This is a genomic window from Corynebacterium sp. MSK035 (assembly GCF_030232615.1).
Lineage (GTDB): Bacteria > Actinomycetota > Actinomycetes > Mycobacteriales > Mycobacteriaceae > Corynebacterium > Corynebacterium jeikeium_D.
Genome location: NZ_JASPJP010000001.1, coordinates 230,686 through 288,356 on the forward strand (window position 1 = coordinate 230,686; position 57,671 = coordinate 288,356).

Below are 57,671 nucleotides of genomic sequence, written 5' to 3' on the forward strand. Positions count from 1 at the left end.
GGGGCTGGAACCACGTTCTGCCGTACTTCAAGCGCATGGAAAATGCGCTCGGCTCCGACAAGGACGACCCGCGCCGTGGCCACGACGGTCCACTGCGCATGAAGCGCGGTCCGGCCGATTCTCCGCTGTTCAAGGCCTTCTTCAAGTCTGTCCAGCAGGCCGGCTACAACTACACCCCGGACGTCAACGGCTACCGCCAGGAGGGCTTCGGTCCCTTCGACGCGAACATCGACAAGGGCCGTCGCCTCTCCGCTGCCCGCGCATACCTGCACCCAGCCCTGCAGCGTCCAAATCTGGAGCTCCGCACCCGCGCAGAAGCCACCCGCATCCTCTTCGAGGGCACCAAGGCCGTCGGCATCGAGTACACCTGGAAGGGTCGCACACGTCAGGTGCGAGCAGACAAGGTCATCCTCTGCGGTGGCGCTTTCAACTCTCCGCAGCTGCTCGAGGTCTCCGGCATTGGCGATGAGAAGGTCTTGAATGCTGCTGGAGTGAACGTCGTCAAGCACCTGCCTGGTGTCGGCGAAAACCTGCAGGACCACCTGGAGGTCTACATTCAGTACAACGCCACCCAGCCGGTGTCTTCACAGCCGTACCTGGAAAAGTGGCGTTGGCCGTTCATTGGCCTGTGGTGGCTGCTCACCCACAAGGGCCCGGTGGCAACGTCGCACTTCGAGGGTGGCGGTTTCGCGCGCTCCAACGACAACGAGCCCTACCCGAACCTGATGTTCCACTTCCTGCCGCTGGCCATGCGTTACGACGGCACGAAGATCGATAGCCCGCACGGTTTCCAGTTCCACGTTGGTCCGATGTACTCGGATGCCCGTGGCCATGTCCACATCACCTCCTCGGACATCAAGGTCAAGCCGTCGATCCTGTTCAACTACCTGTCCACTGATCAGGACCGCCGTGAATGGGTCGAGGCTGTGAAGGTCTCCCGTAAGCTGCTGGACACTCCGGCAATGAAGGAGTACACCGACGGCGAGATTTCCCCGGGTGCAGATGTGCAGACCGACGAGGAAATCCTCGAGTGGGTCCGCAAGGATGCCGAGACCGCACTGCACCCATCCTGCACCTGCAAGATGGGCCCGGCCTCCGACGAGATGGCCGTGGTCGATCCGGAGACCATGCAGGTCCACGGCACCGAGGGCCTCTACGTGGTTGACGCTTCGGTCATGCCGGGCATCACCAACGGCAATATCTACGCACCGACCATGATGATTGCCGAAAAGGCCGCTGACCTCATCGCCGGCAAGACCCCGCTGGCACCGCAGGACATTCCGTTCTACCGCGCTGGCCAGGGTATGCCGCTGGATCCGCCGGAGAGCAACAAGTAGTTCTTGAGCTCTTGAGGCGGTAGCGCGGCGCCTATTGCGCAACGCCGTACGTCGGCACCGGCCGGGTTCTCCCACGCGGGGGAATCCGGCCTTAGTGTTACTCTCGCCCCTATGAGCAGTACAACCTCGCAGACACTCGAAAACCTCCGACGCTCATCAATCATTTTGGCGCCGATGGCCGGTGGCCCATCCACGCCCGAACTCGTCGCTGCCGTTTCCAATGCTGGCGGGGTTGGCACCCTTGCCGCCGGCTATCTCACTGTCGAAAAGCTCACTGAACAGGCACAGCAGACGTGCACACTGCTTGACGACGGCAAAGGTTTCGGCATCAACCTCTTCTGCCCCAACACGGCTGACGCCGGTGTCGGAACCTCAGAGGAGGAACTTGCTCAGTGGACCGCTTTTCGTAATCGTCTGGCGCCGGCTGCTGCCCACTTCGACATCGATTTGCCTGACACTCCGACCTGGTCAGATGACTACTTCTCGGCGAAAGTCGAGGCAATTCTCGCTGATGACTTTCTGCCCAATCCCGATGCCCTGAAGTTCGTCTCCTTTACCTTTGGCTACCCAGATAACGAGGTCATTGCTCAGGTAAAGGAATCTGGCCGCAGCGTGGTGCTCAATGCGACCTCAATTGAGGGCGTACGAGCGGCGGCTGCAGCTGGCGCTGATCGCATTGTCCTGCAAGGACTAGCTGCGGGTGGGCACCGCGCATTTGTGGAGGGGAAGGATTCGTCCGACAGCATTGGGGCCTCTGTAGAAGAGCTTGCCCAAGCAGTCACCGAAGCATGCGCAGTGACCGATGTACCTATCATCGCCGCTGGTGGGGTGGGTAACCGAGAGGACGTCGTCAAGCTTATGGAAGCCGGCGCGGTGGCTGTGCAAGTTGGCACACGGTTCCTCACCACCGCGGAGGCGGGTACGAAGGAGACGCACCGACGGGCACTGCGTGATTTGGTGGGGCGTGACACCGTTTTGACTCATGCTTTTTCCGGCAAGCCAGCGCGTGCCATCGAGAACACGTTTACCCGGGAGTTTTCTAGGGTCGCGCCGGAGCTTTACCCGCAACTGCACTACTTGACCACGCCAATCCGTGGTGCCGCGAATCAGGCCGGTGACCCTGAATATCTCAACTTATGGGCGGGTATTGCTTTTTCTCAGTGCGAGAACCAAACTGCGGGCGAGGTTGTTGCGGAGCTTTCCTGCTCAGCCGAGTAATACGAAGCCACCGAAGCTACAAACAGCACAATGACCAGCCACGGGCATATATCGCGGCTGGTCATTTGGCTTTATTTGTGACGATGGATTTTATGCCGACGGCGCAGTTGTGGCGTTAGGCGTCGAGCAGCCAATCGTTCGGGCTGAACAGCTCGAAGTGAATGTTATTGCGATTGACGCCACGCTTGGCAAGCTGATCACGCACGGCCTGCAAGAAGCCATTGCCACCGCAGAGGTAGAACTGCGCCCCCTCCGGCAGGTCAACATCGGTCAAATCCATCAGATCCGGCTCGTACCACACCTGCTGGCGGGCATTGACCAGTGCAGAGACTGCGTTATTGCGTTCTGCGCGCAGTGCGTCGGTGTTCTCGGCGCGGTCCGCGTGGAGGACGACAACATCACGCTTAGAGTCGGCGGCCACCAGGGCATCCAGCATGCCGATCATGGGGGTGGCGCCAATACCTGCGGAAATGAGCACTACCGGGTCATCGGACTTTGTATCCAACACCAGGTCACCTGCAGGCAGAGAAATTTCGATGGCATCGCCCGGCTGCACCTTTTCCCACAGCTGTGTGGAAACTTCGCCAGCCGGCAGGTCCTCGGAGGCATCGACACGACGAACCGCGAAGGTCAGAACACCTTCCTCGCCGCCGACCAGAGAGTATTGCCGTAGCTGGCCGGCGCCGTCCGGCATGGTCTGGCGCACAGAGATGTACTGTCCTGGGAGGTAGGAAACGGGGGTTTCGTCGTCAAGCTTGACGGAGAACACTGCGACGTCATCACCGCGCTCTTCACGGGAGACGACGTGAGCGGCGCGGAAGACATCGCCTGCTTCGACACCGAGGTCGTCATAGAGCCCCTTCTCGAAGTTGATGAGAACACGCTCCATCTCCAGGTAGACGGCATCCCACGCATCGCGGACAGCTCCCTGAAAGACCTCTGGGGTGAGGATTTCCTCGATGGCATCGAAGAGGTGCTTGTGTACGATTGGGTACTGCTCCGGCTTGATACCAACGGAGATGTGCTTGTGGCCGATGCGGGAAAGCAGTTCTTCCGGGGCGGGAGCATCTGGGTCGACCAGGGTAGCTGCGAAGGTAGCGACGGATGCCGCCAGCGCCTTCTGCTGAGCACCCTGCTTCTGGTTGCCGCGGTTGAAGGTATCGGCAATGAGCTCCGGGTGAGCAGCGAACATCCGGTTATAGAAGTTCGGCGTGATTTTCTCGATGTTGGCACCGACAACGGGCAGGGTTTGGGTGATGACTTCAGCCTGCTCTGGGGTCAGGCCGTTCTTGTTGACATTCAGGTTTGGCATGACTTCACAATAACACCATATTGCGCATTCCGTTTGCGTATTATCACCCAATGGTGTCCCTAACTACTCTATGCGGTTGAGTTTTACCCGTCTTGAACTGCACAAATGGCAATGTCGAAAACTTCACCAGAAAACTTCGACAGCACCATTTTTAGCTTTTTCAACCCGCGGTCAGGCCTTCAGCTCTGCACCTAAACCGGACGAATATTGAGCTGGGTACTCCCCTGCGGACCGCCTCCCTCGGGGCGATTGGCATCCACACCATTAGCCGATTTGGGCGGAATGAGATCAGCAATCAACACTGGATCCAGTGCGGCAAAGAACGCCTCCTGCGCAGCCGCTAACTTGCCACGCAACAGGCACGTCGGCAGTAATGGGCAGTCAGTGCCGACACAATCGACGACCTCGTTGTTTTCCAAAGTGCGCAGCAGCTTGCCGACGGATTTTTCCGTAGCCGACTCGCGCAGATAGATGCCACCATTGCGCCCCTTGACCGCCTCCAAGAAGCCGAGCTCCACAAGTCGTGAGACAACCTTGGAAACATGCGCGCGAGACGCATTGAGAGACTCCGCCACCTCGGCAGCGGTGTACTTGCGCCCCGGCTCCCCCATCGCCATCAAAGTGATGACACGCAGGCTCAAATCAGAGAAAAGCGTTAATTGCATTGCGTGTCACCCTTCATCGTTGTACTGCACAAACCACCCCCTTGCCAGCCACTTCGGGCAACAAGGGGGTGGTTCTATGTTCTAGCTTTTAGCAAGGCTAGCTAGCAAGATCTTAGTCCTGCAGGCTCTTCTCGATACGAGCCTTCAGAGCCTCGAACTCGTCCCAGACTTCCTGCGGAACGCGGTCGCCGAGGAACTTCAGCCACTCCTCGTTGTCCGGCAGGTCACCCTGCCACTTAGCAGCCGGTGCCTTCAGGGCTTCCTTGACATCTTCAAAGTCGATGTCCAGGCCAGTCAGGTCCAGGTCCTCTGCCTTAGCGGTGTGACCAACAACGGTCTCCTTGGCGCCAACACGGCCCTCAATGCGGTCGATGATCCACTTGAGAACGCGAGAGTTGTCACCGAAGCCCGGCCACAGGAAGCGGCCGTCTTCGCCACGGCGGAACCAGTTGACCAGGAAGACCTCTGGCATCTTGTCGCCGCCCTTGGCGCCCATGTCGATCCAGTGCTGCAGGTAGTCACCGACGTTGTAGCCAATGAACGGCAGCATTGCCATCGGGTCGTGACGCAGGGAGCCGACCTTGGCCTCAGCGGAAGCAGCGGTCTGGCCGGAAGCCAGGGTTGCACCGATGAAGGTTGCGTGGTTCCAGGACAGTGCCTGGGTTACCAGCGGCACAGTGTCCGGGCGGCGGCCACCGAACAGGATGGCGTCGATCGGGACACCCTGCGGGTCGTCGTACTCCGGTGCGGCGACCGGGCACTGCGAAATCGGGGTGCAGTAACGGGAGTTCGGGTGCGAGGACAGCTCGTCGGAATCCGGAGTCCAGTCATTGCCCTTCCAGTCAATGAGGTGATCCGGCTTGCCTTCCATGCCTTCCCACCAGACGTCACCATCGTCGGTCAGTGCGACGTTGGTGAACAGGGTGTTACCGGCCTCCATGGTCTTCATGGCGTTCGGGTTGGAGGAGTAGTTGGTGCCCGGCGCAACACCGAAGAAGCCGTTCTCCGGGTTAACAGCGTACAGGCGACCGTCCTCACCGAACTTCAGCCATGCAATGTCGTCGCCGACGACCTCGGCCTTCCAGCCCTCGATGGTCGGAGTCAGCATAGCCAGGTTGGTCTTACCACATGCAGACGGGAATGCAGCGGCGATGTGGTAGGCCTTGCCCTCCGGATTAGTGAGCTTCAGGATGAGCATGTGCTCAGCCATCCAGCCCTCTTCCTTGGCCATGACCGAAGCGATACGCAGTGCGTAGCACTTCTTGGCCAGGATGGCGTTTCCGCCGTAGCCGGAACCGTAGGACCAAATCTCCTTGGTCTCCGGGAACTGGGTGATGTACTTCTCATCGTTGCACGGCCATGCAACGTCCTCCTGGCCCTCCTCCAGCGGAGCGCCAACGGAGTGCAGAGCGTGGACGAAGTCTCCGTCCGGGCCAATCTTGTCCAGGGCATCCTGACCCATGCGGGTCATGATTCGCATAGAGAGAACCACGTATTCCGAGTCGGTCAGCTGAACACCCAGCTTCGGCTCCGGGTCGGTGATCGGACCCATGCAGAACGGAACGACGAACATGGTGCGGCCCTTCATGGAACCGCGGTAGTGCTCGGTCATTTCCTTCTTCAGCTCGACCGGATCCGCCCAGTTGTTGGTCGGGCCAGCGTCCTCTTCCTTTTCAGAAGCGATGAACGTGCGGGACTCCACACGAGCAACGTCCTTCGGGTTAGAGCGGGCAAGGAAAGAGTTCGGGCGCTTTTCCTCATTCAGCTTGATAAGAGTTCCCTTATCAACCAGGTCCTGGGTAAGGCGGTTCCACTCTTCTTCCGAGCCATCAGCAAAGACAACCTTGTCTGGCTGGGTCAGTTCTACGACCTCAGCAATCCAGCGCAGCAGTTCGGCGTTCTCGGTCGGGGCCTGGCCCTCGAGACCAGGAATAGAAGGTGCGGACATCAGTTCTCCTGACTCATTGATTCGCGTCTTAATTTAAGGCTACCGGGGGATACCGAAAGTTTCCGGTCCCCACATCGACAATCTGCTCGTTCCCGCATTTGCAAGCCGTTACATCACAGCTTTACAACAAATAATTTTCCTCGCCCCATTCTTGCGACCTGTTCATTTACGGCCATAACCAGTGAATAAGGCCAGCCTCACCACATAAACTTACAACCATTAACCCTTTGGGTGCAGTTACCCCCATTTGTAAGCAACCGAGACACGGGTACCCCCGTGCGCAGCGTTCCCAAAGTCGTTAGTCCCAGCTGCCCCGAGCGGATTGCTCCCATGAGTACGCATCCCACTTCCCCGCGGCTGATGCCGGTTCCACTGCTGCTTCGCCCATCGCGTCAGCAGCCCTCACATCATCACTGCTCCAAGACTCCCAAGTGCCGTCAAAACGGACCGTCGTAACGTGATCCACCGTGCCGTCACCGTCCAGATCTGAATAGATTGACAACCCGGAATCGTCGGCAAGCGTAATTGACCCCTCGTCGTCGCCGAGGTCGTAGAGCTGCCCATCGACCTCCACAACCAGCCCGGCGCCACCAACGTCCGCCGACTGCCCATCAATCGGTGTCGCTGCCTCCAAACCACACGGCGTAGCGGGCGAACGCGCCTCCACCCCGCCATCGGACGCGGGTTGATCGGAAAAGTACTGCAGTAAAGAAAACTCATCCATCGTGATATCCCCCTATTTCTCTTCGCTGTCACAGCTATCGTGCAGGCGTTCCGGTGTACTCCGCCAGCTGCTCTATTCGCCATCCCGGACCCCGCGCACCAATGGCTTCGCGCACCGTCATCTCCACGGACTGTGTCCATTTTCGCCGCAGATGGGCAAGATAATTTGCCCGCCACTGCGCGGTGCGTTGGCGTGCGTTACGACGAATAGTTGCGCCCACCGCCACCACCGCAACACCGAGGCCTATTGCAAGTGCGACCAGCTGCGCCGCAGGCGTCGGCACCCCAATCCACATCAGCAATCCGTGGACGATCCGCACTGCACCGACCGCCACGCCAAGCGATGCCACCGCCACCAGAGCGTCCATGGCATAACTGGGGCGAGCCGGGCTTGCTGGAGCGGGCACTGAGACTTCCACACGAAGGCCCAATTCGTCGCCACACCGCTGTTGCAGCCGCGTCGCTGCGACCTCGGCACGACCCTGAAGTTCCGCCTGATCACCTGCGGGGCCGTCAGCCACTTCCTGGAGTGCATCCCGCACTGCACTCTCAGCTGCCAACTGCATCTTCCGCTGCATTCGCGCCGCCGCCCCGGCTCCGCGCGATCGCTCCTGTGCCAGCTGAGCTCGCACATTTCGAGCCCGGCGCTCACTCAGTGTTTCCCCCGGGTTTCTGGGCGGACCTTCTGCCAGCAGAACCAGGGTTCTGGCCATCCTCTCGTCCAGTGCTCCCATCGGGATTGTGCTGTCGATTTCCTGACGCCAGGCCTCGGCATACTCACCATTGCCAATCAGGCCAACTGCAACACGGCCGGTGGCTTGGCTAATTGCTGCAACCGTGCTGACGCACTCCCGCGTGGGCTGCACCTCGCTGTCTGCAACATAGAGCACGACGGCGCTGCGTTTATCCACGAACTCCAGGCGACGTGGCGGAGTCGCAGTATCGACAATCTGCGAGAAGTCCGCGCGGTCCGCTGCGTCCCCGGCTTTGGTGACAAGAAGCGGTGGCTGCTCCGGAGCCTCGGCCGAGACCGGGCGTGGCTCAACTACGTCCGGTGCTGCCATAACAGCTCCTCCAGGCTGTCTCTAGCCGCGGGAAAGGCCGCCGCAATCTCAGTCAACTGCACTGCGAGTAGCCCGTCATCATTGCGTGATCCGCCTTTCGCACCGTGGCGTTCAGCAATCTTCCGCAACGCGGAGCTGAACAAAAAGGTGTGTTCAGCTGTCTCGTTTGTGGTGATGTCGCAATACTCGTCGGCAAGCGAATGGCGAATCGGTTGTTGCTCGATGACCAGCGCGACAGAGACGGACAGCTTGTCGGTCAGCTCCGCGTGACATTGCGAAAACGCCTCGCGCACAGCGATTTCGCGCACGCCCCTGCGCAATCGCGCGCAGATTATCGATGGCCGTTTCTCACGCTCAAGCGCCTTGGCGACGCACACCTCCGCACCGCTCGTGTGTGTGGTGTCCGAGTGCGCGACCTGCCGTGCTGACAGCCAGTCCACCACAGCGGCGCGCAACGACGACGATGTAGATCCTGTTGACGGCTGTGTTGTTTCCGTGACGTCACTTGCGGAAATAAGGTCCATTCGGCCTAGTCCCCTCCCATAAATCCCCTGCGTGGTTTAGTTAAAAACCTGCGTAACCCCCATACGGCCCGTGGGCCAGAATCCGCGCCCTGAAACACTGCACTAGGCAGACCCCAAGCACCGCTTCAACCAACGAATAAGCGCGGCTTCGCGTTCAGCCTACAGCGGACCGCGGATTCGGCAAGTCGACAAAACAACTTGTCCCGCCATGCCGCCAGTTCGGGACGACGCGGCATCGTCAACCGAAGTGAAACCGCCAGGACAACAACAAAAATCCTAGGGGCAATGATTGGATAGTTGGCCGATGTCGTGGACAATAGGGAACGTGACTACTTCTGATTTTTCTGAAAATATCGAACAGCCTGCGGTTTCGCAGGAATCTGAACCATTGCCAACTCGCGGAGACGAGCAGGCGGAACAGCCGCATGAGCGCCAGCCGAAGAAGGGCGAATTGCCTGCAGGTCGTCCGGAAAAGACCCAATTCGACGACGGTCTTGACTACCCGCGCATCGGCAATCTGTCCTTCCGCCGCGGCACTTTGACCCCCAACCAGGAAAAAATCTGGGAAGACAACTGGGACACTTACGGCAAGGTCCTCTCCGACGAAGTCATTGACGTGGAGGAATGGTTTGGCCGCAAGGGCCCGACCATCGTCGAGATTGGCTGCGGCACCGGCACGTCCACCGTGGCTATGGCTCCGCAAGAACCGGACCACAACATCATCGCAGTTGAGCTTTACCGCCCTGGCCTCGCGAAACTGCTCTCTGCCACCGTGCGCAATGAGGTGTCGAACATCCGCATGGTCCGCGGCGACGGCGTCGAGGTTTTGCAGCGCATGATCGAGCCGGAGTCGCTGGCCGGCGTGCGCCTGTTCTTCCCGGACCCGTGGCCGAAGGCACGCCACCACAAGCGCCGCATTGTGCAGTCCGGCACGTTGCGCCTGATCTCTTCGCGTCTGAAGCCCGGCGGCATTTTCCACGCCGCCACCGACCACGCGGACTACGCGGAATGGATTGAGGAACTCCGCGAGGTCGAGCCGACGCTCGAGCCCATCGCCTGGCCGTGGCCGGAATCCCCCATGCTTCTCGACCGACCGACGACCAAGTTCGAAGCCCGCGGCCTGAACCTCGACCACGACATCCACGAGTTCATCTGGCGCAAGAAAGAGGCATAGGAACATGAGCACTACCCAGAACACCTCTGCCAGCTACAACACCACCGAGACGCACCCCACCGCACTGCTCGTATGGGACGCCCCGAACTTGGACATGGGGCTCGGCGCTATCCTTGGCTCCCGCCCGACCGCCGCGCACCGCCCGCGCTTCGACGCCGTGGGTAAATGGCTTATCGACGAAGCCGAGCGCGTATCCAAGAAAATCGGCTCCGATGTCCTCCCCGAAGCCACGGTCTTCACCAACGTCAACCCGGGCTCTGCGGAGATTGTCCGCCCCTGGGTCGAGGCCCTGCGCAATGTCGGTTTCGCGGTCTTCGCAAAGCCGAAGATCGAAGAGGACACCGACGTTGACCCCGACATGATTGCGCACATCCAACGGCGTTACGACGAGGGCGTGTTGCGCAGCGTCGTCGTTGCGTCCGCCGATGGCCAGAACTTCCAGGAGCTGCTGGAAAAGCTCGCCTCCGAAGGGATTCCGGTAACCGTCATCGGTTTTCACGAGCATGCTTCCTGGGCGCTGACCTCCGATGCGATTCGCTTCGTTGACCTGGAGGAAATCAAGGGCGTCTTCCGCGAGCCGCTACCGCGTATCGACCTCGACCGCCTGCCAGATGGCGGTGCGTGGCTGCAGCCGTTCCGTCCGCTCACGTCGTTGCTCAAGGAGCGCGACGGTAAGAACGACGACTAGGGAGACCACCGCGGCGACGTCTAGGGAGACGAACAGGAAGACGAACAGGCTTCTTATTTATGTCACGACTTAAAAAAGTCCTCAAAACCGGCAATTCGAGCTGGCTACGATCGATAATCCTCGTGGCCCTCGTGATTGCCGGTATCGTCCTGACGGTAAGAAACTGGGACAGCGTCGTCCAGGGGCTCCAAATCCTTGCGGATGTCGATGCTAAGTGGCTGTTCATCGCCATTTTTTCCGTGGCTTTTTCGCTCTACGCGATGGCGGAAGTGATGCGTCTGCTGTTGCGAGCTGGAGGCGTAAAAGCAGCCACTCGCCGTAGCACCAATGCGCTAACCCTCGCATCCAACGCGTGGGCGGTCACCGTTCCCGGTGGTGCCGCATTCTCCACGGCGCTGCAGATTAAGCGCATGATGCAGTGGGGCGCATCCGCGGTCCTTGTCAGCTGGTTCGTGCTTTTTTCGGGCGCGTTGTCGTTTTTAGGTCTGGCATTTCTGGGGCTTGGCAGCCTCTTCTTCGTCGGACAGGGTGGCACGACCGCAGTGCTCATCGCTATGGCAATTGCGGTTTTACTAGCCACCATTTTGCTGTGGCGGATTTCGCAGAACCCGGCTTTTCTCAACAAGACAGGCGCGTGGTGTCTGCGTGTCTTTAACAAGATTCGAAAGAAGCCCGCGGACACCGATGTCGACCGACTTGAAGAGTCCGTCAAACAGCTGACCAGCGTGAAGTTGCCCGTGCAAACTTTGGCTCTTTCCTTCACCTGGTCCTTTATCAACTGGGTCGCGGAAATTGTCTGTCTCTACGCCGCCATCCGTGCCGTTGGTGTCGATGACATCTCCGCTACGAAGGTGCTGCTGGCTTTCGTAACCGGCAAGCTCGCAGGTTTCATCCAGGCCACACCGGGCGGCATCGGCACTGTCGAGGCCGCTTTGACCGCGGCTCTCATCGCAGGCGGCACCACCGGCGCCGAGGCCTTTGCAGCGGTGCTGGTCTACCGCATCGTTTCCTTCGTCCTGGTGGCAATTGTGGGCTGGATTATCTACGCCCTCGGCTTCGACCACAAGGATCAGCCCGAGCATCAGCCAGTCGCTGACCGCTAATGGCTTCCTCGCCGCTGGTCGCTGGTCACCCACCAATCTGAGGGGTCGCTAGACTAAGAAGCATGAACACACGCGTATCGACGTTCTTGATTGACATCCTCGCCATCTTTATTTTCGCCGTGTTGGCACGTCTGGCTCACAACACTCCCGAGGATCCTTTTACCTTCATCAATATCCTCGATACCTGGTGGCCGTTCGCATTCGGTGTCCTCCTGGGCACCGCGCTGATTAAGAACGAGCCGAACCCGCGTGCAGTGAGTTCAGGCGCAATTGTGTGGCTCGGCACTGTCGTCGTCGGCCTAGCTGTGTGGGCCACCCGCAATTCGGCAGTCCCGCACTGGTCCTTCATTCTGGTTGCCTCAGTCATGAGCGCCTTGCTGCTGCTGGGTTGGCGAGCAGCGTCGAATGCGGTTGCTCGTAAGTCTCTGGACTAAGCCTTCGGACCCGTCCCTAACCCTTCGGTTTAGTTCACTGACTAAATCTGGTTTTTAATTTTTGCACTCCGCCTCGATAATTGAAGAATGGACAAATCTTCAGACGAGGCTCTCGGCAATCAACCAACTGCTGAGACCCAACGAACTCACAACCCCGCAGGGTCCAGCGAAGAACGCACGTTCATGGGCCAACCGTGGGGTCTCGCCAACCTCTTCGGCATCGAAATGTGGGAGCGCTTCAGCTTCTACGGCATGCAGGCCATCCTGGCTTTCTACATGTACTACGAGACCACTCAGGGCGGTCTCGGCCTGGACAAGGGTGCTGCTACCTCCATCGTCGGTGCTTACGGCGGTCTTGTCTACATGGCCGCACTCGTTGCCTCTCTGGTTGCCGACCGTATCCTTGGCTCGGAGCGGACACTGTTCTACTCCGCCATCCTGGTCATGTTTGGCCACATCTCCTTGGCATTCATCCCCGGCGTGATTGGCCTGGCTATTGGCCTTGTCTCCATCGCAATCGGCTCCGGCGGCGTGAAGACCAACGCACAGGTCGTGCTGGGTCAGCTCTACGCCAAGGACGACCCGCGTCGTGACGCCGGCTTCTCCATCTTCTACATGGGCGTCAATATCGGTGCCCTGTTCGGCCCACTGCTCACCGGCTGGATCTGGGGAATGAAGGGCTTCCACTGGGGCTTCGGCCTGGCCGCTATCGGTATGGCTGCCGGTCTGATTCAGTACATCCTGATGCGCAAGTCCACCATCGCCGAGGCCGGCCATGAGATTCCGAACCCACTGCCGAAGAAGCAGTACCCGGTATGGATTGGCATTGCAGTGGTCATCACTGTTGTCTCGGTTACGCTGGTTTCCACCGGAATTGTTCCGGTCACGACTCTTTCCACTGTGGTCACAGTGATTGCACTGATCGCCGCTGTGGTGCTGTGGTGGCAGATGTACTCCTCGCCACTTACGACGAAATCGGAGAAGACTCGCCTGGTCGGTTTCATCCCGATGTTCGTCTCAGGCGTGCTGTTCTTCGGTATCTTCCAGCAGCAGTTCACGGTGCTGGCCATCTACTCGGACATCCGCCTCGACCGCGAGATCTTCGGTTGGGAAATGTCCCCGGCCTGGATTAACTCGATCAACCCGATCTTCATCATCGCCTTCTCGATGGTCTTTGCAGCCGCCTGGTCCAAGCTTGGTGACCGCCAGTGGTCCACCCCAGTGAAGTTCGGTGTCGCCAACATCATCATCGGTATCTCGCTGTTCTTCTTCATCCCATTCTCCGGTGGCGGTGAGAACTCCACTCCGCTGTATGCGATTATCTGGATTCTCTTCCTGTTCACCATGGGTGAGCTCATGCTGAGCCCAGTCGGCAACGCCCTTGCTACCAAGGTCGCTCCGGCAGCATTCCCGTCGCGCATGATGGCCGTCTGGCTGATGGCAGTCGCTATGGGTACTTCACTGGCAGGCACCCTGGCCGGCTTCTACAACTATGAGGATGCCGCTGCTGAGAACACCTTCTTCATCACCCTGGGTATCGCCTCGGTTGTCCTGGGCTTGATTCTGCTCGCCCTGCGCAAGTGGATTGTCAAGGAGTTCGTCGACGTCCGATAGGGCCGTAGGGCCGGATCCGTAAGGCTGGCCCCCGCTCTGGCACAGCCCACGCCCACGCCCACGCCCCTCCCCCTCCTCCCCACTTCACGACACCTATGTCACCTCATGCCGCCTCCACAGATGGCACGAGGTGACATAGGTGTCGTGAAGTGTTTTTTGGGTGGCTCTGAACATGCTTCGCTACAAACCTGCCACCAGCACAACCGCCATCCACAAGTTTTCCCCGCCTCCCCACCGGCTAAAATTGAGGCCATGTTTGCCATCATTACCGTCACCGGCGAGGATCACACCGGCATCATCGCCGCCGTCACCACTGCTCTGGCGGAGCAGGACGTCAACATCGTCGATGTTTCCCAGACCCTCATGGATAAATGGTTCACCATGATCCTGCGGGTGGAGTTCAACGAGAAGGCCACCCCTATCAGCACGCTGCAGGGTTACATGGATTCCGTCGGCAAGCGGGAGGGGCTTGTCATTCGAATCCAGTCTGAGGCGCTGTTCAACGCCGTCAACGAGATTTAAAGGGCGCGACCAGGATGGATTTCAACTTCGCGCAATCTAAGTTCCTCGACACCATTGACATGATCGAGAAGTACCGTCTGGATATCCGGACGGTCACTATGGGAATTTCCCTGCTCGAGTGCTCTCGCTCTGAAATGGAAGCCACCGCACAGGCGGTGTATGACCGCGTGACCAGGCAGGCCGCTCGCCTCGTGGAGGTCTGTGAGGGTATCGAGGCGGAGCTGGGCATTCCGATTGTCAATAAGCGCATCTCCGTCACACCGGTTTCCCTCATCACGGCCGGTTGCGAAGGCGATCCCACCGTGGTGGCCAAGGCCCTCGACCGCGCCGCCCGCGATTCTGGCGTGAACTTCCTCGGCGGCTACTCGGCGCTCGTCGAAAAGGGTGCGACGACCAGCGAGAAGCGGCTCATCGACTCCATTCCCCACGCTCTGAGCGAGACCGAATTGGTGTGCAGCTCGGTCAACGTAGCGTCGTCACGCGCGGGCATCAACATGGATGCAGTGCGTCGCATGGGCGAGGTGGTGAAGGAAGCCGCGGCGCAAACCGCTGACCGCAGCTCGATTGCCTGCGCCAAGCTGGTGGTTTTCGCCAATGCGGTGGGCGACAATCCGTTCATGGCCGGCGCGTTCCACGGCGTCGGGGAGCCCGATTGTGTCGTATCCGTCGGCGTTTCGGGTCCGGGGGTGGTCGATCGCGCGCTCGGCGATCTGCAGGGCGCCAGCTTCAACGAAGTCGCCGAGGAGATCAAGAAGGCGGCGTTCAAGATCACACGTACGGGTCAGCTGGTCGGCACGATGGCGTCGGAGCGCCTGGGCGTGCCTTTTGGCATCGTGGATCTCTCGCTCGCGCCGACCGCTGAGATGGGTGACTCCGTCGCTCACATCCTCGAACACATGGGATTGGAGCAGGTCGGCACGCACGGCACCACTGCCGCGCTCGCGCTGCTTAACGACGCCGTGAAGAAAGGCGGCCTGATGGCTTGTTCACGCGTCGGTGGACTGTCCGGGTCGTTCATCCCGGTCTCTGAGGACAAGGGCATGATTGATGCTGTCCGTGCGGGGTCGATCAGCATGGACAAGCTGGAGGCGATGACCTCTATTTGTTCGGTGGGCTTCGACATGATTGCGATTCCTGGTGACACGCCTGCGACCACGATTTCCGGCATGATTGCCGACGAGGCCGCCATCGGTGTGATGAACCACAAAACCACCGCCGCCCGCCTCATTCCGGTGCCGGGTACCAAGCCGGGCGATGAGGTGAACTTCGGTGGTCTGCTCGGATATGCGCCGGTCATTGATGTCAATGCCAAGGGCAATGCCGAGTTCATTGCCCGTGGCGGCTACATCCCCGCCCCGGTGCACGGGTTCAGGAACTAGCGGCTTCGGACGAGGCTCCTACGATTGCAGGCGGCGCCCATTAGCGTCATAGGCGTAGGAGCCACTACCGACGAGAATCAAAATGAACTCGATAAATGCCCAAATGCTGACGCCGATAATGAGGAAGAAGCCAACCAGGAAAATGGCGGTAATCCAGCCGAATACCGTCAGTGCTAGCTGAATAGCACCACGCGAGTTGTGCCCCAGGTAGAAATTGTGAACACCGAGGGTGCCCAGGAAGAAGGCAAGCAGAGCCGCTGCAATCTTGGACTTATCCGAGACAGGGGAACCTGCGACCCCGTAGCCCTGGTGCGGGTTCGGGCCGCTGAAGCCAGCGGAATACGCCGGCACCTGCTGGTTTGGGTAACCACTCTGATACGGGTTCGAGTACCCGTTGTGGAAATTGTGCTGGCTCGGGTCCTGATAGCCCTGCCCCACGTTCGGCTGCTGCGGTGGGTATGGATCCGAGTACGGCATACCGGAGCTGTAAGCACCTGAGCTGTTAGCGAACTTCCCCTTGGACCTCGGCATACCGTCTTCGTCGAAATCTCCATATGGGTTTGTCGGATTCGTCATTGCACCCTACCTTTTCGCCTAGATTTCCCCGGTCATGAACAGCAGTTCCTTGGGCGATAATAACCGGTTCCGTCAGACTGCTTCCTGCAACTTTGTCAATTTCTTTCGAAATTTTAGTGAAACTGTTGTTTTGGAATATTAAACACCAGTTCTTGAGCAAGATTCTAACAGCAAGTCCCCGTCGGGGGCGTCTCGCACATTGTGAGCTGCCTCGACTACCGCGCCAGCGATTGTTCAATCAGTTCGCGAGTCCAGCCCTCAGTCCAGGCCAGCGGAGTCGTCCCCGGAATTGCCGCATCATTCGTGGCGTAGGTCGCGTGCGCACCCGCGCCGGTAATCATCTCCTGCGCTCGTGCAATCGCATCGGCCACTCCCGGAGGCACATCACAGAAGGAGTCCGATGGCACGCAGACATTCTGGACCTTGTCATTAAGAGGCCCAAAGCCGTCTCGTGGACCGCGCATCGTTGCGCCCGGAACCACAGCCTGCACAATGCCGCCGAGGGGCTGCAATGACAGCTCGACGCCCACACCAGCCAGCGGAACGCCCTGGTTCACGCCCTGATTGGGGTCACGCCGCGGGTCGCCCAACAGAGCCACGCCCGCGATGCGCTCGGCCGGAACTACACCGCGGCCATTGCCGATGTCAGAGGCCAAATCACCTGCGATAGCTGCCCCCTGGGAGAAGCCCATCAGGACGAAGTCCGTCAGTGGACACTGCCCGTGCAAGTCAGCCATTTCCTTAGCGGTGACATCGCGCCCGACTGCCTGCGAATCATCGTAGGTGAGTTGGTCGGGCAGCTGATGCGTCTTGATCTGTGCCGGGTACGGCGTAGTCCAGACCTTGACATCGCCCTCCGAGTAGGACCCTGAGATCGAGTTCGTCAGGCCAAGCAGCAGCGAATGCGGGTTCGCGGTCGGGGCCATCGGATCATCGTCAGCACGCGATTCCGCAGTTCCGGGCACCGCGATAACTCCTACCGCCGGGCACCACTCGGGTTGTTCGGCCAGAACCCCGCCATCGTCACCGGGGGTCGGTGGGGTTTGACCGCCTTGGTCGTCGTTAAGCCATTGCACTACGCCGAAGCCAATAGCGGCCACCAGCACAATGACCGCCAGAATTGTCAGCACTTTACGCATGAGTGTTAGCAATACGCCTTTTTAGCGGAGCTTGCAATAGTCTTCGCCACTTCCTCGGCGCTTTCCTGTGAGCGCCCCTGGGCGACCAGCTGCCCGGCAATCGCCAGCGCGATGACTTCACGCTCCTCCTCCGGTGCGTCCGCGCATGCCGCGCGGCCAGTGCCGATGAGCTGATCCTCCACCCCATCAACATCGATTCCCGCTTTTTCCAGCGCTCCGAGGTATGAATCGTCCGCCTCGCTGAGCTTCATCTGCCCATCGGGCGCTTCGTCCACGCGCTTAGCTTGGGGATCTGTGATCTCCGGCGCAGACTTTTCGCTCGACTTCGGCGCAGAAGTCTTCGTGCTTGACGACGTCGTGGAGGTCTTGTTCGTCGTCGTCGACGAGGTGACCTCCGAGGACTCCACTGTGGAACTGCCACAGGCGACCACTCCGAAGGTCAGCAGCGCAACAGCTGTGGTTGTAGCCAGTGTCCGGAAGGACTTGTTCATGGACATTTGTCTATCCCCTACTCAGTGCCCTGCTTTGGTTGGCTTACTTGTCATCAGCGTTGTCGGCGGCTGGGGCCGGTGCATCTGGCTTATTGCGCTCTTCGACAATCTTGCCGTTGAGCTGACGGATCCAGCCACCCTCGAACTGCTGCTCAAGACCGCCGGCCTTGACTGGCTGCAGTGGGCCGACCGGGTAGCCGAACGGGCCATTCTCGTAGCCAGTGCTGCCCCAGTGGTCAGTGATGTCGTTGGAGCGCACCGGCTGTGCACCAGTTTCCGGAGTCCAGTAAATGGCACCGTGTTCGAAGCGCTGGAAAGCGCCGCGGGCGAGCTTGACCTCGTCGCCGTCGACAGGCAGACCCAGATCGGACTCAGCGCCACCGAGCTCCTTGTAGACACGGCCGATTTCACCACGCACGATGCGAGGTTCTTCGCCGCCGATCTTGACGATGGTGCCACCCTGGAAGTCCTGGGCGACACCGCCCGGAATATCGCGGTGGTTGGCGACTGGGTAGCCCAGCGGACCGGTCTCGAAGCCGGCCTTGCCCCAGACGTTCATAATGTCGCCGGTGACTTCGTGGGCTCCGCCTTCCGGAGTCCAGTAAATCGAGCCCTTTTCGAAGTGGACGAATCGTCCCGAGCCATCCGGCGTAGCCAGTTCGTTGGTCACTGGGTAGCCGAGCGGCGAGGACGGACCACCGAGCTCGTTGTAACGCGAACCGATGCGTCCCCAGACCACATGTGCCCCGGAATCCGGGTGCCAGTAGGCGGTACCGCCGGTAAAGTCCTGAGCCACGCCATTCTTGGCGACGCCATACTCATCCGACAGGCAGGTGCCGATTCCCGGCAGCGATGCGACGGCCTTTTCAATCTCGCCACCTACGCGGCAGACAGCGCCACGATCGGACTCCGGCAACTGCAGTGCATCGGCCAGCGTTGGCCAGGCCTGACTGACCTCGAATTGCCAGTACGGCCAGGTGTGAGTACCCGAGCTCCGGAAGTTCACAACCGGCTCGACGCCCTTTTCGCGAGCATTTCGGATGAAGGTCTCACTGGTCATGCGGGAAAGCACTTCCAATGCGTAACCGGTCGGATTGTCCGGCTTCGTCGGATCGATCTGCGACGGCACGTCCCACTCACCGGTGTTGCCGTTACCCGCCGAGATGTACAGCGACATGCCCTTGAGCTTGTCGATGTTCAGCTTCGGATCATTGTCCTTCCAACGCTGCGAACCGAGCGGGCCCCACATCTTCGTCGCGTCATAGCCACCGGTGTTCTTCATCGCCAGAGAGATTGCCTGCGGCATGCCCGGCGAAGTCATGTCCAGGTAACCAGAGAGGCTACCGGCAAACTTCCACAGCTCCGGCGAGTGCGCTGCGACGTTGTAAGCACCGGTGGCTCCCATGGAGATACCGATGATGCCGCGTTCATCGTTGCCGCGGAAGCCGTTGGTGATAACCGGCACGAGCTCCTTAGTGATGAAGCTCTCCCACTTGTAGTTCTGACCGTTATCCGGCTGATCCCAGTCAGAGTAGAAGGACGATGTACCGCCGGCAGGCATAACCACCAGGACATTCTTGTCCTCGTAGAAGCGTTCGATATTAGTAGCGCGAATCCAACCGGAGTAGTCATCAAACGATGCCATACCGTCAAGGTGGTAGACGCTCGGGAATGTGCGCTCCTTGTCGCGGTACCAATCGCGCGGCAGCAAAATCTCAACCTGGATTGGCTTCTCCGGCATGGCAGCCGAGCGAATGTGCGCAATGACGTGGTGATCTGTGTACCACTCGACCTTGTCTACGCTGACTCCGCTGGGGAGGTTCGCCACTGCGGGAGTATCGACTTTAAATGGCGTACGCTCCGGCCCTGGCATCGGCTTCGGCATACCCAGGCCAGGTAGCTGCGCACCAGCAGCTTGCGCTGCTTCAGCGGCCTTAGCAAGGTCTCCCAGGTCTCCAGATTGCGCCAACTGCCCCTGAACGGCCTGAAGTTCCTCGTAGCTAGGCAGACCTGGCTGAGCTGGCTCGGGAGCCGCCACTGCAGCAGGGGCACCGAGAGCGAGAGTCAACGGTAGTGCCAAAAGTGCGGTCAACGCCCGCGATGACTTCCGGCTGTTGCCGAGGCCACCACGGAGGAATCTAGCGGTTACGCGCATAAGAGGGCTTCCCTTTACAAAGTCGCTGGTTGAAATTATTTGAGACGTTGAGTGTTGCACCGGCGCCGGTTAGGCACCTGCAGATAGCATCACGCGGCGCTAGAGCTATGCGTTTACCGTTCGGCTTCGCAGAATTACGTGGTGACCAGCAACGTATCCGAAGGTTCCCCTCCTCCGGCGTGCCGCTGCACGAAGAATCTCACACACGTTCTGCGAAACAAACGGTATAGCTACCTGAATAGCTTCACCCTTTACTTTAAGGTTCGACTCTCATGTTTACCCTCTTACGGGTAAAAACCGTGGAGACACACGCAAAAGGAACTGAATTCAAGCTTTGACAGCGCAACTCTTTGCGCCCCTCTGTAGGCCGTTACCCACACCTTCCGCTCAGCATCCAAACCCGGACTCGACACAGAAAAAAGACCAATCCCAACAAAAGGATTGGTCTTTCTTCAAAATTGAGACTTCTTAAGAAGCTAGCCCCTTTAAGAAGTCATCCAGCACCAGCGCTAGGTCAGCGCGCCAGAGCGCCCTGAAATAACTATCGACCTAAAGGCCCAGCGCCCGAAGAATGTGCGGGCGAGCAAGCGCGGCATCACGGCCCCACAGCTCCCACGAGTGGATACCGTTCGGGCTGTAGACAAACTGCGCATTGAGGCCGGCAGCGCGAGCATCCTGCTCAAAGCGCTGCGTCGAAGCGCGGGATACGGACTCCATCACGGCACGCCAGACGGTGTCAGGGAGCTGCGGCACCGGACGGTTCAAAACCTCCGGATCACTCCACAGGCTCTGAACACCCTGGGCGGAGGAAACATACATCGGCAGCCCCTTGAGCTGGTCGAGCAGCATCGAAGGGTCATGGGCCTGGCGTTCCGCCGAAGCCGGAACCGGAAGACCCCACATGCCAGTCGGATTCACTACACCAGTGCTAGCCACCATTGCAGTAGCGCCGGTCGCAACAACTGGGTTGGACATCTGGTAGTAACCGGACAGCGAAGTAACATGCTTGAACTGGTCACGGTGGCGGGCTGCCAAAGAAACCGCCGCAGCCGCACCCATGGACAAACCAGCGATTGCGTTGCGGTTCGGGTTGACACCAAACTCACGCTGCAGATAGACCGGCAGCTCCTGAGTCAGGAAGGTCTCCCACTTCTGGATCTTCGGACCCTCAGCAGTCACAGCCGGGGTATTCCAGTCGGTGTAGAAGGAGCCATCGCCAGCAGCCGGCGCAACCAGAGTGATGTTGTCATTGGCGAAGGTCTGAGCAATGTGACCCGACCAAATCCAACCGGACGCGCCCTTATTAAAGCCCCACAGACCGTCGAGCATGTACAGGGACGCATCGCCGCCACCAGTAGCTGCCTTAATCTGAACCGGAATATTGCGGTTCATAGCCGGCGAGAAGACCTGGCAGTACTGAACCCACCAGTTGTATGGATCCCACTCACAGCCTGGACGCAGTCGATCACGGTTTGGATCAGCACTCGCATCCTTCGCGGATGCGAGCATGATGCCACCAAACACCATTGCAACAGCCACAAGGGCAGCTACGACCTTCACCGTGAAGTTACGACTCACTGCAGTAAAGCTCATCGTTCTCCTCTTTACTTTCGGACTTACCTCCGCGCCAGACTTTTCGGAGGCAGTCGCTTACGCGAGCTTTCGCTTTTCTGCTTCCAGTTGTGACGCGACAACTGGAGACCCCACAAAAGAATCTCGAGTATGTAACGATACTCAATCGTTTCCCTACATCCAAGTTTAAATCGTAATCATTCCGTAATATTTCTCACATTTCCCCTCAAAACTATCCACCACAAGGAGAAACAATGTTTACCAGCATGGAATTACAAAATTGTAATTCCGCCCCGACTAATCCGTAGGACTGACTGAGAAACCTAAAACACGCCTACAAGAACCCCAAACACAACGTAAGTATTAGCTAGGCACAAAAAAGCCCATGCACCCCTCGGTGCATGGGCTTTCAGCTACCAACCGAACCCGACTAGAACCCGACGGAAATCGCAGTTCGCTTAAAGGGATAAGAACTGGGAACTACCCCAGAGTCGGGACAGCGTAGACAGCGATGGCAATGGACAGCAGCCACAGGACGGCCAGTGCCTGCAGCGGTCGGTCCTTGAGCGCAATCTCATCCGGGCTTCCCGCATCACCACGGTCAACGTCGGCGGCGAAGCGCAGGATGGCCACAGTGAATGGAACCATCGAGATCTCGTACCAAATAGCCGAAGTCGATGAAGTGCCCGGCGCGCGGCCCATCTCAAAGCCCCACAGCGCGTAGCTCAGCACCACGGCGGTCGCAGCGAGGGTCCACACAAAGCGCAGGTAAGTCGCGGTGTAACCCTGCAACGACTTTCGAATCTTCTTACCCGTGCGCTCTGCCAACAGCAGCTCAGCGTAACGCTTACCGGCTGCCATGAACAGCGAACCAAAGGCGGCAACCAGCAAGAACCACTGGGACAGGTTGATGTTGGCAGCAACACCGCCGGCCATTGCACGCAGCATGAAACCCGAGGACACCAGCGCAATATCAATCACCGGCTGGTGCTTCAGGCCAAAGCAGTAACCGAGCTGCAGTGCAATGTATACAGCCACAACAATTGCTAGCCCCGGCCCCTCAGAGGCAAACCAGGACACCGCAATCGAACCAATAATCAGTGCGACCGCCATAATGTACGCCATGCTCACCGGCAGTACGCCAGCGGCAATTGGGCGGAAGCGCTTGGTTGGGTGCGCCCGGTCAGCTTCAACATCGCGGGCATCATTAATCAGGTAAATCGACGATGCGGCCAAACAGAAGGCCACAAACGCCACCAGGATGTCGACGGTCAGCGTACCGATCGAACGTCCCGAGTCCATGATCTCGTTGCCGGCTGCCAGTGGAGCCGCAATGACCAGGACATTCTTCACCCACTGCTTCGGGCGAAGCGCCTTGATCATGCCGTCCAACAGATTCTTCGGCGGATGCCCCTGCGGGTGCGCAGGCTCATCGATACCGGAAGTGTGCGGCTCGGACCCAATCCTTGATTGAGAAGCTTGCCGCTGGTTGGCCGACACATTGGCCAAGTTGTCGTTCTCCGCCTGTGTCACTGTGCATTCCTTTCCGCAATGGAGGGCTGTCCACCCTGGTTATGCTGCGCCTTTTTCGGCTCGATGACCTTATCACCTATCTTGTCCACCGCAAGAGCAGTGGCTGTACCCAGCGCTGCTCCGAGAGCGACATCGGTTGGGTAATGAACTCCCAGCACCAGGCGGGAGAGCATAATCGCCGGCACGCCCACGGCCGGTGCTGCCGGGTAACCCAACTTTGCAATCCCCACCAGCGCCGCCGTCGTCGACGTCGCGTGCGAGGACGGGAAACTCAGCTTGCTTGGCGTACCAACGCCGATTGCTATACGACGGTCATGGGGACGCGGGCGACGGACAATGCGCTTAAGCACCACCGATGCCGCATGCGAGGTAAAGGCGGCCACACCGACCTTTGCCCAGCTAATGCGTCGCTCCTTATCCACCGCCGCCCCGAGGGCAGCGAGCCCCATCCACCCAAGGGCGTGCTCACCGAAATAGCTCATGGCACGCGCGGTGGGCAGCACACCCGGGACGTCGTTAAGCGTGTGCTGAATATTAACGAGAACGTCGGACTCGCCGAACGGATCGCCTTTAATTTTCGAAGACATTCGCCCAGGCCTTCCTACTGGTCAGATCGTCATAGGCTGCGCGGTAGCGTGCCTGCATTTGCTCGAACCGCTCCTCAACCTGCTTTTGCAGCTCCCAGGATTCTTCCAGCAGAGCCTTGGCCTTGTCGCGGTCACGCTGGCGATACACCACGCCACGGCCATCAGCGGTGGTGACCGTTGCGCCATCCAGACGCGACAGGGAGAACCAACGAGCCTCCAGCGGCGCCAGGTTTGCCTGCGGCACCGCATGGTGCTCGGAGTTTTCCGGGCGCACGCTGTGCAGCAGACCCTTGGCCAGCCAACCGACCTTCTTCAGCTTGCCCAGACGACCACCGACATCCTTTGTCGGAATCCCCGGAATACCGGAGGGCTTTGGCAGATCGCCTGCACTCGGCAGCACAACCGCGTCGGGGAAGCTCTTGCGCAGGGCATTGATGCGCGGCAGCGAGGACTCGAGAATGTCGAATAAACGCTCGGGACCTGCCAGGAAGTCCTTCATGGCTTCGTTCTGGATGGCAACAGTGGAGTACTCCAGGCACAGGAGGTGCTTGAACGTGGCCTTGCGCATGGAACGCACGATACCGGCAGCATCGCCCTCGTGCTGAAGGGCCGCGACAATCAAGCGGTTGCGCAGGTGGAAGTACGCCTGCCAATCAATCGCATCGTCCTTGTCCGACCAGGCCATATGCCAAATTGCGATGCCCGGCCACGTGGCCGTCGGAAAGCCTGCCTTGCCTGCGCGCAAACCGTATTCGGCATCGTCCCACTTAATAAACAGTGGCAGCGGCTGACCGATTGCCTCAGCAGCGACGCGCGGAATCAAGCACATCCACCAGCCGTTGAACTCAACGTCGATGCGGCGGTGAAGGTCCTTCGAATCAACAACCTCACCGGTTGCGTTGGTGCCATGCTCCCCGCGATCGCGCAGCGGGTGCGCATAAAAGTCGTGGTCATAGTGGACGTGCGGAGCGGAAGTCCACATGAAGTCATGGCGACCGATGACTTCACCCATCGAGTGCAAGTGGCTGCGCTCCTGAAGGTTCAGCATCTGACCGCCGACCAGCATCGGGGACTTCGCGAACCGGCCAACAGCGACCGCACGCAGAATGGAATCCGGTTCGATGGCGATGTCGTCATCCATGTAGAGAATGAACGGGCTATCGGTCGCACGCTTCGAATCCGAATCCGGTCCACCCAGGGCCTCGTACATAATGCGGGAGTAGCCGCCAGAACCACCGAGATTTCCCTGCGGGAAGATACGCAGGCGGTCACCAAAGTGCTCGGCGACAGCATCGAAGCCCGGCTCATCTGCCGGGTGCTTAGTGCCCTGATCAGGCATCAAAACAGCATCGATGATGGCATCGACCTCAGGATCCGAGGACAGCGCCTCAAGAGCAGCAACTGCGTCGGTCGGGCGATTGAACGTCGGGATACCGATAGTGACGCGCCCCTCCGGCGCCGGATGCTCTGTGCCGTCCGGGTACGTCTGGCTCGGCGCCTCGATATCGGAGTACCAACCTGCGGAGTGGATTACCACGTCCGTCTCACAGGTGAGGTCGAACCAAATCCAGCCGCCGTCTTCAAATTGCGTCAGCGGTACTGGAATTTCGCAGACGTGCACATCCTTGCCGTCCACCTTGGCTTCTGCACCTTCGGCCGCCGCACCCAGATCACCGACAACTTCGCCGGTCACGGCGATGCGTGCACCGTCAATCTTCGAACGGTAAATGTCCACACGCGCAGTACCAGACAGCTCTAGGCGCAGGACAACATTGTCCAGATTCGTCCACCGGCGCCAGTAGCTGGCCGGAAACGCATTGAAGTAGGTTTCAAAACTAACTTCATCACCCGCCGGAATGGTGGCTGACGTGCGCGAATGCGCTTGCACGCGACCGGCATTCGTCTCCGGCTCAACCAAGTAGAGCGAGCGGACATCACGGGGCTCACCCAACTTTGGCAGCAAAATCCGCTGCAGGCGTTCAACGGCAAGGCTTGACGACGTTGTCGGGGTATGTGTCCGCTTTTGTTCAGGCTGTGATGCCATGAGACGTATCAACCACTTTCCGAAAGGTCTACCGGGGATGTTGCCGCCGATAAGTTACCGACGTTTCTATCTCATAGCATCCTAGTGCCCGTGGCGGATTGCCTCTTGTTGCCACGCTAACGACAGCCCAGAATGTGAAAGCCCCTAAGCGCTGCGGACTATCTGCTGCGCATAGGGGCTTTTCGTTCAGGTTCTAGTTTTAAGCTCCGAGGAAACCTTCGATGCGGGCCTTGGAGTTCTGGAGGTTACGATCCCAGGTCGGCCAATCGTGGATACCGGTCTGCTCGTATTCAAACGTGGCATCCAGACCGGAGGTACGAGCACGCAACTCAAACTCGCGGGTGGACAAGCGGGACAGCGACTCCAGCGCAACGCCACCGGCCTTCGGGACGACACGGTAGAGGTTCTTCGGATCGCGAACCTCATCCGGAACACCATTTGCCGAGGTAATAACCAGATCCAGCCCCTTCATCTTCTCAACGTTCAGGTACGGATCATTGCGGACACGCTCCGCTGACATAGGCGCACCCCACATGTCGAAGGAGCTGTAGCCAGCCGACAGCTGAGCAGCCTCAATTGCAGTGGTCATACCCGGCGCAGTGGTGTGCAGGTAACCGGAGAAGGCAAGAGCCTGACCGAACTGGTCTCGGTGGTTGTATGCCAGCGACAGTGCAGCAGATGCGCCCATGGACAGACCTGCAATGGAGTTACCAGTGCGAGAAATGCCGAACTCACGCTCAAGGTAAACCGGCAGTTCCTGAGTCAGGAAAGTCTCCCACATGTTTACAAACGGACCGTGCACACTAACCGACGGACGCTTCCAGTCGGTGTAGAAGCTACCGCCGCCACCACCTGGAATAACCAGGTTGACGTTGGACCCCTCAAAAGTACGTGGAGCGTTACCGTGCTCCACCCAGTCTGAGGCATCAGCCGGGCTACGCAGGCCATCTAGCAGGTAGAGAGCCTTGTTACCACCATTGGCAGAGGCCACAATCTGGACCGGAATATCACGATCCATGGCCGGCGAATAAACCTGGCACTTCTGGGTGAAGTACTGGTACGAATCCCATTCACAACCCGGGCGCAGCGAACCTCGGTCGCCCGCCGCGCTCGCGGCCGGCGCCATGGTCAATGCAGACGCAGCCACAGCTGCTGCGGACGCAACGGCTGCAACCTTTCGGCGCCAACCACGGAAAGTAGAGGTGATTTTCACGTGTGCATTCTCCTCACAATGTGCGACTCCCCACGACCGGTGGGAGCTATCAGGCGTGTTTCCTCTTCAGGGAATTACCTTAAGAAACAATAAATCTTCGACAAACTTACCCGCATTCACTGTTGTTTTCCAGCAGAACACGTCGAAACCCCACCTTTCGGCGGGTTCCGGTATTCGCGTTTCTACTGCGCAAGCTCGCGCGACTCCCGCGCCCCACGCCAGGTAATAATCGCGCCGGCTACCGCGATCAGCACAATGCCCAGCGCCATGGACCAAGTCACTCGGTCACCGGAAAACGCCCAGCCCAGGATTGCACCGATAACCGGATCCAGTGCAAAGAGCGTGCCAACGACCGCCGCTGAGACAATTCCCGCAGCGATGGTGTCCATCACGTAGGGAATAACAGCACCAATGAACCCAGAAATAACGATGGTGGCCCACATCGAACCGTCGACAAGCGGTGCGGCGGAAACGGAAAACGGCGCGAGCACGATTGCTGCGACGACCACTGACAGCGCCAGATCCGGCATGCCGCCGCCCTCGGAACTGCCCATTCGGGCGGAGAAGAGTGTGTAGGCGCCGAAGAAAATCGCGCCGATCGCGGCGTAACCAATGCCGATAAGGTCCAGGTCATTGGAGGGCTGGGCGATTAGGGCAACGCCGATGAAAGCGACGATGGCCCACAGGCGGGATCGCCACATTTTCAGTCCCAGGAAGGACACGACGCAGGGGCCGAGGAAGTCGATGGTGACGGCAACGCCCTGCGGGAGGCGGGCGATGGCGGCGTAAATCATCATGCTCATCATGCCCATAGCGATGCCGTAGACCACGATGTTGATGGCGCGAGCGCGGGTCATCCCGGACAGCTTTGGCCGGAACTGGACCACCATGATGATGGCGGCGGCAGTCATGCGCAAGCCCGATATGCCCGGCGCGCCGACCGTGGAAAGCATGCCAGTGACCAGCACGGCCGCGGCCTGGGTGCCGAGAGAACCGATGAGAACCAGAATTACGGGAGCCACTGGCAGGGTGAGAAACTTGTTCACACGCTGTAGCAATGGCCCCTGCTGGGGAACTTCGGTTTGGTTTTCTTCGCGCGACACTCGCGCAATACTAGCGCGGGAGCCGCAAGCGGCAAACTAGTGCCCGCGCTCCTGCTCGATTGCTTCGCCGTCGTTGAAGAACGGCGCAATCTTGTTGTCGAACATCGACAGTGCGGAACCGATTGCCATGTGCATGTCCAGGTACTGGTAGGTACCCAGGCGACCACCGAAGAGGACCTTGTTCTCCTGCGCTTCTGCTGCGGCGAGCTTGCGGTAAGCCTCCAGCATCTCGCGATCTTCCGGGGTGTTGATCGGGTAGTAGACCTCGTCGCCATCATCGGCGAAGCGGGAGTATTCCTTAACAATTACCGTCTTGTCCTTGACGTAATCGCGCTCCGGGTGGAAGTGGCGGAACTCGTGGATACGGGTGTACGGCACATCTGCGTCGTTGTAGTTCATCACTGGGGTGCCCTGGAAGTCGCCGGTGTTGACAACCTCCATCTCAAAGTCCAGGGTGCGCCAACCCAGCTTGCCCTCTGCGTAATCGAAGTAGCGGTCCAGCGGGCCGGTGTAGACGACCGGAGCATCCGGGGAGACAGCGCGCAGCTCGTCGCGCACCTCGAACCAGTCGGCATCGACAACGACGTCAATCTTGTCGGAGGTCACCATGTTTTCCAGCCAGGCGGTGTAGCCGTCGACAGGCAGACCTTCGTAGGTGTCGTTGAAGTAGCGGTTATTAAAGGTGTAGCGAACGGGCAGGCGGGTGATGTTTCCGGCCGGCAGGTTCTTCGGATCCGTCTGCCACTGTTTGGCAGTGTAGTGCTTGACAAAGGCCTCGTACAGCGGGCGGCCAATCAGGGAGATGGCCTTTTCCTCAAGATTCTTCGCGTCACGCGGATCCAGACCGTCAGTCTGATCCTTAATCAGCTGGCGAGCCTCGTCCGGGCTGTAGTACTTGCCGAAGAACTGGTTGATCAGCCCCAGCCCCATCGGGAACTGGTACGCGGTGCCCTTGTACATAGCGAACACGCGGTGCTGGTAGTCGGTGAAGTCCGTGAACTGGTTGACGTAGTCCCACACCCTCTTATTAGAGGTATGGAACAGGTGCGCACCGTACTTGTGCACCTCGATGCCAGTCTCCGGCTCTGCCTCCGAGTAGGCGTTGCCGCCGATGTGGTTGCGGCGTTCGACAACGAGCACGCGCTTACCCAGCTCAGTGGCGGTCCGCTCAGCAACGGTCAAACCGAAGAAACCCGAACCGACCACGATGAGGTCGTAGGTGTTGTCCTTGATGTCCTGTAGGGACTTCGGAGCAAATTCATTGGCAGTGGTGTTCTTTTCGCTACTCACGCCTTAAAACCTATTGCATTTCCATCCGGTTTGCGGGTGTACACGCGGGCTTTACGACGTCCACGTGAGCCCAGCCCAACGTTCGCTTGGTCACATTATTTGATAATTTTCCCAAAATTAACGAGGAAACACAGATGTCTCACTAGATTTTTTTAGTCACACTGGTAACATCCTCCTCAGAATTTTCTGTTGCTTTGCAACTTTCCTTCCCTTCGACCCCGGGTAGACCTCGGGTCGATAACCCTGTACCCCATTTTTTTGGAGCTTTTACCGTGCCAACTCGCCGTCGCATCAATGCCCCGTCGATGGGCCGTCGAACCTTCCTCTATGGACTGGCAGCTACTACTGCCGCAGCTCCGCTAGCAACATGGGGTATTCGCCAGGCCCCTACCCTGGTTGAAAGCCCAGGCGTAGGCCCCATCGCAGCCAAGATCTCGACATCACCGCTGGTTGACGCTGTCACGATGATGATTGACGACGCAGCCGTCGGCACGCATGCCATTACCGATGCCCTGCACCCGCTTCGCGGATTCGTAAAGGACATCACCCGCGACGAACCGTTCTCCCAGTTCGCACTCACCTGGCCGGGCGATGACAATCTGCAGCTGTACGTTCGCGCCGAGCGCGAAGACGGCAGCTTTGGCCCGTGGTTCCACGCTGATTCGCACGGTCCGATGAATAACTCCGGGCAGTCGGGCACCGAGCTGCTGTTCGTTGAGCCCACCCGTCGCGTGCAGGTGTCGACTGTCGGCCTGAACCTCCTCGAAGGCCTGGATCCCCGCAACATCATTGGTATCGACAACCTTGACCCCGCCACTATCGGCGATTCCCTGCAGGACCTCGTCAGCGCTACGGCCGCATTGTCCCTCAACGCTGTCCAGGCAGTTTTCATCGACGGCGTAGAGCAGGTCGGCGAGGTTATTCAGCCAGTTGCGTACGAGTCGTCGATTGCCGGCGCGCCAAATGTAATCAGCCGTGCAGCGTGGGGCGCAGATGAGTCCATCCGCAGCGGTTCGAGCTCCTACAGCACTTTCAAGGGCGCGTGCATCCACCACACCGCGGGTTCCAATAACTACTCAGAGTCCCAGGGACCAGCCATTGTCCGTGGCATTTATGCCTACCACGCAAATACGCTGGGCTGGGGCGATATTGGCTACAACGCGCTGGTCGATAAGTACGGCAACATCTACGAGGGCCGCTACGGCGGCCTGGACAAGAACATCGAGGGCGCACACGCAGGTGGCTTCAACAACGGCACCTTCGGTATCTCGGTGATGGGCAATCACGACCAGCTGGAGATTCCGGATGCGGCCGTCACTGCACTCGGCGAGATGGTCGGCTGGCGCATGAAGGTCGGCGGCGTCGATCCGATGTCCACCGCCGCACTGACCAGCGCCGGCTACTCGAAGGCACGCTACAGCTCCGGCCAGACCGTGAACCTCCCGGCCATCTTCGGTCACCGCGACACCGGCTACACCTCCTGCCCAGGCACCTTCGGCTACCAGCAGATGGATGCCATCCGCGCTGCAGCCAAAGCCAAGTTTGATGGTGCCGGTGGAGCGGATATTGCCGGCCGCTCGACGGATCCGAACAACCAGGACGGAGAGGCCGCCGGCATTCCGCCGATTCCGGGCACCGGTGAGTCGAGCGACAATGGCGGTTCCCTCGGAAACGTGGAAACGCCCACGCCAGGCGAGGTTGTTGGTGAGTTTCTAACTGAATCCCTGCCAACCAACCCTGCCGAAGCTACGCAGGCCTGGTTCGCACCTCAGAACTAAGCCCCCCCCCGCTTATCTAATCCAGGCATAACCACATCACATTTGTGGTGTAACACCAGATTTTCGTAATCACCCAGGAGTTATTACCGTGTTTAGTCGCCGCCGCATCAATCGCCGCGCAGGTGCCAAGCAATCCTTGGTACTCGCTGCCGTGGCGACCCTTGCCCTGACACCCGTTGCCGTTGTCGGCGCAGGTGCCGCTTATGACCTCATTGAGGAAAACGGCGCCGGCCCCATCGACCCCGTTGTCCAGAGCAAGTCGCTTGCAGACAGCGTCTCCGTTCTCGTCGAAGATGCAGCAATCGCAACGCAGTCGCTTGCCGACGAAGCTCATCCCAACCGCGGTGTCGTCAAGGAAATTACCTCCGATACTGAGTTTTCCCAGTTTGCGCTGACGTGGGCCGGTGACCCTGATATCGCCAGCTTCGTCCGCGCCGAGCGAGCAGACGGCTCCTGGTCCGACTGGTTCAGCGTTGACCCGGACTACCCCGCTGAAGGCAATGGCAACGGCCTGAACGGAACGGAGCTCATCTACATCGAGCCAACCAAGCGCGTTCAGGTTTCCACCCACGGACTTAACATCTTCGGTCCGGGTTCCGGCGTGGATCTGAAGGACATCAAGGGCGCTGAGAAGCTGGATTTGTCCAAGCTCAACCTCGACGAGATTAATGCCGAGGACGCGAAGAAGGCCGTGGAGGATGCAAAGGATTCCGCTACGGATGCGGCCAAGGATGTCGCCGAGGCCGTTGACGATGCCACTTCCGACTACCAGCAGACTCCGGATGCAGCTCCTGGGGACGCACTCGATGACCCGACTGCTCCGAGCGCTAACGACGCTGCAAATCTGGACTCGCCGAATCTCCCAGTGAAGTGGACGGACATCGAGCCGGTCGCCGATGAACTGCCGATCGACCAGGTCGACGCAGTGCTAATCGACGGCCAGGCTGCTGCATCCGGCATCGACCCAATTGTCGATGCCAAGAATGTCACGGGCATGCCGAAGGTCATTACCCGTGCCGGCTGGGGCGCCAACGAAAACAACCGCTGTAAGGGCGCGGACTACGACAGCAAGCTTGTCGGTGCCACCGTGCACCACACCGCTGGTTCAAACAACTACACCGAGAGCCAGTCCGCTGGTATCGTCCGCGGCATCTACCAGTACCACGCACAGACTCTGGGCTGGTGCGACATCGGATACAACGCTCTTGTCGACAAGTACGGCAACATCTACGAGGGCCGCTACGGTGGCCTGGATAAGAATGTCCAGGGCGCACACGCAGGTGGCTTCAACACCGGTACTTTCGGCATCTCCATGATGGGTAACTACTCTTCGGTTGCTCCCAGTGAGGCTGCACTGAACTCGGTGGGCAATATGATCGGTTGGCGCCTGAAGGTCGCCGGCATCAAGCCGACCGGCCAGATTCAGATGACTTCGGGTGGCACCAGCTACTCCAAGTATGGATACGGCCAGCAGGTCACTCTGCCGACAATCTTCGCGCACCGCGACGTTGGTAACACCACCTGCCCAGGTGATGCTGGCTACGCCCAGATGAGCAAGATCCGCTCGATTGCCGAGAAGAAGTACAACTCTCTCACCAGCGGAAAGATTGATAATGAGGGCCCTGACGGCTTGATTGATCTCCTCGTTCCGCAGGATGAAAAGGACGATAAGACCACCGAGAACACAGACTCGCAGTCGAGCGAATCGACCGAGTCGAGCACGTCGACCTCTACTACCTCGACCACTTCGACCACCTCGGCATCGACGGGTACGTCCACGACCTCGTCCTCCGAGAAGTCCTCGAGCGCATCGAGCGCATCGAGCACCACTTCGTCGACAACGTCGAGCTCCGACTCGACCACCTCGGGCACTTCGGATACCTCGGAGCCAACCGACGCCACGAACACCAGTGACACTGCTACGGCTGACTCCTCCGCACCGTCGGCAAGCGAGCAGAGCAACTCCTCCTCGCCGAGCGCATCCGACGAGCAGCAGAAGGCACAGGCTCTGGAGACAGTCTCGGGCGCACGTTCGATGCTGGCCTCGGCGCTGGGCATGCTCGGCGCACCGGGGCTCGGACAGACCGCCGATGCGATTCTGGGTGCCGTTGGACGCTCCATCGAAAACGGCCCATCGATTGCTGACCTGCCGGTCCTGATTGACCAGATCATCACTATCAATGAGCAGAACGACCTGGCTGCCGAATGGCGCCAAGTTTCCGAGGAAATGGGCTCCGTTCTCGGTTACGCAATGTCCGGTATCCAGAGCGGTTCTACCGTGGCGAACAATGCTGGCCAGGCCGATGCCCTGCGCTACGTGAAGTTCTCCAACGGCGTAATCACCGACTCCGACACCACCGGCGCGCACGCTATCTGGGGCAAGATTGCTGATGAGTGGGCCCGCCAGGGCTTCGAGGTCGGCAAGCTGGGCGCTCCGACGAAGACCCAGGTGGTCGATGGAAACATCGAGCGCGCTGAGTTCCAGAACGGTTCAATCACCTTCGACCGCACCACCGGCGAAGTCAAGACCGAGCTGAAGTAAACGCTGCAGTAAACCCGAAGCAGACGCTGTCGAGCACTGGTCAGCCAGCTGGCGCGGGGAAAAACCTCGAGGCTAGCTAGAACCAGCGCTCCAGCACACGAGCAACACCGTCATCATCATTGGTGGCGGTGATTTCGTCTGCAATCTCCTTGACGTTGTCAGCCGCATTGCCCATGGCCACACCCGTGCCCGCCCACGACAGCATCTCGATATCGTTCGGCATGTCACCGAAGCAGACCACATCTTTCGCGGTCGCTCCGACCAGTTCAGATACGTATTCAAGCCCGGCGCGCTTAGTCACGCCCGGCGCGGACACCTCCAAAAGCCCGTCCGGCATGGAGTAGGTCACGTGCGCCAGGCTCGCGTCAATTGCGGGGGCGACCAGTTCATATAGCTGGGCACTGTTCACATCTGAGTTTCGCAGCAAGAGTTTCGTCGCGGGTTCTGACAACACGGCCTCTTCAGCAAGCTCACCGTGCTCATCCGATTCCCACGCATGGTCATAGGACGGTGCCACCACAAAAAGCTCATCGATGGCATCATTCGCCGATGTCCCAGCGCGCTCTGCCGCAATGCCGATTCCACCGATGGATCGCGTCGCTTCGCGCGCATGCTTAACGACGTATCGCAGCGTCTCTGGCTTCAGTGTGTTGGCGGCAACTACTTCATCACGGCCGGAGTCGTAAATCACGGCGCCATTGGCGCACACGCACAACGGCTGAACCGGCAGCTGCTCGAGCACTGGCTGCAACCACCGGGCCGGCCTTCCCGTGGCCAGCACCAACGGGGTGCCGCGGCGTAGCATTCGCGTGACGGCCTGTCGCAGGCGGGGAGTTACCCGCTCCCGCGAGTCGATGAACGTCCCGTCAATATCCGAAGCTACGAGTAGTGGATGTAGTCTCTCGGTCACGGCGAACTACTTGCCGTCCTCACTGTTGCCATCTTCACCGTCATCGCAGAACCGGTCGTGCAACAACTGCAGCGTTGCAGCTACTCCCCCATGCTCGACAGTGTCAATTACCCAGTCCGCGTTCTTCAGCAAGGCCCAGTCCGCATCGGCCATAACTACCGGCATGCCGACACGCTGTGTAGCTTCCTCAAAGTTCGAGCGACCGGCGAAAAGAATCGCGGTTTCTTCCTTGCGAGCCTGCTTGCGCAGCGTGCTAACCACCGCATTTGTGACGTCCAGCTTGCTGGCGCCCTCCGGAAGTTCCACGACCTGCAGGTCAACCGATTCCAAAGCCGATAGATTCGGCTTATCTCCCGACTCGTGCAGAACAACGATTGTGGCTCCGACATCACCGAGCTGCTGCAAGGCCTTGATAGTTTCTTCGCTAATTGTGCCCGCGTCGTCGGCAAGCGATGCGGGGTAATCGAAGATAAACGTCTCCGGCTGAGCGGCGATGAGCCTGTTCAAGCGCTGTGGAAGCTTGTCGCGAATCATCATCGACTGGCCGATAAGACGGTAAACGGTCTGCTGCGTCTGTTCAACACCAGAGGCGGAGGCCTTCTCGAGCTGCACGTACGCTTCGCGGAACGTCACACGCATCGAATCCGTGGCAGTACGCACGGACTCCTTGCTCTCCTTGGCGCCGGCGACGACATCATCAGCCATCTGTTCCACAGACTGACGGAACTGCGCCAACAGCGCGGTCGTCTGTTCCCTTCGACGAGCAGACTCCGCGCTCATCGTGTGCGAGGCATCGAGGAACTGCTGCCTGGTCTGATCGCCGAACTCACGCGCACTATCGCCGAATTCACGCGCCGACTCGGCTAGCTTTTCCTTGAATGCAGCCAGGTCACCGCGCAAATGACGGATACGCTGGCGCTCTTCTTCGACTTTCAGGTCCTCTGCCTGTGCCTCTTCGAAAGTCGGCGCGCCACCGCCAAGACGAGCCGGCACCCAGTAGGCGCCCTTCGGCAGGGGACCTTCTTCAGCTGCGTACTCGTCCCAGAGCTGACGAACGCCCTGATCCATGATTTCGTGCAGCTTCTCGGTGGCTTCTGCCGGATCCCCCTCCGGTGTCCACGGTGGCAAAACCGTAATGTGAATCGGAGTATTGCTGCGGCCGAGATGCTTGGGGTGCCCCTTCGTCCACACGCGCTGGGATCCCACAATCAGCACGGGGATGATGGGCTTGCCGGTGCGCTGCGCCATACGCACTGCGCCGGACTTCAAATTCTTGACCTCGAAACTGCGCGAGATAGTCGACTCCGGGAAGATACCTACCAACTCGTCGTTTTCCAGCTTCGCGCAGGCCTCTTCGAAAGACTTGGAGCCGTCAGTGCGGTCGACCGGAATGTGCTTACAAGCACGCATGATTGGTCCGGCGACCGAGTGGTCGAAAACTTCTTTCTTCGCCATAAAACGGACAAAACGGCGGTGCTTGCGGAATGGAAGACCGACATAGGTGAAGTCCATGTATCCGGTGTGGTTAGTAACGAGAACGGCACCAGAGTCTTTCGGCACGTTTTCCCAGCCCTTAACGGTGAACTTCAAACCTTGGGCAAAGAAGACGGTGCGCGCCAATCCGATAATCGTTAAGTACACAGGATCCTTGAACATGGCCTTTACTCTACAATCTTTCGCACCCCTTAGCGGGGCAATATGTACTGGTATCTGAGACTCGTGAATAAATGTCGTTACAGGCTCATATTCATGTGTAAATGCGAGCGCAGTTCCAGTCATCGCCTCTCATATACGCCACACGCCCGCCGTGCACCCATTGCCCACCCATCAGCCATCTTTGATACCCCCATTATGGGGGTTTCATTGCCAGCCGACTTTCAGTCTAAAAGTGGAAAACCTCTATTAACATAGCCATCTACCTGCGGAAAATCGGACAACATTACTGGCGCGATTTTCGTGACTTTTTGCCCCATTATTTATATCTACGTAACCGTAGGTTGGCGCTCACAAGTAAGCCGAGTTTTGGTAACCTGAGCCGTGAGCCGAGAAATTCTCTTCGACGAAAAAATCAACGCCCCCACCGGGAAGGATTGGAAAATGTCGTCCTCTTCATCTCTCGCCCCATCTGCAGTTCTGAACAAGGAACAGCATGAAAAGACCTGGGAGAAATTCGGTACCGAGCAATACGACGTCGTCATTATCGGCGGCGGTTCTGTAGGCGCTGGCGCTGCGCTCGATGCCGCAACCCGTGGTTTGAAGACTGCGGTCATTGAAACTCGTGACTTCGCAGGCGGCACCTCTAGCCGCTCCTCAAAGATGTTCCACGGCGGTCTGCGCTACCTGCAGATGTTGGACTTCCGCCTGGTAGCTGAATCCCTGCGCGAGCGCGAACTGTCCATGTCGCATCTGGCACCGCACCTGGTTAAGCCACTGCGCTTCGTCTTCCCTCTGACTCACCGCGTATGGGAGCGTCCGTTCATGGCATCGGGCTTCTTCCTTTACGACGTCATGGGTGGCGCCAAGCAGGTTCCGATGCAGAAGCACTACTCCCGCAAGGGAACCCTGAAGCAGGCTCCGGGCCTGAAGGAAGATGCCGTGGTCGGCGGCGTTCGCTACTACGACACTCTGGTTGACGATGCCCGTCACACCATGACTGTCCTGCGCACCGCTGCTCACTTCGGCGCTGACGTCCGCACCTCCACCCAGGTTGTCGACTTCGTGAAGGAAGGCGAGCGCATCGTCGGCGCGAAGCTCCTTGACACCGACACTGGCGCGACCACCACTATCCGCGGCAACGTTTTCGTCAACGCCACCGGCATTTGGTCCGATGAGATTGAGAAGCTGGCTGGCGTCACCGGCAAGTTCCGCGTCCACACCTCCAAGGGTGTCCACATTGTTATTCCGAAGTCCGCTCTTGAGGGCTCGGTGGCAATGACCTTCGTGACTGAGAAGTCCGTCCTGTTCGTTATCCCGTGGGGTGAGTACTGGATTATCGGTACCACCGACACCGACTGGACCATGAACCTGGCAAACCCGGCAGCTACCCGCGCTGACATCGACTACATCCTCGATCACGTCAACGCCAAGGTTCGTCGTCCGATTACTTACGACGACATCGTCGGTGTCTACTCGGGTCTGCGTCCACTGGTGGAAGGCGACTCCGACTCCACCACTAACCTCTCCCGTAACCACGCTGTTGCCCACGTTGCTCCGGGCATGGTCTCCGTCGCAGGCGGTAAGTACACCACCTACCGCGTCATCGGCGCCGACACCATTGACGCTGCAGTCCAGGATGTTCCACGCAAGGTACCAGAGTCCGTCACCGCTGATGTCCCGCTGCTCGGTGCCGATGGCTACCACGCACTGAACAACCAGAAGCCAGCGCTGGCCAAGCAGTTCGGTATCACCGAGAAGCAGGTCGAGCACCTGCTCAACCGCTACGGCTCCCTTATCTACGAGGTTCTGGCTCCGGCAGCTGAGGACAAGTCCCTGCTCGAGCCGCTGGAGGCCGCTGAGCAGTACATGCGCGCTGAGGTCCTCTACGCAGTGACCCACGAAGGCGCAAAGCACCTCGACGACATCCTGGAGCGCCGCCTGCGTGTCTCCATGGAGTACGCACACCGCGGTGTCGACAGCGCCCGGGCCACCGCTGAACTGGTTGCCCCAGCTCTGGGTTGGGACAAGGATACGATGGAGAAGGAGATTAAGGTCTTCATCGAACGTGTCGAAGCAACCCTGGCAGCTGAACGTGAGCTGACTGACAAGGCCGCTAACGAGATTGCTGCTCATGCAGTGGAAACTCGCGCGGACGTCGACGTCAGCCTCGACCGCTAGTTCATTTCCCACCCTCCCCTAGGTGGCCATACGAGTTAGCTCTTGAATGGCCACCAGCGCTGTAGCCACAACGAAATAGCTTCCTTCTCGGGAAAACGGCTTCGCACTTCAAAGGGCTGATGGGGTCGAAATAAAAGTGCCGGCGAAAAATAGTTTCTCGCCGGCATTTCTTATACCTAAAGAATTCTACGTTGCAAGATTCATCGTGACCTTGCCCGGTCACGACTCACAGAGAGTTTTCTACATCTCATGGAGACAATCACAGGATCCCAGGCATTCCTCTGGGAGTTTTTCGGAACCGCCATTCTGATTCTGCTCGGTAACGGAGTCTGCGCCTCTATCAACCTCCGGACTACCCGCGCTGCAAATGCAGGCTGGTTGGGCATTGCCTTCGGTTGGGGTATGGCCGTTTTCGCTGGCGCATCTATTGCTGACGTATCCGGCGGGCACTTGAACCCAGCGGTAACCGTTGCCCTGGCAGTCAAAGGCAGCCTGGTTTGGAGCCTGGTCCCCTACTATGCCGCAGGTCAGCTGTTGGGCGCATTCGTAGGTGCAATCCTGGCATGGGCCGCGTTTAAGCAGCTGTTCGATGCCAATGGCGTTGACGACAACGGCAATCCGACCAATGCGAATGCCGAAACTGGTGGCAACTTCTTCACCGCGCCGGTTCATCCAAATAACTTTTGGAATGCCGTCACCGAGTTCATCGCGACCTTCGTTCTGCTCGCATTCATCCTGTTCGGCCCAGCCGGCGGCGAGCTTGGCCCGCTGACCTACTTCGGTGTCTCGTTCATCATTGTGTCGATTGGTCTTTCCCTTGGTTCCCCGACTGGATACGCTATCAACCCGGTTCGTGACCTCGGCCCCCGTTTGGCCTACGCTTTCGTGCTCCCGATCAAGGGCAAGGGCGATGCGAACTGGGCATATGCATGGGTTCCGATTGTCGCACCGATGCTGGCAGCCGTGGCTGCAGGCGCTCTTGCCTTTGCCATCGGATAACGGGAATATGAGAGTAAACGCACAATAAAATAGCGCAAGTCCGAAAACTCACATTTACACACAATTTCGCTAGGAGTATCCCCCATGATGCACAGCAAATATGTCCTCGCCATTGACCAGGGAACTACTTCCACCCGCTGCATCATCTTCAACCATGACGCAGAGATCGTCACTGTCGCCCAGATGGAGCACAAGCAGATCTTCCCGGAAGAGGGCTGGGTCGAGCACGATGCCCAGGAGATTTGGACCAACACCCGTCGCGTAGTCAGTGAAGCTCTCGCTGATGGCGACATCTCCTCCCAGGACATTGAGGCAATCGGTATCACCAACCAGCGCGAAACCACTGTCGTCTGGGACAAGAACACTGGTGAACCGGTCTACAACGCCATCGTCTGGCAGGACACCCGCACGAACACCATCTGTAAGGAGCTCATGGGGGATGAAGGCGCGGACCGCTGGCGTGAGACCACGGGCCTGCGTATCAACTCCTACCCGGCTGGGCCAAAGGTACGCTGGATTCTCGACAACGTCGAGGGCGCTCGCGAAAAGGCTGAGGCTGGCGACCTACTCTTCGGCACTATCGACACCTGGCTGCTGTGGAATCTCACCGGCGGCGCAGAGGGCGACAACGGCGAATCTGCAGTTCACGCAACGGACGTCACTAACGCATCCCGTACTCTCCTGATGGACCTCAAGACCCTCGAGTGGGATGAGGACATTTGCCGTGAGATTGGCATTCCGATGTCGATGCTGCCGGACATCCGCCCGTCGGTAGGCGACTTCGGCCGCGTTCGCGCCCGCGATGCGCTGTCCGGCCTGCCCATTACAGGTATTCTCGGCGACCAGCAGGCCGCCATGTTCGGCCAGGGCTGCTTCGGCGAGGGCGACACCAAGAACACCTACGGCACTGGCCTGTTCATGCTGATGAATACCGGCGAGAACCCGAAGTGGTCCGAGCACGGCCTCATCTCCACCGTCTGCTACCAGGTCGAGGGCGAGAAGCCGGTCTACGCTCTCGAGGGTTCGGTCTCCATGGGCGGCGCACTTGTTCAGTGGCTGCGTGACGAGCTGCAAATGATTCCAAATGCCGCTTCCATCGAGAACAAAGCAAAGAGTGTCAAGGACAACGGTGGCGTGTACATCGTGCCGGCATTCTCCGGTCTCTTCGCTCCTCGTTGGCAGCCGGACGCCCGTGGCGTCATCGTCGGCCTGACTCGCTTCGTTAACCGCAACCACATCTCCCGCGCTGTGCTGGAGGCTGCTGCGTACCAGACCCGTGAGGTTCTCGATGCCATGGTCGCAGAATCCGGCACGGACATCACGACGCTGAGCGTTGATGGCGGCATGACCATGAACGAGTTCCTCATGCAGTTCCAGTCCGACATCCTAGATGTCACTGTCACGCGCCCGAACAACATTGAAACCACTGCTCTCGGCGCTGCATATGGTGCAGGTCTGGGCGTTGGCTTCTGGTCGAGCTTGGATGAGGTCAAGGCCCACATCACGATTGACAAGAAGTGGCGTCCGAAGATGGAGGCCGAAGAGCGCGATCGCCTGTTCCACCAGTGGAACCGTGCCGTTGAACGCACCTACGGCTGGGTCGAGGATACCGATGCTGAGGAGGCACCGAAGCCTGAATAAGCCCTCGTAAGAGCCTAAAAATGGCTCGGAAAACCGATTCGGTTTTCCGAGCCATTTTTATTATAGATTCAGGGCTTGTTTGTTATAATAAAATTATTATCACTACCATCCACTCCTCGATTGAAAATAGAAAAGAGCAATCATGCGTCGCGCATCGATTTTCACTGCGAGTGTGACCACCGCCCTGACTTTGGCACTGGCCACCCCGGCAGCATCAGCAGCCCCAACGGACTTCATCAAGAACCCGCTGGAGCCAACCCCTGACCCGCAGTCCACTGCAATGGTCGAACTGCCAACTACCCCGGCGCCGACCACTACAGTTGACGGACGCCACGTGACGGTCACCGACGGCTACATGACCTCACAGGATGGCAAGGGCACCCAGATTTACTGGAAGTCCAACACCATTCCGAACGCCAAGGCCACTGTCGTCGTCGTGCATGGCGCTGCAGAGCACCTGGGTCGCTACGAGTGGGTAACCGGCAAGCTTCTGAACGCCGGCTACAACGTCTACCGCCTCGACCACCGCGGCCACGGCCACACGGGCCAGGTTGAAGGCACTCCAGTTGCTCGTGGCCACATCGATGATTTCCACTCGCTTGTCGATGACCTGCACATGCTTGTAGAGAAGGCCAAGGCGGAGAACCCGAGCACGAAGACCTTCCTGCTCGGCCACTCCATGGGCGGCCTTGCCGTGGACTTCCACGGCATCAAGTACCCGGGCAGTGTCGATGGCATTGTCGCCAACGGTGGTGGCGCTCTTTTCAACCCCTACGGTGGCACGGACGAGGGCGAAACCATCACCCCAGAGGCCATGACCGATGTCCAGCGCGAGGCGCAGCCGACGATTTACCAGCGCCTGCCATTCCAGGACATGACCACATTCAACACTCGCATGCTCAAGGAAGTGCCGAACCGCACCGAGATGCGCGTGCCATCACTACCCGGCAGCGACTTGATTCAGCTTGGCAACCCGCTGGGTTCTAAGACCTCTTCTTCGCAGGCAGTGCGTGATGAGTACGAAACTGATCCGTACAACAACTCCAAGCTCTCGCTCGGCATGGCTCAGCAGATGGCTTTTGCCGCCACCTACAACGGCACCAACTCCGTCGACTTTGTTGAGCCGACCCTGGTCATGATGGGCGGCCAGGATGAGATTGTGCCGCCGTTCTTCTCGCGCGACTGGTACAACGGCATCTCGTCCACCGACAAGCAGCTGATCGAGTTCGAAGGCCAGTTCCACGAGACCTTCAACGAGCCGGCACAGCACGAGGCCATTGCGACGGCTATTGCCTGGCTTGATGCGCGTATCTAATTGAACGCTAAAAAAAGAACCGAGCCACTCCCTAGTAGTTACGAGTTCTTCATAGAGCTAACCCGGTGGAATGGGGGCGATTGTCTTCTGACAATTGCCCCCATTTTCTTTGCCCTGTTCTCTGCCAGCTGTATAGGCGTTCAGTACTTGGCAATACAAACTACCGGGAGTATAGTTGGCATTACAAGGTACTAGGTATGAAAAGCATTATGCTCAAACAACTTCCTTCTACCGCCGGAAAGAAAGCACAACGCGATGCCCAAACGTCCACAAACACAACTGAAGAAGGGGGTACTTGAGCTCGCCATTCTCAAGCTGATTTCTCGCGAAGAGCTCTATGGCGCGGCACTCGTCGCAAAGCTCAATGCCTATCCTCACCTCAGCGCGCCCGCGGGAACCGTCTACCCCCTACTCTCGCGGCTGACCACCAACGGCTTGATTAGCAATCGCTGGGAGGAATCCCCCAAAGGGCCGCCGCGCAAGTACTACTCACTGACAGCCAAAGGAAAGCAAACACTCACGCAACTGCATCAGGACTTCATCGACCTATCCGCCGACATGACCGCACTATTTTCCGAGGAGCCCCAATGAACACCTACCTCACTGCCATTGACCACAAACTGCGCGAAATCGGCATATCGCACGCACAACGCAAGGCGATCATCGCCGAGCAGGAGAGTCTTCTGCAAGAGCTTAACGACGTCCACGCGGACCTGACCGAAGAGCTGGGAACGGCGACCGACTACGCAAATTGCGTAGCCGAACAAGTTGGCGAACCAAACACCTTGCGCAGGTACCTCTCCAAACCGCTTCGGGTATTTACCAAAAGCGGTCGCGCTTCCCTGTGGAACATGGACGACCCGCGGATCCTCCAACCTCACCTGTTGGGTTTTGGCTGGTCTATCAACTGGGCCGCAGTAGCGACCAAGCTGGGGATTGTCCGACCGGACGATATTGACGGTGAGGTTATCTCTGAAATTCCAGCTCGCACACTGCAGGCGACCGCTTTTCTCCCCGCGGCCGTGACGGTTGCGCACGGCGTCGCACTGGCTATGTCCTGGAAGCAGTTGCCTTCAGAAGTCCACACGAAATGGAAGCTAAACGGCGAGGCAGTTCAGAAGACAGCACCGAAGGAAACTCTGCTTCTTCCCTTCGTGGTTTCTACGGTCGGAGCTGGATTTTCAGCTGCTTCGCTGCTCAAGGCAGATGACCGCGAAGATACTCTGCGTGTTGCGTCCCTAGGCGCGCTCGCAAGCACAATTGCACCATCTCAGCTGATCGGAGTCCTCACGGAAGAAAACTCCAAGACCAATCCGGCATTTGTGCGAGCTGGCGTTGCCCTCACTTCGGCCGTGGCTTCGTCTGCCTGCCTCGTCCTGCCCCTCCGAGCTGGGCTGAAGGCTGCGTGGAAGAAAGCTGGAGCAGCTTAAATCACGGTGCAGGATACATCAGCAGGTGAAAGACACATCAGCAAAATTGCTGTAATCCCGAATGTTGTACACAACCTCTACCACCTCGAGTGAGGCTATCCCCCTGGTTCAGTTGTGTTTTCGGTTGTGTTTCTACTCTCAACCTTCCTGGTGTTTTTACCTTCTCAATCCCCCAATTAATTTTTTAGCGCAATTACACGACTCACGCCCGAAAAAGCCACTTCACGACACCTATGTCACCTCGTGCCAGCTGTGGAGGTGGCATGAGGTGACATAGGTGTCGTGAAGTCGCGGATGAACTGGGGCGGGGCCGCACCTGCTTAACCGGCTCGCTTAACCGGCTCGAGAACTTCCTTGCCCATCATGAACGGACGCAGCGCCTCCGGAATCACCACAGAACCATCGGCCTGCTGGTGGTTTTCCAGAATGGCGACCAGCCAACGCGTCGTGGCCAGCGTGCCATTTAGGGTGGCGCAGTACTGAGACTTGCCATCGGCATCGCGGTAGCGGGTCTTCAAACGACGAGCCTGGAAAGTCGTGCAGTTCGAAGTCGAGGTCAGCTCGCGGTAGGTGTTCTGCGTCGGCACCCATGCCTCGGTATCGAACTTGCGGGCAGCCGATGCACCCAGGTCACCACCAGCAACATCGATGATGCGGTATGGAACATCGACCGCGGCCAGCATCTCGCGCTCCATGTTCAGCAGCTTCTGGTGCTCTGCCTCCGCCTGCTCCGGCGGACAGTAGGAGAACATCTCCAGCTTGTCGAACTGGTGTACGCGCAGGATACCGCGGGTGTCCTTGCCGTAAGAGCCCGCTTCACGACGGAAACAGGAAGACCAACCAGCGTAGCGACGCGGCCCCTCCGACAGGTCAATAATCTCGTTGGAGTGGTAGCCGGCCAGCGCGACTTCCGAGGTACCGACCAGGTAGAGGTCATCTTCCTGCAGGTAGTAGATCTCATCGGAGTGCGCACCGAGGAAGCCAGTACCCGACATGGTCTCCGGACGAACCAGCACCGGCGGCACCATCAGCTGGAAGCCATTCTGAGTTGCCTTCTGAGCAGCCAGGTTCATCATGGCCAACTGCAGCATGGCACCGTAACCGGTCAGGAAGTAGAAGCGGGAACCGGAGACCTTGACGCCACGCTCCATATCAATAAGACCCAGCGACTCACCGAGGTCCAGGTGATCTTTGGGCTCAAAGTCGAACTGTGGAATCTCACCGATTTCCTCCAGCACGACAAAGTCATCTTCGCCGCCGGCGGGCGCACCCGTAACGATGTTGCCAATCAGGTACTGCAGGCGCTCGACCTCAGCCTCGGCTTCCTTCTGCTCCGCTTCGGCTGCCTTCACGGCGTCGGAAAGCTCCTTGGCCTTCTCCAGCATGGCCGGGCGCTCTTCCTTCGACGCCTGACCAATCTTCTTGCCGAAGCCCTTCTGCTCTGAACGCAGCGCGTCGGTGGAGGCAATAACCTCACGGCGCTTAGCGTCAGCTTCCAGCAGCTGATCGACCAATGCCGGGTCCTCACCACGGGTGCGCTGGGACTCGCGGGCTACTTCAGGGTTTTCGCGGAGAAATTTGAGATCAATCACGTCCCCTAGAGTACCTGGTTTACGTCGGCAAGCAGGCACAAGGCTTGCTAGAGTGCCGCTTCCGCTCCTGAGGCGACCAGCAGCGCGCCGAGGACGAGGAAGATCACGCCGGCGACAGTGTCAATCCACGGCCCTGCCAGCACCATTCGCTTGACGACGGCATCCGTCGACACCACGATTGCGATAAATAGGAAGAAAGCGATTTGGGAGACGATTAGCACCAACGTACAAAGCACAAGCGTCCCCACGGATGCGCCTGCGGGAATGAACTGTGAAAGCACTGCCGTGAGGAAGAGAACAATCTTCGGGTTCGACATATTGGTGAAAAAGCCCTGACGGAATGTCGCCTTCGGCGACCGGAGCGCCTCGCTTCCCAGCGCTGGTGCGGCACCGGCGCGCAGTTCGCGGAGGGTATTGATGCCTGCCTTGGCCATGCTGATGCCCATGTAAATGAGATAACAGCCCCCGACGAGCTGGATTACGCCCATCAGCAAAGGATTGGCGGTGATGACAGCTGCGAACCCAAAAACTGTGAAGGTCATCCAGATAGTGGCACCAGTACTGATACCCGCAACCGCTGCGATGGCGTGCTTTCGGGATTTGGTGGCAAGGCGCAGGATTAAGAAGACGTCAGGCCCTGGTGAGGCCATACCAATAATGTGGACGCCCAGCAGGCTGAGTAGTGCAGTCCAGGTCAAGACTCGTGTCCTCGGGTAGCGAACAAATACCGGACTATTGTAGTGCCTGAAGTTATTGAGCAAACTCGGACCGCAAACTCGGACAGAGCGTTACCTTGTCCACAGGCTCATTGGCGGTGCACAATGGGGTCACTATGGCTGATGACAATATGAACCAGGATCGCGAGCACGCTGCCGCCACAGACACTGACTCCGGTGCAGGTACTGGCGCAGATGCCAGCGCTGGTGCGTCCTCCGCAGCCAGCAACGATGCCCACGCTTCCCGTAACTCTCGTGGAAGCTGGGGAATGCGCGCTTTGTCGACGGCAATGCTGGTCGGCGCCGCGGGAATGGCATTCGCGCTGCAAGCGGGAGTCATCGAGCCACCGAGTGGGCCACTTGGGGGCAAGGGCTCGTCGGCAAGCGCGTCATCGTCGACAACGACGACCATCGTTGACAAGGAGACGACGGCGTTCACCAGCGCAACCGCGGGCAACTGTCTGGACTGGAACCTGGCAGAAGATTTGAATGTTTCTGACTTCCGCGTCGTGCCCTGTGAGCAGCCACACGCTTATGAGGTCGCCAAGAAACTGAACCTCGCCGACTACGAGGAACATCCGGGGCAATACGCAAAAACTGCCAACTACCCGACAGCGGACAATTTGGTGGCTCTGCAAAATGGCGTGTGTCGCAACACCGTGACTGAATACCTGGGCGGCCAGTACGATCCGGACGGTCGATTTATCACGGCGCCGATTATTCCTTCGCCTAGCCAGTGGGAAAAGGGTGACCGAACCTTCCTGTGCGGTATCCAGGTCGTCGATGAAGACGGCAACACGGCGCACATGTCCGGTCCTGCGGCCGGGCAGGACCAGTCCCGCGTGTTCGAGGGTGGCCGCTGCGTGACGTTGGACGAAAGCGGTGCCATCCGCCAGGTACCGTGCGTGGAAGATCACCTGATGGAGTCGACGGGAATTGTCAATCTCCGCGACCATTTCGGTGACAACGTCCCCACTGACCAGGAGCAAAATGATGTGCTCGCGGAACAGTGTGTGACTCTCGCGCAGAATTACCTCGGCGGTGACGACCCGCTGTATAACTCAACGCTGCTGCCATTTTGGACGTCACTGTCGCAGGAGTCGCTCAATGCTGGCTCACGCAGTGTGAATTGCTGGTTGATTAAGGACAACGGCCAGGGCGGGTTCTCCACTCTCAATGGCCACGCTAACGAGTCCTTCACTATCGACGGCCAGCCGCCCGTGGCTCCGCCACCGCGCAATCCGCTGCGGGAGGAGCAGGGTGACGCTGGCGCTGGCGCTGGCACAGGTGACGTCGGTGCGGTCGGTGCCGACGGTACTGGTGCAGAAGCAGGCGCTGTGGATAACGCAATCGCTCCCGCAGGACAGTAGAACAACAGGACATTGCGAGGCAGCACCATAAATGGTTGACGTTAGCCCGGAGCGGTTCGATGCGCTTGTCGATGAGGCCATCGACCGCATCCCGACGCAGTTTCTCGATCAGCTCGATCAGGTCATCATCCAGGTCCACCCGTATAACCTCGACGAGCCCACACTGCTGGGACTCTACGAGGGCATTCCTCTGACCGAGCGTTCTAACAACCACTGGGGTCCGCCTGACCAAATCAGCTTGTATCGCGACATGCTCTGCCGCATCAGCCACACCGAAGAGGAGCTGGTGGAGCAGATTCGGGTCACTCTCCTGCATGAAATCGGGCATTATTTCGGCCTCGAGGAGGAGGATCTGGACCGACTCGGCTACGGATAAGTGTGTCCCGCCCTGCGAGGTCTCGTTCCTCTCGGCTTCTTCACGGCAGCTTTCTTCCTTGTAACCTTAATAATCATGAGCGACAACTCGAGCGAGAAGCCAGAAATCAGGGTCGGCGATAGGGAGCGCAACGCTGCCATGGAGCGTCTCGGCAATCATTTCGCTGACGGCTACTTGGATGTCGATGAATTCTCCAAGCGCGCCGAAGCTGCCGCAGTCGCTAAAACCCGCTCCCAACTACAAACACTCTTCGCAGACCTGCCCGCTGAGACATCCCCCGAGAGTTCACAGGGCACCCCGGCTAAACCGCAGCACCAAAGTGTCGATCAAGAGCTGCAGACTCTGATGAAAAAGGGCCGCCAGCTCAACATTGTTGACTCTGCTGCAGGCATCATCGTATGTGTCTCTATCGTTCTGATGTTTGCAACCAATATCGACAACGCATGGCTCGGCTTCATCGTCGCTGCGGCCGTTGCCCTCATCGGGCGCGCCGCACTGAACATCAATGATGACGAAGAAAAACTCCTCAACGAAATCAACGAAGCGGAATCCAAGCGTCGCACGGAACGCCTACGCCTGGCAGCTCAGAAGCGCCGCGAGATTCAGGAAGGCCAGCAATAACGGCCAGCAGTAACGGTCGCCGCCCAGCTGCCTGTCTAAGGCAACTCGCTGTCGCCCCAGCGGCGCACATCCCACGTGCCCGGTTCAATGCCAGCAGGCTTGCCGACGTCCACAGCGCTCGGAACCAGCTCGATTCGCTCAGTATTGGCAATGCGGTGCCGCAGTGCGTATTCCGGATTCACCCCGGTCAGATACTGCCCAATCAGACGAATAGCCGCGCCGTGGCTGACAATGACGACATCCTTGTTGCCGCCCTCCTTCGACTCCTTGGATTCACCACCTGTCGCTCCTGTCTGCTCCAGCAGCTGCTGTATCGTCGGCAGGTAGCGATTCAGCACGTCAGCACCGGATTCACCGCCGGGAAGGCGGTACTCCAGCTCCCCATTGAGCCACTGGTAGAAGGCGCGCATGTACTCCATGTGCGCATCGCGATCATTGCGCCCCTCCAGGTCACCGGCCTGAACCTCGTGGAGGCCACCCTCATGGCGGATGCGAACAGAAGTCTCTCCCAGGTGGTGCAGACTTGCGACCGCGCCTGCGCCAGTCTGGCGGGCACGCAGGGCATGGGATGTGACGATGTCACCGATTCTGTGCACGTCGGGAAGCAAAAGACGTCCCAGACTGCGCGCCTGCCTCACACCGAGGTCGGTGAGCGGTGCGCCCGGCAATGCGGTATCCAGACGGCGGTTGATGTTGCCGGTGGTCTGCCCGTGGCGGATGAAAATGATGCGCTGGGAATCAACCGGCATGACAGATTCAGGGCGGTCTGGGCGGTCATCGAGGAAAGGCAGCTGTCCAACTGGATTTTCGGGCGCGGCGGGTGTCATGTTTTACCTTCGTCCTTCCTTAAGCGCGTCGACCCACTCAATTGACTGGGAAATATCCGGTGGCGGGGTCATAATGCTGCGCCGACCGCCCTCAGCGACTGGCCAAGACCCCAGATAGCGCAAATCTTCGGCGTATTCGTGCAGTGCCGCGAGAGCCGCGGCAACCTGTGCATCATCAACGTGGCCGTTGCAGTCGATGTAGAAGCGGTAGAGGCCGAAAAGCTCGCGTGTCGGCCGTGACTCGATGCGGGTGAGGTTGACCTGTCGCACTGCGAACTCATTCATGGCACGCATTAGTGTGCCGGGCTGATTCGGCAGCGTGAAGGAGACCGAGGTGCGGTCGGCGCCGGTGCGCGGCGTCGGCACGCCGGGGCGCCCCACCAGCAGGAAACGGGTGCGGGCACCGCGCACGTCGGCGACCTCAGTAGCCAGCGCCTCCAACCCGAGCAGTTCACCCGCGCGGGCCGGGGCAGCGCAAGCGTCGCGGGTGCCCTCGGCGACCTGGTGGGCCGCCGCCGCATTGGAGCTGGCCTGGTGAACTTCCACGCCCGGAAGGTTGGCGTCCACCCACTGTTTGACCTGCGGATACGCTACGGGATGTGTCGTAAAAGTACGCACCTGTTCCACCGTCGTACCGGGACGGACCAGGATAGAGAACACCACCCCGACCTCGGTTTCGCGAAAAACCTGCAGCTCTGGCCCAGCGGCGAGGGCATCAAAAGTTGGTGTGACGGGACCGTCCACGCTGCTTTCGATAGCCACGCAGGCAAAGTCCGCTTCCCCTCGTCGCACGGCTCCAAGCGCAGCCGCGGGGCTATCCACCGGCACCGCATTGACCGCGGATTCCCCTGCCGGATCAATCTCGCCGGCACGCGCCATGTCCCACAGCGCCTGCTCGGTGAATGTGCCCGCAGGACCCAAATAAGTAACCGTCGTCATAAGCTCAGATTAGAGGGCTTCTACACTTATTGCATGACCTCTTCTTCCGAGATGCCCGCCCGCGCCCTCACTGAAGCCGTGCGCAGTGGCGCAATCTCGGTATCGGAAATCGTTTCGGAATTCGCCACGCTTGCCGACGACGCCGCGACCTATCCCGCCCGTTTCGGTATTGCCACGTCCTTGGCCGAGCACGCTGTCGACCGCGCGCGCAGCCTCACTGCCGGATCCGAACCCGCCCGGCGCGCTAGCCACGGTCTCCCGCGTGACCTCCTGGGTCTGCCAGTGGCAATCAAGGACCTATTCACCATCGCTGGTGTCGAATGCACGATGGGCTCGACCAACTTGGCTTTCACCGCCACCGAAACCTCGGAACCCGTGGCGAAACTGCTGGCTCGCGGCGCGGTCCTCACGGCGACGACGCATACCTCCGAGGTCGGGATGACGGCCTACACCGAGCCGATTGGCTACACGGCTCCGGAAAACCCCTACTTCGCCGCGCCCAATCAGCTGTCCAATCAGCCGGATACCACGCCACGCACTCCCGGTGGTTCCTCGGGCGGCAGCGCGGTGGCTGTCGCGACTGGTGTCGTTCCCGCAGCTTTGGGCTCTGACGGCGGCGGTTCCATCCGGGTGCCTGCCGCCTGCTGTGGCCTCGTTGGGTTGAAGCCAGCACATGATATTGCGGGTGGAAATCTCTCCACGCCCGCCTTCCTCACTCGCACAGTCGATGACGCAGCACTGCTGGCCGGGGTGCCACTTTCCTCAACCCCGCATGTTTTCCGACGTTCCCAGCGCCCCCTTCGCATCGGTGTCACTGTCAGCCCTTTTCATGCTGAGGTGGACGTCGATAAGCGCTGGGCAAACGGTGCGTGGGCGGCGGCTGACCGTCTTGCCGACGCCGGGTACGACGTGGTGGAAGTGCCCAGCCCCTATGATCCGGCAGGTCCGGACGTGTTCGAGATTTTTCGACGGACCATCACGCGAATGGCCACGAAATTGCCGCGCGCGGACTACTCCGAGATTGTGCAGTGGATTCGAGCCTGTGGCCAGGAGATTTCCGCAGCGGAGGCGACGGCGACACATCAGCAGCGGATGGCTCTGCCCGGCGCGATTCGGTCACGTTGGGAAGTCGATGCGGTGATTACGCCAACGCTGGCGTTTGATCCGCCGCGTATTGGGCATTTCTCTGCGTTGGCGCCGTGGGAGGACTTTGACGAGCAAACCCGGTGGACACCGTGGTTGTCGCTGTGGAATCTGACTGGGTGGGCAAGCGTGTCCGTGCCAATTGCTGTGCCGGGAACTAGCGGCAGCACGCCCAATGCGAAGCTCCCCGCCACCAGCGTCAATATCGGTGCGGTGCGCTGCGGCGAGGCAGAGCTACTGGAGATGGCTAGCGTGCTGGAGGCTGCTAACGCCAACTAGCGCACGTACTTCGCCGCCATTGCCGCTGCCTGTCCGGCGTATCCGCCACCAAATAGCACCGCGTGCATAAGCACGGCGTAGAGCTGATGGAGTTCGCAGCTCTCGGCGAAATCCGGCAGGGGATGTACGGATTCGTAGCCTCGCAAGATCTCGTCAAAGTGCGTTGCCCCGAATAGCGCCAGCAGTGCCAGGTCTTCCTCGCGGGCTCCGCCGTGCGCTGCGGGGTCAATCAAGATCGCGCCGTCTGCATCCCACATGAGGTTTCCCCACCACAGGTCACCGTGGACACGCGCAGCGTCTGGCTCGTTGTCGAAACCTCCAGCCAAGAGCCGGTCAATGAGCTGGTCAAAGATATCTAGCTGACGGTTATTGTAGGAGCTTTCCAACTTTCCCAGTGTGGGCAGCAGACGCCCTTTCGCCCAGTATTCACCGAAGCTCTCCCGTGGAGTCAGGTCCATCTGCAGGGGCTGATCCAGTGGACCGAAGTAGCCGTGCCCCTCCCACCCATCGGGGCCGGCACCCCAGCCAGCAGCGCCCAGATTGTGGGTAATGGCCAACGATTTTCCGAACTCGTACGCTGCCTGTGGATTCGGCGCCGTCGACTCAATTCGACGCAATTTCAGCGCATGCCCGCTCACGCCCAGCACCTCCACTACGCGCGCACCGCCGTCAGCTTCACCCTCGCGCAGCCAACCCAGCCCCGCCGCCTCACAGGCGAAGAAGTCCCGCGGGACACCATGTCGGCTCTTGACATAAACATCCGACTCGTTGACTGCACGTTCGTTGTTCTGGTTCATTGCGGACATATTTCCAGCATATTCTTCTTCGTTCCCAACCCCTTTCAGCACGTCGCATGCAGGGTAACGCCAGCGCTACCAAGACTTGTATTGCTGTCTCGGTTCTCTTAGTCCGCTGTCGTTGCCTATTCTTTATTGGTATGGAAGGCAACTTCGACGACTCGCGCATTGCCCGCGACCGATACGGTAGGCCGCTTAAAGATCGCTATGGCCGCCCCATCTACCGCCGTGTGGACGAGGCGTCGCCGAAGCATGCCCGCCCCCGTGAGGCCGATTCGCGTGGCGCTTCACGACGCCCCATCCCGCCCCGTTCCGACCGCCCATCTAGGGCAGGGGCAGCCCGCCCAGCGCCTATGCCTCCGCGCAGGTCTAGGCCGCAACCGGAACGTCGGCAGGCGCCACTGAACGAAACGCGCATTGAGTCCCGTCCACCGGTGAACCGGGCCGGTAGCGGACGCGCTGGCAGCGATCCGCGGTTTCCCCCGCCCGGATATAACCCGGATGCGGATTTCCAATCTTCCTCGCACGGCTCGTCACAGGACTACTACAGTGCCCCACAAGCAGCGAGTTCTGGCCGTGGTGGACGCCGTGGCAGTCGTGGCGGCGCCGGCGTCAGGTCTGGGTTCCGCATGCCACGCTTGCGACTGCCACGCTTGCGCTTTAAATCCATCATCCTGCTTCTCGTCATCTTCCTTGTCGTCACAATGGCACTTGTCGACATCCGCCTGACCAGGGTCGATGCGTTCTCCGGTCTGGCAGATCGCCCTGCCAATACGATGTCCTCCAACTGGTTGCTTGTCGGTTCGGACTCTCGTACGGGCTTGTCAGAGGAAGATGCCGCCAAGCTGTCGACGGGCAGTGGTGATTTCGGCCAGCGCACCGACACCATCATGATTGCCCACATTCCGGTGCTCGGTAAGCCGAAGTTGGTCAGTATCCCGCGTGACTCCTTCGTGGATATCCCGGGCAATGACAAGAACAAGATCAATGCGGCATTCGCATTTGGTGGCCCCCAGCTACTCATCGACACTGTAGAGAAAAACACTGGAATTCACATCGACCACTACGCCGAAATTGGCTTTGGCGGTTTCGCCGGTGTCGTCGACGCTGTCGGTGGTATCGAGATGTGCCCTGAAGAAGCCATCGACGATCCGCTGGCAGGCCTGAATATCCAGGCCGGTTGCCAGAAATTCGACGGCGCGGGCGCCCTGGGTTACGTGCGCACGCGTGCTACCGCCCAGGGAGACTTGGACCGCGTAGAGCGGCAGCGTGAATTCATGAGTGCGCTGATGGGACGGCTGAAATCACCTGCGGTATGGCTCAACCCCTACCGCTGGATTCGCCTGGCCAATGCTGGCACTAAGGCCGTGTTCGTCGGCGATGGTGACCATGTCTGGCATCTGACCTGGCTGATGTTGCGCATGCTCTTCGGTTCCGATTCCCTTACCGTGCCTACCTCAGGCGCCATGGATACCGGTTATGCGGGCAATGTGCTGCTCTGGGACGAAGTCGAAGCGCCAGCACTTTTTGCGGAGCTGAGATAGCCAAGAGGGCAGCTAAAACAGCTTCGGATAGCTTTCGAGACAACTAACGCGTGTGACTTAGCATTTTGCTGAGCCACACGCGTTAGTTCTTAAACCAGCTACGCCTAGTTCCGAATGGTCACCTGACGGGACACGATGGTCTCACGGGACTTGCGCTCTTCGGCGGTCAGCGGCTCTTCGCTGGCCAGCGCCTCAGCGATACGCTTGTCGGCCTCTTCCACGGCAGCAATCCAGTGGTCGTGCGGCTTGGTGTTATCCAGGTCCCAGACCGGCACCAGCAGGCCATCGGTGCGGAAGACACCAGCGAACTTAGTGCCCTCTCCCAGCGAAAGGTTGTCCGCAGCGTGCACGCGTGCCAAGGCGTCCAGCAGTGGCTTCTCATCTTCACGGCGCACCCAGCGGATGTGAGCGCGCTCGCCCGGATCAATCCACCACACAGCGCCAGCGACCTTCGCGTCCAGGCGGTATGACGGGAGAATCGCGTCGTTAGCCACGGCCAGGTTCTGCTCGATCATCGGGGTGCGTTCAATGCCCTTGGGAATCCACCACTCGAAGTCCTGGTGGACCTCCATGTTGTCGAGATCCACGGCGGTCAGGACGTCGGTAAGCGGTGCAGCCTCGCCGTCAGTAGCGGCGGAGAGCTGCTGACCCGACTCTGCGTCGCGAGCCCACGCCAGCGCACGGGAGAGATCCGCAGCGCCGTCATTGGTGCGAGCCTGCGTCTGCAGCGCGACGAAAGCCTCATTGCCCTGGTCAGCGGCACGCGTCAGTGCGGCTACGCCACCCGGCAGCACGGTGCAGACCTTGATGTCACGCTCAGCGTCAGCGACCGTGACCGGAATGACCACAGCCGGTGCGAACTCGCGGACAGCCACGATGTCAGCCTCTTCGTCGAAGTCCTTGAACGGACGCGGATTGCCCAGCAACGCTGCACGCTCAGCAGCGCGGGCTGCCAGCTTCGCCTGACGGCGGCTCATGCCCTCCGGGGCCTGATTATTCTTCTTACGAGATTTCTTTCCCACAAGGCCACAGAATACCTATTCGCAGTCCGTAATTCGCGACTGCCTGGGCTACTTATAAAAATCGTCGACGAATTCGCTCGCCGTTCCTTCGAAAAGCTGCTTGTCGACGGCCAACGCGCCCGCCTCCCCCTGTTCATCGGTAGCTTCGCTGGGGATGAAGCCCTTGGACCAAAAACCGGGCTGGGTGCGCTCGCGACCTGCCCCAACGGGAATGTTGCGATGCACTTCCTCGGGAGCCAACACGTAGCGGAGTAGCCGCGCCGTAAGGGCAGTTGTCACACAAGCTAAAACAGTGATGATTCCGGCCTGGAAGTACGTCCTGGACACGTCGGCAGCGATAAACCAACCCGTTGCAAGGGGCCACAAAACGCAGGCCAGATACCAGATAAAGCGACCTGGCCCCATTACGGCAGTGACTCCTGTTTCAGCCAACGCGACCACGGGCCCCGTGATGTTGCGCACTGGCCACATGTGCATCGTGCGCACATCCGTTGCCGTGCGCGACAGCAGTGGGCGGGCATACGTTGCGCGGTCACGCAGCACCTGGAGGGTCTTGTAGACCGAAAAACCCAGCCCAATGAGGGAAACCATTCCGCAGAGACCGAAAGCCCATGCTCCCAGTTCGCCGAGGAGGGAAACCACCAGATCCTGACCTGGACTCAGAATGCTCATCCAGATGAATACGGTAAATGCGGCGAATACGCCAGCGCCGCTCATTGCCCATCGAAAGACACTGTCCGCACGCTTGCGAACAATCTCATCGGCCTTCCAGCGCGGCGTCGCACCTGTGATGGCCGAATCCGAGACAGTCGGCTGCCAGCTCTGCTGCGGTGGCAGCACCACCTGAGGTGGGGACTGCTGTGGCTGCTGTTTTGGAGACTGCGGCGGCACAGCCCACCCCGCGTTTTCTGCCTGTTCATTAGACATTTTCCGCAGGGCTCCTCTCGTACGCGCGGCCGGCTTCTTCCGCAGTCTTTTCTCCCACGGTGTTTTTAAGTGCGCTCCCCCTAACCTACCTAAACTAGCCCGGCCCCTACCCCAGCCACTAGTCCGACCAGCTGCGAATCTTCCGCAGCATGATGCGGCTCTTACGCTGCGAACGTCCCATCTTCCGGGCCAGGTTGTTCAAAATCGCGATGGCCTCGGTAATGTGCGGCCCCTTGTTCAGCATCACGCACTCGGCACGCAGGGCGAAGGCCGCATCGGTAATCTCCGCGCGGGACGGCAGGCCGGCCTTGGCCATGTTCTCCAGCACCTGAGTACCCAGAATGGTCGGCACACCGGCTGCCTGCGCCAGCGTCAGAATCTGGCCTGGGACCTCACCCATACGGTCGAAGCCCAGCTCCACAGCCAGGTCACCACGAGCAATCATCAGACCGGACTTGGCGCGCTTCATGCTGGCGATGATGATTCCCGGCAGATTCTGGAATGCCGGAATAGTCTCAATCTTCAGCACAACACCCAGGTTCCGAGCCTTCGACGCCAGGTCCTCGCGGCCCGCAGCCTCATGTTCCGCCGCAATCTCATCGAGCACCTTGTAAACGTACTCAGCATCCCCCTGCGTGCGAATAAAGCTCACCGCAGCAATATCCGCATGCTCCACCACAAAGCGCAGGTGCTCAATGTCTTCGTCGGTAAGCGAATTGAGTGGCAGGTCGGTGTTCGGCAGATTGATGCCCTTATGCGCCGCCAGCGGCTGACCATTCGGCTTCGTACGCAGGACACGCAGCCGGGCATCGACGTGACTATCTTCGCTTGACGACGTCTCGGAGACCTCAACCACCTCAGCGCCAAGTGCACCGTCGTCGAAAAGTACCGGATCGCCCGGTTTCAGAGCTGCCACGGCAGACGGCAGCGAGCAGGAGACACGAGGAATCTCGTCATTTGTGCGTGGAATGGTGGTGATTTCCTCGCCGCTGGTGAGAATAAACTCATCACCGGTGTAGAAGCGCAGCTTTTGCACGGTCGGTGGCACACCACCAGCGCGCGTGACCTCGTAGTTGCTGCGCAGGTGTGTGCCCTCGGCAATCCAGGCGTTCTTTTCGCCCTCGGCGAGGACAGCCTCGACCTCGCCCTCGGAGTCGGTGTCGATGCGCACAACAGTGAAGTGACGCTTCGCCGAGCGGGAGTCATGCAGCGTAATGACATCGTCAAGCTGCAGCTGTTCCAACCACCCCTGATCTGCTTCCAACGGCAGTGCGGGACGCCCCGGCAAATCGCTCGGAGCTGGCTTGGGGTGCTCATCCAGTCGCGGAGTCAGCCAAATCTTGGACTTGGAGATGACCGTGCCAGCGTCGTCACGCACAACACGGGCGCGCCCCACACGCGGCCCCGGTTCGATATCGCCCGTGCGCAGCTTCGGACCAGCCAGATCCATGGACACGAAGATGCGGCGACCGGCCTTCTCAGCTGCAGCATTGACGTTGTCAATCATGCGGCTCCACTGCTCAGGTCCGTCGTGGGCGCAGTTGATGCGAGCGAGATCCATGCCAGCGGCAGCGAAGCTCTCCACCAACTCTGCATCGTCGGCGGCCTCGGCGGGCAGGGTCACCATAATGTGCGAAGTGACATCCGCGCGCTCCTGACCG

Annotated in this window: 49 protein-coding genes (2 of these 49 only partly in view); 22 read left to right on the top strand and 27 right to left on the bottom strand. The window is 59.4% G+C overall.

Annotated features, from left to right (window positions below; translation table 11 throughout):
* Positions 1-1,337, top strand: partial view of a choline dehydrogenase gene (betA, locus tag QP978_RS00990; protein ID WP_284856741.1) — the 3' portion only. The gene continues 403 nt to the left of window position 1, outside the view; only the last 1,337 of its 1,740 coding nucleotides appear in the window; the start codon falls outside the window, past its left edge; its stop codon occupies positions 1,335-1,337.
* A 111-nt stretch (positions 1,338-1,448) separates the two neighbouring features.
* Entirely contained in the window at positions 1,449-2,555 is a 1,107-nt protein-coding gene (locus tag QP978_RS00995; protein ID WP_070546523.1) for an NAD(P)H-dependent flavin oxidoreductase, read from the top strand.
* 115 nt (positions 2,556-2,670) lie between these two features.
* Here QP978_RS00995 and QP978_RS01000 read toward each other — a convergent pair whose 3' ends face one another.
* The 6 genes from QP978_RS01000 to QP978_RS01025 all read right to left on the bottom strand — a co-directional run bounded on the left by QP978_RS01000 (position 2,671) and on the right by QP978_RS01025 (position 8,791).
* Positions 2,671-3,867, bottom strand: a complete 1,197-nt coding sequence (locus tag QP978_RS01000; protein WP_070856169.1) for a globin domain-containing protein — start codon at positions 3,865-3,867, stop codon at positions 2,671-2,673.
* 191 nt (positions 3,868-4,058) lie between these two features.
* Positions 4,059-4,532, bottom strand: a complete 474-nt coding sequence (locus QP978_RS01005) for an Rrf2 family transcriptional regulator (protein ID WP_070549952.1) — start codon at positions 4,530-4,532, stop codon at positions 4,059-4,061.
* 112 nt (positions 4,533-4,644) lie between these two features.
* Positions 4,645-6,480, bottom strand: a complete 1,836-nt coding sequence (locus QP978_RS01010) for a phosphoenolpyruvate carboxykinase (GTP) (RefSeq protein WP_069359740.1) — start codon at positions 6,478-6,480, stop codon at positions 4,645-4,647.
* Between the two features lie 298 nt (positions 6,481-6,778).
* Positions 6,779-7,204 carry a DUF6802 family protein gene (locus tag QP978_RS01015; protein ID WP_070856171.1) on the bottom strand — a complete coding sequence of 142 codons (426 nt, stop codon included), beginning with the start codon at positions 7,202-7,204 and terminating at the stop codon, positions 6,779-6,781.
* Positions 7,205-7,238: 34 nt separating this feature from the next.
* Positions 7,239-8,267, bottom strand: a complete 1,029-nt coding sequence (locus tag QP978_RS01020) for a hypothetical protein (protein WP_284856742.1) — start codon at positions 8,265-8,267, stop codon at positions 7,239-7,241.
* Positions 8,249-8,791, bottom strand: coding sequence for a hypothetical protein (locus tag QP978_RS01025; RefSeq protein WP_284856743.1), 543 nt, complete (start codon positions 8,789-8,791; stop codon positions 8,249-8,251). The genes QP978_RS01020 and QP978_RS01025 overlap by 19 nt, the downstream gene beginning before the upstream one ends.
* A gap of 325 nt (positions 8,792-9,116) precedes the next feature.
* On the opposite strand from QP978_RS01025, the gene trmB reads away from it, so the two are divergent.
* From trmB to QP978_RS01060, 7 genes are all read left to right on the top strand, one after another.
* Positions 9,117-9,965 (top strand): tRNA (guanosine(46)-N7)-methyltransferase TrmB, encoded by an 849-nt coding sequence (trmB, locus tag QP978_RS01030; RefSeq protein ID WP_224784017.1) that lies wholly within the window; start codon positions 9,117-9,119, stop codon positions 9,963-9,965.
* Between the two features lie 4 nt (positions 9,966-9,969).
* Positions 9,970-10,653: an NYN domain-containing protein gene (locus tag QP978_RS01035; protein WP_070566676.1), complete on the top strand. Its 684-nt coding sequence runs from the start codon at positions 9,970-9,972 to the stop codon at positions 10,651-10,653.
* A 122-nt stretch (positions 10,654-10,775) separates the two neighbouring features.
* A complete protein-coding gene (locus QP978_RS01040) occupies positions 10,776-11,756 on the top strand; it encodes a lysylphosphatidylglycerol synthase transmembrane domain-containing protein (protein ID WP_242458653.1) in 981 nt (326 codons plus the stop codon).
* Between the two features lie 62 nt (positions 11,757-11,818).
* On the top strand, positions 11,819-12,190 hold the full coding sequence (locus QP978_RS01045; protein WP_016421636.1) for a DUF3054 domain-containing protein: 372 nt from the start codon (positions 11,819-11,821) through the stop codon (positions 12,188-12,190).
* A gap of 87 nt (positions 12,191-12,277) precedes the next feature.
* Positions 12,278-13,804 (top strand): peptide MFS transporter, encoded by a 1,527-nt coding sequence (locus QP978_RS01050; RefSeq protein WP_070549948.1) that lies wholly within the window; start codon positions 12,278-12,280, stop codon positions 13,802-13,804.
* Positions 13,805-14,056: 252 nt separating this feature from the next.
* Positions 14,057-14,326, top strand: coding sequence for an ACT domain-containing protein (locus QP978_RS01055; protein ID WP_016421638.1), 270 nt, complete (start codon positions 14,057-14,059; stop codon positions 14,324-14,326).
* Between the two features lie 14 nt (positions 14,327-14,340).
* A complete protein-coding gene (locus QP978_RS01060; RefSeq protein ID WP_069359737.1) occupies positions 14,341-15,705 on the top strand; it encodes a PFL family protein in 1,365 nt (454 codons plus the stop codon).
* Between the two features lie 18 nt (positions 15,706-15,723).
* Here QP978_RS01060 and QP978_RS01065 read toward each other — a convergent pair whose 3' ends face one another.
* From QP978_RS01065 to glf, 11 genes are all read right to left on the bottom strand, one after another.
* Positions 15,724-16,281: a TM2 domain-containing protein gene (locus QP978_RS01065; RefSeq protein ID WP_070602329.1), complete on the bottom strand. Its 558-nt coding sequence runs from the start codon at positions 16,279-16,281 to the stop codon at positions 15,724-15,726.
* Between the two features lie 215 nt (positions 16,282-16,496).
* Positions 16,497-17,420 (bottom strand): cutinase family protein, encoded by a 924-nt coding sequence (locus QP978_RS01070; RefSeq protein ID WP_284856744.1) that lies wholly within the window; start codon positions 17,418-17,420, stop codon positions 16,497-16,499.
* A 5-nt stretch (positions 17,421-17,425) separates the two neighbouring features.
* On the bottom strand, positions 17,426-17,917 hold the full coding sequence (locus QP978_RS01075) for a DUF732 domain-containing protein (protein ID WP_070566670.1): 492 nt from the start codon (positions 17,915-17,917) through the stop codon (positions 17,426-17,428).
* A 37-nt stretch (positions 17,918-17,954) separates the two neighbouring features.
* Positions 17,955-20,066 (bottom strand): alpha/beta hydrolase-fold protein, encoded by a 2,112-nt coding sequence (locus tag QP978_RS01080; RefSeq protein WP_070429909.1) that lies wholly within the window; start codon positions 20,064-20,066, stop codon positions 17,955-17,957.
* 549 nt (positions 20,067-20,615) lie between these two features.
* Positions 20,616-21,659, bottom strand: coding sequence for an alpha/beta hydrolase (locus tag QP978_RS01085; protein WP_284856745.1), 1,044 nt, complete (start codon positions 21,657-21,659; stop codon positions 20,616-20,618).
* A gap of 459 nt (positions 21,660-22,118) precedes the next feature.
* On the bottom strand, positions 22,119-23,138 hold the full coding sequence (locus QP978_RS01090) for a decaprenyl-phosphate phosphoribosyltransferase (protein ID WP_049193199.1): 1,020 nt from the start codon (positions 23,136-23,138) through the stop codon (positions 22,119-22,121).
* A 29-nt stretch (positions 23,139-23,167) separates the two neighbouring features.
* A complete protein-coding gene (locus QP978_RS01095; RefSeq protein ID WP_049190962.1) occupies positions 23,168-23,758 on the bottom strand; it encodes a phosphatase PAP2 family protein in 591 nt (196 codons plus the stop codon).
* Positions 23,742-25,802: a glycosyltransferase gene (locus tag QP978_RS01100; RefSeq protein ID WP_284856746.1), complete on the bottom strand. Its 2,061-nt coding sequence runs from the start codon at positions 25,800-25,802 to the stop codon at positions 23,742-23,744. Before QP978_RS01100 ends, QP978_RS01095 begins: the two co-directional genes overlap by 17 nt.
* 199 nt (positions 25,803-26,001) lie before the next feature.
* Positions 26,002-27,015, bottom strand: coding sequence for an alpha/beta hydrolase (locus QP978_RS01105; protein WP_016421648.1), 1,014 nt, complete (start codon positions 27,013-27,015; stop codon positions 26,002-26,004).
* A 182-nt stretch (positions 27,016-27,197) separates the two neighbouring features.
* On the bottom strand, positions 27,198-28,118 hold the full coding sequence (locus QP978_RS01110) for an EamA family transporter (protein ID WP_284856747.1): 921 nt from the start codon (positions 28,116-28,118) through the stop codon (positions 27,198-27,200).
* Between the two features lie 36 nt (positions 28,119-28,154).
* The gene (gene glf / locus QP978_RS01115) at positions 28,155-29,351 is read right to left on the bottom strand and encodes a UDP-galactopyranose mutase (RefSeq protein WP_042388989.1); all 1,197 of its coding nucleotides are present in this window, start codon (positions 29,349-29,351) and stop codon (positions 28,155-28,157) included.
* 329 nt (positions 29,352-29,680) lie between these two features.
* On the opposite strand from glf, the gene QP978_RS01120 reads away from it, so the two are divergent.
* Positions 29,681-31,186, top strand: a complete 1,506-nt coding sequence (locus QP978_RS01120) for an N-acetylmuramoyl-L-alanine amidase (protein ID WP_070546511.1) — start codon at positions 29,681-29,683, stop codon at positions 31,184-31,186.
* An 88-nt stretch (positions 31,187-31,274) separates the two neighbouring features.
* Entirely contained in the window at positions 31,275-33,728 is a 2,454-nt protein-coding gene (locus QP978_RS01125) for an N-acetylmuramoyl-L-alanine amidase (protein ID WP_147722068.1), read from the top strand.
* A 76-nt stretch (positions 33,729-33,804) separates the two neighbouring features.
* Here QP978_RS01125 and QP978_RS01130 read toward each other — a convergent pair whose 3' ends face one another.
* Together QP978_RS01130 and QP978_RS01135 are read right to left on the bottom strand one after the other, a co-directional pair.
* Positions 33,805-34,638: a Cof-type HAD-IIB family hydrolase gene (locus QP978_RS01130; RefSeq protein ID WP_070437289.1), complete on the bottom strand. Its 834-nt coding sequence runs from the start codon at positions 34,636-34,638 to the stop codon at positions 33,805-33,807.
* 6 nt (positions 34,639-34,644) lie between these two features.
* On the bottom strand, positions 34,645-36,294 hold the full coding sequence (locus QP978_RS01135; protein WP_070437291.1) for a lysophospholipid acyltransferase family protein: 1,650 nt from the start codon (positions 36,292-36,294) through the stop codon (positions 34,645-34,647).
* 441 nt (positions 36,295-36,735) lie between these two features.
* Here QP978_RS01135 and QP978_RS01140 point away from each other — a divergent pair, with 441 nt between their 5' ends.
* From QP978_RS01140 to QP978_RS01165, 6 genes are all read left to right on the top strand, one after another.
* Positions 36,736-38,472 (top strand): glycerol-3-phosphate dehydrogenase/oxidase, encoded by a 1,737-nt coding sequence (locus QP978_RS01140; protein WP_070605226.1) that lies wholly within the window; start codon positions 36,736-36,738, stop codon positions 38,470-38,472.
* A gap of 249 nt (positions 38,473-38,721) precedes the next feature.
* Positions 38,722-39,471 carry an MIP/aquaporin family protein gene (locus tag QP978_RS01145; protein WP_284856748.1) on the top strand — a complete coding sequence of 250 codons (750 nt, stop codon included), beginning with the start codon at positions 38,722-38,724 and terminating at the stop codon, positions 39,469-39,471.
* An 84-nt stretch (positions 39,472-39,555) separates the two neighbouring features.
* A complete protein-coding gene (gene glpK / locus QP978_RS01150; protein ID WP_070437295.1) occupies positions 39,556-41,112 on the top strand; it encodes a glycerol kinase GlpK in 1,557 nt (518 codons plus the stop codon).
* A gap of 142 nt (positions 41,113-41,254) precedes the next feature.
* Positions 41,255-42,427 carry an alpha/beta hydrolase gene (locus tag QP978_RS01155; RefSeq protein WP_070546501.1) on the top strand — a complete coding sequence of 391 codons (1,173 nt, stop codon included), beginning with the start codon at positions 41,255-41,257 and terminating at the stop codon, positions 42,425-42,427.
* Between the two features lie 255 nt (positions 42,428-42,682).
* Complete coding sequence (locus QP978_RS01160; protein WP_049190945.1) at positions 42,683-43,018, top strand: PadR family transcriptional regulator; 336 nt, start codon at positions 42,683-42,685, stop codon at positions 43,016-43,018.
* The gene (locus QP978_RS01165; protein WP_284856749.1) at positions 43,015-43,857 is read left to right on the top strand and encodes a DUF5808 domain-containing protein; all 843 of its coding nucleotides are present in this window, start codon (positions 43,015-43,017) and stop codon (positions 43,855-43,857) included. Before QP978_RS01160 ends, QP978_RS01165 begins: the two co-directional genes overlap by 4 nt.
* 320 nt (positions 43,858-44,177) lie before the next feature.
* On the opposite strand, the gene serS is transcribed toward QP978_RS01165, so the two are convergent.
* Both serS and QP978_RS01175 read right to left on the bottom strand, forming a co-directional pair.
* A complete protein-coding gene (gene serS / locus QP978_RS01170) occupies positions 44,178-45,449 on the bottom strand; it encodes a serine--tRNA ligase (RefSeq protein ID WP_048731242.1) in 1,272 nt (423 codons plus the stop codon).
* Between the two features lie 47 nt (positions 45,450-45,496).
* Positions 45,497-46,147, bottom strand: a complete 651-nt coding sequence (locus tag QP978_RS01175) for a LysE family translocator (protein WP_187400200.1) — start codon at positions 46,145-46,147, stop codon at positions 45,497-45,499.
* A 134-nt stretch (positions 46,148-46,281) separates the two neighbouring features.
* Between QP978_RS01175 and QP978_RS01180 the strand changes: the two genes are divergently transcribed.
* The 3 genes from QP978_RS01180 (at position 46,282) to QP978_RS01190 (ending at position 48,532) form a co-directional block, all read left to right on the top strand.
* Complete coding sequence (locus QP978_RS01180; RefSeq protein ID WP_222865172.1) at positions 46,282-47,535, top strand: septum formation family protein; 1,254 nt, start codon at positions 46,282-46,284, stop codon at positions 47,533-47,535.
* Between the two features lie 31 nt (positions 47,536-47,566).
* The gene (locus QP978_RS01185) at positions 47,567-47,911 is read left to right on the top strand and encodes a metallopeptidase family protein (RefSeq protein WP_016421667.1); all 345 of its coding nucleotides are present in this window, start codon (positions 47,567-47,569) and stop codon (positions 47,909-47,911) included.
* A gap of 75 nt (positions 47,912-47,986) precedes the next feature.
* Positions 47,987-48,532 carry a DUF1707 SHOCT-like domain-containing protein gene (locus QP978_RS01190; RefSeq protein WP_069359729.1) on the top strand — a complete coding sequence of 182 codons (546 nt, stop codon included), beginning with the start codon at positions 47,987-47,989 and terminating at the stop codon, positions 48,530-48,532.
* Positions 48,533-48,567: 35 nt separating this feature from the next.
* Here the strand turns inward: QP978_RS01190 and QP978_RS01195 are convergent, their stop codons facing one another.
* Both QP978_RS01195 and pheA read right to left on the bottom strand, forming a co-directional pair.
* Positions 48,568-49,359, bottom strand: a complete 792-nt coding sequence (locus QP978_RS01195; RefSeq protein ID WP_070652835.1) for a histidine phosphatase family protein — start codon at positions 49,357-49,359, stop codon at positions 48,568-48,570.
* Between the two features lie 3 nt (positions 49,360-49,362).
* Complete coding sequence (pheA, locus tag QP978_RS01200) at positions 49,363-50,298, bottom strand: prephenate dehydratase (protein ID WP_049190938.1); 936 nt, start codon at positions 50,296-50,298, stop codon at positions 49,363-49,365.
* A gap of 33 nt (positions 50,299-50,331) precedes the next feature.
* Here pheA and QP978_RS01205 point away from each other — a divergent pair, with 33 nt between their 5' ends.
* The gene (locus QP978_RS01205; RefSeq protein WP_070767082.1) at positions 50,332-51,720 is read left to right on the top strand and encodes an amidase; all 1,389 of its coding nucleotides are present in this window, start codon (positions 50,332-50,334) and stop codon (positions 51,718-51,720) included.
* On the opposite strand, the gene QP978_RS01210 is transcribed toward QP978_RS01205, so the two are convergent.
* On the bottom strand, positions 51,717-52,526 hold the full coding sequence (locus QP978_RS01210; protein ID WP_284856750.1) for a fructosamine kinase family protein: 810 nt from the start codon (positions 52,524-52,526) through the stop codon (positions 51,717-51,719). The two genes, QP978_RS01205 and QP978_RS01210, sit on opposite strands and share 4 nt — an antisense overlap.
* A gap of 131 nt (positions 52,527-52,657) precedes the next feature.
* On the opposite strand from QP978_RS01210, the gene QP978_RS01215 reads away from it, so the two are divergent.
* Complete coding sequence (locus QP978_RS01215; protein ID WP_306295205.1) at positions 52,658-54,061, top strand: LCP family protein; 1,404 nt, start codon at positions 52,658-52,660, stop codon at positions 54,059-54,061.
* A 104-nt stretch (positions 54,062-54,165) separates the two neighbouring features.
* Here QP978_RS01215 and QP978_RS01220 read toward each other — a convergent pair whose 3' ends face one another.
* The 3 genes from QP978_RS01220 to QP978_RS01230 all read right to left on the bottom strand — a co-directional run.
* A complete protein-coding gene (locus QP978_RS01220) occupies positions 54,166-55,083 on the bottom strand; it encodes a DUF5926 family protein (protein ID WP_069359723.1) in 918 nt (305 codons plus the stop codon).
* A 48-nt stretch (positions 55,084-55,131) separates the two neighbouring features.
* Complete coding sequence (locus QP978_RS01225) at positions 55,132-56,010, bottom strand: hypothetical protein (RefSeq protein WP_049190927.1); 879 nt, start codon at positions 56,008-56,010, stop codon at positions 55,132-55,134.
* 118 nt (positions 56,011-56,128) lie between these two features.
* A protein-coding gene (locus tag QP978_RS01230; protein WP_083296869.1) for a pyruvate kinase crosses the window boundary here: on the bottom strand, positions 56,129-57,671 show its 3' portion. 419 nt of this gene lie beyond the right edge of the window; 1,543 of the gene's 1,962 nt are visible here — the last part of the coding sequence; its start codon lies beyond the right edge, outside the window; it ends in the stop codon at positions 56,129-56,131.

Coding starts and splice junctions, on each gene's coding strand:
- QP978_RS00995 (WP_070546523.1), top strand. CDS start 1,449: ATGAGCAGTACAACCTCGCAGACACTCGAAAACCTCCGACGCTCATCA.
- QP978_RS01000 (WP_070856169.1), bottom strand. CDS start 3,867: ATGCCAAACCTGAATGTCAACAAGAACGGCCTGACCCCAGAGCAGGCT.
- QP978_RS01005 (WP_070549952.1), bottom strand. CDS start 4,532: ATGCAATTAACGCTTTTCTCTGATTTGAGCCTGCGTGTCATCACTTTG.
- QP978_RS01010 (WP_069359740.1), bottom strand. CDS start 6,480: ATGTCCGCACCTTCTATTCCTGGTCTCGAGGGCCAGGCCCCGACCGAG.
- QP978_RS01015 (WP_070856171.1), bottom strand. CDS start 7,204: ATGGATGAGTTTTCTTTACTGCAGTACTTTTCCGATCAACCCGCGTCC.
- QP978_RS01020 (WP_284856742.1), bottom strand. CDS start 8,267: ATGGCAGCACCGGACGTAGTTGAGCCACGCCCGGTCTCGGCCGAGGCT.
- QP978_RS01025 (WP_284856743.1), bottom strand. CDS start 8,791: ATGGACCTTATTTCCGCAAGTGACGTCACGGAAACAACACAGCCGTCA.
- QP978_RS01035 (WP_070566676.1), top strand. CDS start 9,970: ATGAGCACTACCCAGAACACCTCTGCCAGCTACAACACCACCGAGACG.
- QP978_RS01045 (WP_016421636.1), top strand. CDS start 11,819: ATGAACACACGCGTATCGACGTTCTTGATTGACATCCTCGCCATCTTT.
- QP978_RS01050 (WP_070549948.1), top strand. CDS start 12,278: ATGGACAAATCTTCAGACGAGGCTCTCGGCAATCAACCAACTGCTGAG.
- QP978_RS01055 (WP_016421638.1), top strand. CDS start 14,057: ATGTTTGCCATCATTACCGTCACCGGCGAGGATCACACCGGCATCATC.
- QP978_RS01060 (WP_069359737.1), top strand. CDS start 14,341: ATGGATTTCAACTTCGCGCAATCTAAGTTCCTCGACACCATTGACATG.
- QP978_RS01065 (WP_070602329.1), bottom strand. CDS start 16,281: ATGACGAATCCGACAAACCCATATGGAGATTTCGACGAAGACGGTATG.
- QP978_RS01070 (WP_284856744.1), bottom strand. CDS start 17,420: ATGCGTAAAGTGCTGACAATTCTGGCGGTCATTGTGCTGGTGGCCGCT.
- QP978_RS01075 (WP_070566670.1), bottom strand. CDS start 17,917: ATGTCCATGAACAAGTCCTTCCGGACACTGGCTACAACCACAGCTGTT.
- QP978_RS01080 (WP_070429909.1), bottom strand. CDS start 20,066: ATGCGCGTAACCGCTAGATTCCTCCGTGGTGGCCTCGGCAACAGCCGG.
- QP978_RS01085 (WP_284856745.1), bottom strand. CDS start 21,659: ATGAGCTTTACTGCAGTGAGTCGTAACTTCACGGTGAAGGTCGTAGCT.
- QP978_RS01095 (WP_049190962.1), bottom strand. CDS start 23,758: ATGTCTTCGAAAATTAAAGGCGATCCGTTCGGCGAGTCCGACGTTCTC.
- QP978_RS01100 (WP_284856746.1), bottom strand. CDS start 25,802: ATGGCATCACAGCCTGAACAAAAGCGGACACATACCCCGACAACGTCG.
- QP978_RS01135 (WP_070437291.1), bottom strand. CDS start 36,294: ATGTTCAAGGATCCTGTGTACTTAACGATTATCGGATTGGCGCGCACC.
- QP978_RS01140 (WP_070605226.1), top strand. CDS start 36,736: ATGTCGTCCTCTTCATCTCTCGCCCCATCTGCAGTTCTGAACAAGGAA.
- QP978_RS01145 (WP_284856748.1), top strand. CDS start 38,722: ATGGAGACAATCACAGGATCCCAGGCATTCCTCTGGGAGTTTTTCGGA.
- glpK (WP_070437295.1), top strand. CDS start 39,556: ATGATGCACAGCAAATATGTCCTCGCCATTGACCAGGGAACTACTTCC.
- QP978_RS01155 (WP_070546501.1), top strand. CDS start 41,255: ATGCGTCGCGCATCGATTTTCACTGCGAGTGTGACCACCGCCCTGACT.
- QP978_RS01160 (WP_049190945.1), top strand. CDS start 42,683: ATGCCCAAACGTCCACAAACACAACTGAAGAAGGGGGTACTTGAGCTC.
- QP978_RS01165 (WP_284856749.1), top strand. CDS start 43,015: ATGAACACCTACCTCACTGCCATTGACCACAAACTGCGCGAAATCGGC.
- QP978_RS01180 (WP_222865172.1), top strand. CDS start 46,282: ATGGCTGATGACAATATGAACCAGGATCGCGAGCACGCTGCCGCCACA.
- QP978_RS01185 (WP_016421667.1), top strand. CDS start 47,567: ATGGTTGACGTTAGCCCGGAGCGGTTCGATGCGCTTGTCGATGAGGCC.
- QP978_RS01190 (WP_069359729.1), top strand. CDS start 47,987: ATGAGCGACAACTCGAGCGAGAAGCCAGAAATCAGGGTCGGCGATAGG.
- QP978_RS01195 (WP_070652835.1), bottom strand. CDS start 49,359: ATGACACCCGCCGCGCCCGAAAATCCAGTTGGACAGCTGCCTTTCCTC.
- pheA (WP_049190938.1), bottom strand. CDS start 50,298: ATGACGACGGTTACTTATTTGGGTCCTGCGGGCACATTCACCGAGCAG.
- QP978_RS01205 (WP_070767082.1), top strand. CDS start 50,332: ATGACCTCTTCTTCCGAGATGCCCGCCCGCGCCCTCACTGAAGCCGTG.
- QP978_RS01210 (WP_284856750.1), bottom strand. CDS start 52,526: ATGTCCGCAATGAACCAGAACAACGAACGTGCAGTCAACGAGTCGGAT.
- QP978_RS01215 (WP_306295205.1), top strand. CDS start 52,658: ATGGAAGGCAACTTCGACGACTCGCGCATTGCCCGCGACCGATACGGT.
- QP978_RS01225 (WP_049190927.1), bottom strand. CDS start 56,010: ATGTCTAATGAACAGGCAGAAAACGCGGGGTGGGCTGTGCCGCCGCAG.